Consider the following 55,319-nt stretch of genomic DNA (forward strand, 5'->3'; position numbering starts at 1 on the left):
ATACCGAGGAGCGCCGCCGCTACCTCAATGCGCGCGCCACGATCTCAACCTTGCTGAAGATGAAGGCGGTGCCGGTCATCAACGAGAACGACACGGTGGCGACCTCGGAAATCCGCTATGGCGACAATGACCGGCTGGCCGCGCGGGTGGCGACCATGATGGGCGCCGACCTTCTGGTGCTGCTCTCCGACATCGACGGGCTCTACACCGCGCCGCCGGCCAAGGATCCGCAGGCGAAGTTCATCCCCGTGGTCGACCGCATCACGCCCGACATCGAGGCGATGGCGGGCGCGGCGGCTTCGGAACTGTCGCGCGGCGGCATGCGCACCAAGCTCGATGCCGGCAAGATCGCCAACGCCGCCGGCACGGCGATGATCATCACGTCCGGCACCAGGCTGTCGCCGCTCATGGCGATCGAGCGCGGCGAACGCGCGACCTTCTTCAAGCCGAGCGCCAATCCGGTGAAGGGCTACAAGACCTGGATCGCCGGGCAGCTCGAACCGGCCGGGCGGCTGACTGTCGATGCCGGCGCCATCGGCGCGCTGAAGTCCGGCAAATCGCTGTTGCCGGCAGGGGTGAAACTGGTCAGCGGCAACTTCTCGCGCGGCGATACGGTGGCCATCCTGTCGCCGGAAGGGCGCGAGATCGCGCGCGGGCTGGTTGCCTATGATGCCGCCGATGCCGTAAGGATCGCGGGTCTGAAAACGGCCGAGATCGAAAATGTGCTCGGCTATGAGGCCCGTTCGGCGATGATCCATCGCGACGACCTTGTGGTGAGCGTTGCCGGCGACCAGATATTGGCCGACGACTGACCAAAGCGAAGGATAGCCATGCTGAAACTGCATGAAAAATCCGGCGAAGACACGATCGTGCTGATGGCTGACATCGGCCGACGCGCCCGCGCTGCCGCCCGCCCGCTGGCCGTCGCCCCAACCAAGGCCAAGAACGCCGCGCTTGCCGCCATGGCCGACGCCATCCTGCGCAACGAGCAGGCGATCCTGGAGGCCAATGCCATCGACATGTCGAATGGCGAGGAGGCCGGACTGTCCGGCTCGTTTATGGACCGGCTGAAACTGACGCCGTCGCGCATCAAGGCGATGGCCGAGGGCATTCGCGAGATCGCAGCGCTCAAGGATCCGGTCGGCGATGTGATCGCCGCATGGGATCGGCCGAATGGGCTCCATATCGAGCGTGTGCGTACCCCGCTCGGCGTCATTGGCGTGATCTATGAAAGCCGGCCAAATGTGACGGCGGATGCCGGCGCGCTCTGCCTCAAGGCGGGTAATCCGGTGGTCCTGCGCGGCGGTTCGGACTCGCTCAATTCATCCTCGGCGATCCATGCCTGCATGGTCGAAGGACTGAAGGCGGCCGGCCTGCCGCAGGACGCCATACAGCTGGTGCCGACCACCGACCGCGCCGCCGTCGGCGAGATGCTGAAGGGCCTTTCCGGCAATCTCGACGTCATCATCCCGCGCGGCGGCAAAAGCCTGGTAGGGCGCGTGCAGAGCGAGGCGCGTGTGCCGGTCTTCGCGCATCTCGAAGGCATCTGCCATCTCTATATCGACCGCTCGGCCAAGCTCGACATGGCGGTGCAGATTGCCGTCAACGCCAAGATGCGGCGCACCGGCGTCTGCGGCGCCGCCGAGACGCTGCTGGTCGACCGTGCGGTCGCCTCCACGCATCTGGTGCCGATCCTCGAGGCGCTGCGCGCCGCCGGCTGTGAGATCCATGCCGATCAGGATGTGCTGAAGGCGTTCTCCAACGCCAGCCCGGCGACCGATGCCGACTGGGTGACGGAATATCTCGACGCCATCATCGCGGTGAAGCTGGTCGACGGCGTCGGGGAGGCGATCGAGCATATCGAGACCTTCTCCTCGCATCACACCGAGGCGATCGTCGCCGAGGATGCGAAGGCGGTGGATCGCTTCTTCAACGAGATCGACTCGGCAATCCTTTTGCACAATGCCTCGACGCAATTCGCCGATGGCGGCGAGTTCGGGATGGGCGCCGAAATAGGCATCGCCACCGGCAAGATGCATGCGCGCGGACCGGTCGGCGTCGAGCAACTGACCTCGTTCAAATACCGCGTGCGCGGCTCGGGGCAGGTGAGGCCGTGAAGCTTGTTGCCTTAAGGGATTGAAGCTTGCGGCCCAGCACCATGCTTTCGTCCCTTCAGCCCGTCGTTCCTTCGCGCTATCTCCGCATGCCTTACGCCGCCAAGGGCCTGACCGTCGGCCTGTTCGGCGGTTCGTTCAACCCGCCGCATGCCGGCCATGCGCTGGTCGCCGAAATCGCGCTGCGCAGGCTGGCACTGGACCAGTTGTGGTGGATGGTGACGCCCGGCAATCCCTTGAAGAGCGCGCGCGAGCTGGCGCCGCTGGCCGAGCGCATCGAGCTTTCGGAAAAGATCGCGCGAAACCCGAAAATCAAGGTCACCGCTTTCGAGGCGGCGCAGCATGTGCGCTACACCGCCGACACGCTGGCGCTGGTCAAGGCGCGCAATCCGGGCGTCGACTTCGTCTGGATCATGGGTGCGGACTCCCTGCGCGACTTCCATCGCTGGCAGCGCTGGCGCGAGATCGTGCTGACCTTCCCGATCGCGGTCATCGACCGCCCCGGCGCCACGCTTTCCTTCCTGTCATCGGTGGTCGCCAAGACCTTCGACTATGCCCGCATCGACGAGGGCGACGCGCCGCTGCTTGCCCGCATGCGGGCGCCGGCCTGGACCTTCATCCACGGCCCGCGCTCGTCGCTGTCGTCGAGCGCTATCCGCAAGGCAGCGAAGGGCTGACACCGGCGATGTCGTTTTTGAGGCGGCTTTCCGCCTGCCGCTGAGCCAAGCTGCGCAGCCATGCTGACGCAGAACCAAGCCACGACCGACGCCATCCGCGCCGAACAGCCGGCGCCGCTGATCGCCATTGCCAGCGTCATCGTCTCAATGGCGCTGATCGCGATCGGCAACGGGCTGATGTTTGCCTATATCCCGGTCCGCCTCGGCGCCGACGGCTTCGACCCGACCTGGGCCGGGCTGATCGTCACCGGGCTTTCGGCCGGCGGGCTTGCCGGCTGCATCCTGACCGGGCCGCTGGTCAAACGAGTCGGCCATGCCCGCGCCTTCATGGTGCTTTCGGCGCTGATCGCGCTGTCAAATGCTGCAATCGGCGCCGGGCCGATCCCGCTGTTGTGGATCGCGGCGCGTGCGCTTTACGGCTTTGCCATATGCGGCCTGTTCATCGTCGCGCAAAGCTGGCTGAACGATGCCTTGCCGAATTCGATCCGCGGCCGGGTGATGGCGGTGTTCTATGTCGCCTATATCGCCGGGCTCGGCGTCGGCTATGCGACGCTTGCGGCGATCGACATCCATACGGCCGCCGCGGCGCTGATCGGCATCACCTTCACGGCGCTGTCGATCCTGCCGGTCGGCATGACGCGGCTCGCGCAGCCGCCGGCGCCGCAGGCGGCGTCGGTGGCGCTCCGGCAGGCCTGGCGCATCTCGCCGGTCGGCGTCGCCGGCATGCTGGCGGTCGGCGGGTTGTCGATGATCGTTTCCGGCTTCGCGCCGATCCACGCTACCGCCAAGGGCTATAGCCAGGCCGATGTGGCGCTTTTGTTGTCGGCGATGCCGGTCGGCACGCTAATCCTGCAGATCCCGCTCGGCTGGATCTCCGACCGCACCGACCGGCGCTACGTACTGGCGGGTGCGGCGGCGTTGGCCGTCGTCGCCAGCGTGCTCGCCATCGTCTTCGACGGCGGTGCGCTGATGGCGCTGGTGGTGATTTACCTCATCTGGGACGGTGCGGCGGAATCGATCTATGCGCTGTCCAGCGCGCATGCGGCCGACCGCGCCAACAAGGACGAGCTTTTGGCGCTGTCCAGCTCGATGCTGTTTGCCTGGTCGCTGGCGGGGTTCGTCGTGCCCGGCATCGTCACCGCGCTTTCCGCCGTCTTCGGCACTGCTACCTTCATCTATGTCGGCATCGTGATCGCATCCACATTCTGCCTGTTCGTGCTGTGGCGGGTGGTGGCGGCGCGGCCGACGCCTGCCGCCGCGAGCGGCAGCTTCGCGCCGATGTCGGCGCAGACGCCTTTGCCGGTGGAGCTCGCCTTCGGGCCCGACGAGACGACGGGCACGAAGAGCTGATCGGCCTTACTGCTTGCGCGCCTCCGGCGCCGGCACTTCCGGCGGCGGCAGCGGGATGGAAATGCCTTCGCTGTCGAAGGCCTGCTTGGCGCGCTTGGTCGTCTCGATCTGGGTCGAGAAATAGTCCCCGGCGGATGTCCAGTAGCGCAAGGTGAGCGAAACGGTGGTGTCACCGAGGCCGGCCACAAAAGCGATCGGCTTGGGCTCGCGGCGGATGCGCTTGTCGGCGTCGGCGATGGAAAGCAGCGTCTTTTGCGCGCGATCGATGTCGTTCCAGGAGCCGATGCTCAAGGCGATGTCGGCGCGGCGCACGCCGTTGCGGGTGAAATTGCGCACCGGCTGGTTCCACAAGGTCGAATTGGGCGCCAGCACATAGACGCCGTCCGCCGTGCGCAGCTTGGTGGCGAACAGGCCGATCTCCTCGATGGTGCCGGAGATCGAGCCAACCTCGACATATTCGCCAATGCGGAAGGGCCGGAGCGCCAAGAGCATGATGCCGGCGGCGATGTTCTGCAGCGTGCCCTGCAGCGCCAGCCCGATGGCCAGACCGATGGCGCCGATGGCGGCGATGATCGACGCGGTCTGCACGCCGAACTGGCCGAGCACCATGATGGTGACCAGGATCAGGATGGCGTAGCGGACGATCTTCGAAAAGAAATGGCGAAGCGTGGCGTCGAAGCCGTGGATATGGCCGAGGCCGGCGAAGATCGACCGCTCGGCGAGGCCGGCAATGAAATAGCCGACGACCAGAAGGATGACGGCGCCGATGGCCGAGAAGGAATAGGAGACGATCAGGGTGCTGAGCTGGGCGATCGCCGCCTGGATGGTGACGAGGACGGTTTGCGGGTCGGTGGGCATGGCGGGATTCCGGTTGGTGGGCGAGCCGATAACCCGCCCATCCAGGATCAGTTCCTGCTTTTTAGACCCTGCTAAAGCAGCGATCCGGGCCAATCAGCGGGACAGCGAAGGGCTCTCGTCTTGAAACTGCAATGGAACTCTGCCCATATAAGTGGTGTCACCTGATTTGCTGGGTGATTTGGTTGTTCTTGTTGGGAAAGGAAACACACTGAGAACAGCACTGCGGAAGAAGGCTGAAGTCATGCCTTCGCCGGCCGGGATCAGCGGAAACGACGCCGCGACCCTCGCCATCGACACAGTCCTTGCCAGTCTGGAAGACTCCAAGGCCGAAAACATCGTCTCAATCGACATCCAGGGAAAATCGAGCCTCGGCGACTATATGGTCATCGCCTCGGGCCGATCGCACCGTCATGTCTCGGCTGTCGCCGATCATCTCCTCAAGGCGCTGAAAGATGCCGGTCTCGGCAATGCGCGCGTCGAGGGACTGGCTGGCGCCGACTGGGTCCTGATCGATTCGGGCGACATCATCGTCCATGTCTTCCGCCCAGAAGTCCGCGAATTCTACAATCTTGAAAAGATGTGGCAGGCGCCGGACCTCGAGGAAGAGACCTTGCACTGAGCCTTGATCCGCATGCCGTGAGACCTCACGGTATGCGCCAAGAAGCTCCGCCGGGGCGAGGATGAAGATCACCGTTCATGCCGTGGGCCGTATGAAAACCGGCCCCGAGAGAGAACTCGCCGACCGCTATTTCGAGCGCTTTTCGAAGAGCGGGCCTGCGGTCGGGCTCGAATTTGCCGGCATTGTCGAAGTGCCCGAAAGCCGCGGGCAGAGCGCCGACGAGCGCCGCCGCGAGGAAGCCCAGAAGCTGCAGGCGCAGTTGCAGCCCGGCACGGTCCTTGTCCTGCTCGACGAACGCGGCAAATCGCTTTCCTCCGAAGATCTGGCCGGCCGCATCGGCCAGTTGCGCGACAGCGGCCGCAAGGCGCTGGTCGTCGCCATCGGCGGCGCCGACGGCCATGACAAAATTTTACGCGATCAGGCCGACTTGGTGTTGTCTTTCGGCGCGCTGACCTGGCCGCACCAGTTGGTGCGGGTGATGCTCGGCGAGCAGCTTTATCGCAGTGCCACCATTCTGGCCGGCCACCCGTATCATCGCTCGTAATTCGCGGTGGCAATATTTGCGCCGCTTTCGTAATTTCAACGAGCACAATGGATTGGGTTTATGGCCAAAGATAATAGCAGTCATGTCCGCGCCAGCGAGTATATTCGTGCCTTGATCCGTCGCGACTTGCAGAGCAGAAACGAAGCGTGGGACCGGCTGAAGGGCGAGCTTGAGCCGGGTCTTCGAGCTGAAGAGAGCGAATTCCGCGCCGCATCGGCACAGGATGTCATTCGTCGCAATCAAGGCCGCAGCCTTTAGGAGTGACGTAGGTATCCGGATTTCCGCCTCAATAGCTCGACATCACGATCATCGGTTGTCTACGCAATTCCGGACGGAAAACCGTACACACTTCGATGGAATTGCTCCGAGCAGGCCCATCCAACATGGTTGATGGTTCGTTAACGAAGCGGCGGATAGGTTAGAGGCCTGATGTCTGAAGGCTGGACCCCGATTACGCGCGCCTGGCGCAGCCGCTGCGGCTTGACCCTCGTCGCCGCCGTAATCGCGCTCGGGCCGGCGCGGGCGGCGGAAAACACGCTCGACATGGCGCCCGATCCGGACAAGAGCCGCGCCGAATACGAACAGGTTTCCAAGGAAATCACCTTGTCGTCGGAGCGGCTGGCCAAGCTCGCCGCCGACATCGCCTCGGTGCGCAAGGACTACGCCTCGATCACAGCGGCGCTGATCCAGTCGGCGATGACCGAGCAGAAGCTCGGCCAGGACATCGAGGATATCGGCGCCAAGCTGGAAGGGCTGAAGGCGGAGGAACAGAAGCTGCGCGCCTCGCTCATGGCGCGGCGGGACGTGCTGGCCGAGGTGCTTGGCGCCTTGCAGCGCATGGGGCTCAACCCGCCGCCGGCGATCCTGGTCAAACCGGAGGACGCGCTGTCGTCGGTGCGCAGCGCCATCCTGCTCGGCGCCGTGGTGCCGGAGCTGCGCCAGCAGACGGAAAGGCTGATGGCCGACCTCAAGGAACAGACCCGCGTTACCGCCTCGATCGAGGCCGAGCGCGCGCGACTCACCGCCGCCGTGACCGACCAGGCGGCGGAGAAGAAGCGGCTCACCATGCTGCTCGAGGCCAAGAAGAAGCTGCAGGCCGATACGCAAACGGCGATCGCGGCGGAACAGCAGCACTCGCAGGAGCTGGCGGCGAAGGCAAGCAGCCTGAAAGACCTGATCGCCTCGCTGGAAGCCGACAAGGCGCGCAAGGCTGCGGATCAGGCCAAGGCGGGTGACCGGAAATCGACCGACGGCGACGTCACGGCCTCCACGACAGAGCTCGCCGCGCTGCCGGTGCCCGAGGCCAATCAGTTGACCACTTCGGCACCGTTCTCTGCCTTGCAGGGCCAGGTTGCGCTACCGGTGATCGGCAAGATCAAGCTGCGTTTCGGCGCCGACGACGGCAATGGCGCGGCTATGCAAGGCGACATGGTTGCGACACAATCGGGGGCCATCGTAACCGCGCCGGCGGATGGAAACGTGCTTTATGCGGGACCGTTTCGTTCTTACGGTCAACTCTTGATCCTGAATGCGGGCGACGGGTATCATGTCGTTCTGGCGGGAATGAGCAGAATCAGCGTCGCGACCGGACAGTCGGTTCTCGCAGGGGAACCGATCGGCGCGATGGGAGAGGCCCGGGTGGCGAGCACCTCGGCCTCGCGGAACGGAAATGCGGTGCCGGAACTCTATGTCGAGTTCCGCAAGGATGGAAAACCCGTCGATCCTGCCCCATGGTGGGCGGACCGATTCTCTGGAAGGACGTGAAATGATGCGGAAACTGTCGCTTCTGTTTGCCGGCGCGCTGATGGGCGCATCGGCAATGAGCCTGGTCTACGGCGCGCCCGGCTCGGCGGCGAATGCTGCGGGGTCCGAGACCTACAAGCAGCTGGCGATCTTCGGCGACATCTTCGAGCGCGTGCGCGCGCAATATGTGACGCCGCCGGATGACAAGTCCCTGGTCGAGAATGCCATCAACGGCATGCTCGCCTCGCTCGATCCGCACTCGTCCTACATGAACGCCGAGCAGGCCCAGGATATGCGCGTCCAGACCAAGGGCGAGTTCGGCGGACTCGGCATCGAAGTCACCATGGAGAACGATCTGGTCAAGGTCATCACGCCGATCGACGATACGCCTGCCGCCAAGGCGGGCGTGCTGTCGGGCGACTACATCGCCAAGATCGACGGCGAAGAGGTGCGCGGCCTGACCCTCAACGACGCGGTCGAGAAGATGCGCGGCCCGGTCAACACGCCGATCAAGCTCACCATCCTGCGCCAGGGCGCCGACAAGCCGATCGAAATCACGGTCGTGCGCGACATCATCAAGGTCAAGGCGGTCAAGTACCGGGTCGAGAACGACATCGGCTACATGAAGATCACCTCCTTCACCGAGAAGACCTATGACGATCTCGAAAACGCGATCGACAACATCAAGAAGCAGGTGCCGAACGACAAGCTGAAGGGCTATGTACTCGACCTGCGCCTCAACCCGGGCGGCCTGCTCGACCAGGCGGTGAGCGTGTCTGACGCCTTCCTGAAGCGCGGCGAGATCGTCTCGACGCGCGGCCGCGATCCGAAGGACGTCACCCGCTTCGACGCCAAGCCGAAGCAGGTCGACGACATCAACGGCAAGCCGATGATCGTGCTGGTCAATGGCGGCTCGGCGAGCGCGTCCGAAATCGTCGCCGGCGCGCTGCAGGACCTGCGCCGCGTGACCGTGGTCGGCACGCAGTCCTTCGGCAAGGGCTCGGTGCAGACCATCATCCCGCTCGGCGAGAATGGCGCGCTGAGGCTGACGACGGCGCTCTATTACACGCCGTCGGGCAAGTCGATCCAGGGCAAGGGCATCACGCCCGACATCAAGGTCGACCAGCCGCTGCCGCCGGATCTGCAGGGCCGCGACCTGACCCGCGGCGAATCCGATCTCAAGGGCCACATCAAGGGCGCCGACGAGAATTCGAATGGTTCGGGCTCGGCCGCCTATGTGCCGCCGGATCCGAAGGACGATCTGCAGCTGATCTATGCCGAGCAGCTGTTGCGCGGCGAAAAGACCGATCCGGCGTTCCCGCCGAACCCGGACAAGGCCGTGCTGAACCAGTAATTGCGATCCGGCCGGCCCTCTGGCCGATCGATCAAAGCAATGCGATGCTGCCGGGACCGCGAGGTTCCGGCAGTTTGATTCGGGGCCTGGAGCATGATCCCGAAAAGTGGGAACCGGCTTTTGCCGCGCTGACCTTCGGTTCGGAAAAGATCATGCTCCAACAAAAGAGTCGGGGGCGCTGCGCGTCTGGGGTATAGCGCCGAAGAATGCGCAGGATTTCACGCAAAGCGTGACATTCACGTCAGGCGGCGTGCTGGGAACAGAAATTGGCTGAGATCGGCAAGGACATCGAACGCCCGCTCGGACAGACGCTCAGGTCCAGGCGGCCTGCCTCGCGCGGCATCAGCGGCGGCGCGGTCGCCGCGGCGCTCGCGGTGCTTGCCGTGATCGGCGTTTCCGGTGCGATCGCCTTTCGCGAAAAGCCGTTCCGCAAGCCGGAAGAGGTGGCGGTTTCGACGCCGAAGGTCGTCGCTGCTCCCGCCACGCCAGCGCCAGCGCCGGCTCCTGCGCCGGCACCGGTTGCCGCCGCGGCGCCGCCGGCCGGCACGCCGATGAAGAGCGGCGGCCCGCAGATCATCCATGTCCAGACCGAGGAGGGCGACGGCCCGCCGAAAGCGGCGATCGTCATCCGCGATCCCTCGACGCTCGGCCAGAACCTGAAAGTAGCGCATATCCCGGACAAGGCGCTGATCGAGGCAAGCGACACCGGTCCGCTGCCGATACGCTCGGCTGACGGCCGGCGGCCGTTCGATGTCTATGCGCGACCATGGTCCGGCGCGCGCGGCGCGCGCGTGGCGATCGTCATCGGCGGGCTCGCCGTGTCGCAGACCGGCACGCAGGCGGCGATCCAGAAGCTGCCGGCCGAGGTGACGCTCGCCTTCGCGCCGCAGGGCAACAGCATCGGCCGCTGGATGCAGGCGGCAAGACAGGGCGGGCACGAGATCGTCATGCAGGTGCCGCTTGAGCCGTTCGACTATCCGAACGTCAATCCGGGCCGAAACACGCTGACCGTCGCCGCCAGCCCGGACGAGAACTTGAAGAACCTGCACTGGGCGCTGTCGCGCACGACCAACTATACCGGCGTCATGAACTATATGGGCGCACGCTTCTCCGCCGATCCGAACGCGATGGCGCCGTTCATGGCCGAGCTAGGCAAGCGCGGTCTCGCCTATATCGACGACGGCTCGTCGGCGCGGACCCTGGCGCCCGACCTTGCTTTGAAGGACGGCGTGCCGTTCGTTGCCGGCGACACGGCGATCGACTCGGTGCAGGATCGCGGCGAGATCCTGAAGAAGCTCGACAGTCTCGAAGCGACGGCACGGGCCAAGGGGAGTGCCGTCGGCATCGGCTCGGCCTTCGACCTGACGGTCGACACCGTGACGTCCTGGATCGCGGAAGCAAAGAAGCGCGGCATCGAGATCGTGCCGATTTCGGCTGTCGCCATTGACCCGCAAAAAGGGTGACAGCCGTCTTGATAATCCTACTCCGGCGGCCATCTGGCGGCGTTTTCTGCGCTTCTACAGCGCCGCGCGTCCTTTGGACGCGCAAAGGACGCTGTAGCTTTTTCGACTGGCGTATGATCCTTTCCGAAAATCGATTTCGATTTTCGGGGTCATACGCTGCTCACGTACTTTAAGTACGCTCCGCTCCGGTTCTCGAAACCGCTCGCCACCTGCCTCGCCGGAGCGAATTCTCAAAACGGCTGGAATCCTTATGGCTAAAAAGATCGATCCCGAGACATTGCCCTATCGCCCGTGCGTCGGGCTGATGATCCTCAACAGGGCAGGCTTGGTCTGGGTCGGGCATCGCATCGCCGAGCCGGACAGCGAGTTCGCCGGCACGACGAAGCTCTGGCAGATGCCGCAGGGCGGCATCGACAAGGGCGAGGAGCCGATCGAGGCAGCCGGACGCGAGCTTTACGAGGAAACCGGCATGCGCGGCGTTTCGCTGCTTGCCGAAGCGCCGCATTGGATCAACTACGACCTGCCGCCGCATCTGGTCGGCATAGCCTTCAAGGGCCGTTACCGCGGCCAGACGCAAAAATGGTTCGCCTATCGGTTCGAGGGCGACGAAAGCGAGATCCAGATCAACCCGCCGCCGGGCGGCCATACGGCGGAGTTCGACCAATGGGCCTGGCGGCCGATGCAGGAACTGCCGGAACTGGTCGTGCCGTTCAAGCGCAAGGTCTATGAGCAGGTTGTGGCGGCGTTTCACCACTTGGCTCCTTAGCCCTCCATTCCCGGTTGTCGCGTAGGCCCCGTCGCCGTATTGATTGGCGATGCAATGAGCGGGGGTCGCCATGAACGACGACACCGGACGCGGGTTTCCGGCAGATGATTTGAGCGACGGTTCGACAGTGAGCGCGGCCGTCGCCGGCGCGATCCTGACCATCGATCTCGGCGCCATCCGCGAAAATTACCGGCGGCTGAAAGCGCGGCTGAACGGCGTGCGCTGCGCCGGCGTGCTCAAGGCCGACGGGTATGGGCTCGGCGGTGTACAAGTGGCATCGGCCTTGGCGAAGGAGGGCTGCGACATCTTCTTCGTCGCGCTGCTCGGCGAGGGCATGGCGCTGCGCGAGGCGATCGGGGCCGGCCCCGACATCTTTGTCCTGAACGGCTTGCTGCCGGGCTCCGAGCCGGAAGCGGTAGCATCGGACCTTGTTCCCGTTCTCAACAGTGCGCGGCAGATCAAGGCTTGGCGAGAGACGGCGCGGAGAGCCGGCCGCCGTCTGCCCGCCGCCGTCCAGGTCGATAGCGGCATGGCCCGGCTCGGCATGGCGCCGGCGGAGGTCGAAGCGGTGGCGCGCGAGGCCGGCGCCTTTGACGGCATTGATATCCGCTATGTGATGAGCCATCTCGCCCGCGCCGACGAGCCGCGCGAGGTGGCCAATGATGAACAGCGGCGTGAGTTCGACAGGCTGCGCGGGATGCTGCCGTCGGCGCCGGCTTCGCTGGCCAACTCGTCCGGCATCTTCCTGGGCTCCTCCTTTCATTATGATCTCGCCCGGCCGGGCGCGGCGCTCTACGGCGTCAATCCGACGCCGTACGACCCCAATCCGATGGCGCCCGTCATCCGGCTGCAGGCCAAGGTCGCACAGACGCGCGCGGTGGAGGAAGGCGCCGGCATCGGCTACGGCCACGCGCACCGCGCGAAAGGCCCGCTTAGCCTCGCGACCATCTCGCTCGGCTATGCTGACGGCTGGCACCGGCGCGCCGCCTCGGCAGCCTGGTTCGAGGGCGTGCGGTTGCCTTTTGTCGGCCGGGTGTCGATGGATTCGATCATCCTCGACATCTCGGCGCTTGCGCCCGGACAATTGGGCGAGGGCGATCTCGTCGAGCTGATCGGCCCCTCGCAGAGCGTCGACGAGGCGGCCGGCCACGCCGGCACCATCGGCTATGAGATCCTGACCAGCCTCGGCCCGCGCTTCCATCGCTGCTACCTCGGCGGGTGAAGCTTCTGATTTTGCGCATGTCTTTGTCGGGAAACCCGATGCCACTTTCGGGCGACATGCTTGACAGCGCCCCTTGGCGGGCGCGGCAAAATCCTGCACAGAGACAAAACGGCCAACGTGCCTCGGCGATGGCCGGCCTTCGAGGGAGCATGCGATGAAGATCATGGTGTTGGGCGGCGGCGTGATCGGGGTCACCACGGCTTACTTCCTCGCCGAGGCCGGGCATGAGGTCACCGTCGTCGACCGCCAGAAAGGGCCGGCGCTGGAAACCAGTTTTGCCAATGCCGGCGAGGTGTCGCCGGGCTATGCCTCGCCGTGGGCCGGCCCCGGCATCCCGGTCAAGGCGGTGAAGTGGCTCCTGATGAAGTACGGTCCGCTGGTGGTGCGGCCGGCTTTCGATCCAAACATGTGGTCGTGGCTGATCAAGATGCTGCGCAACTGCACGGCGGAGCGCTATGCGCTCAACAAGTCACGCATGGTGCCGCTAGCCGAATACAGCCGCGACACGCTGAAGGCGCTGCGCGAGACGACCGGCATCGCCTATGACGAGAGGACCCAGGGCACGCTGCAGCTTTTCCGCAAGCAGAAGCAGCTCGACGGCACCGGCGGCGATGTCGAGGTGCTGAAGAAATACGGCGTGCCCTACGAGATCCTCGACCGCGACGGCTGCATCGGCGCCGAACCGGCGCTGGCGGCCGTGCGCGACAAATTCGTCGGCGGCTTGAGGCTGCCCGGCGACGAGACCGGCGATTGCAAGATGTTCACCGACCGGATGGCCGAGCTTTGCGTGGCGCGCGGCGTGACCTTCGACTACGGCACGACGATCAAGCGCATCGTCCGCAACCGCAACCGTGTCGTCCAGGTCGGCACCGACAAGGGGTGGCGCATCGCGGACGCCTATGTGATGGCGCTGGGGAGCTATTCGCCGCAGTTCATGCGCAAGATGAAGCGGCCCATCCCGGTCTATCCGGTCAAGGGCTATTCGATCACCGTGCCGATCGTCGACGCGGGGGCGGCCCCGGTTTCGACCGTCATGGACGAGACCTACAAGGTGGCGATCACCCGGCTGGGCGACCGCATCCGCGTCGGCGGCACGGCGGAAATCTCCGGCTACGATCTTCGCCTGCACGAATCGCGCCGACGCACGCTGGAGCACTCGGTCGGCGATCTTTTCCCGGGCGGCGGCGATCTCAAGGCGGCGAGCTTCTGGTGCGGCCTCAGACCGATGACGCCGGACGGGCCGCCGCTGATCGGACAGAGCGAGCTTTCCAACCTCTATCTCAACACCGGCCATGGCACGCTCGGCTGGACGATGGCCTGCGGCTCGGCGAGGGTGCTCGCCGACATCATCTCCAACCGTGTGCCGGAGATCAACGCGCGCGATCTGAGCCCGGACCGGTATCTTCGGCCTATCTAAGGTGTGTCGATATTCAGGTGAGGCCGGTCTGCAAATGTCGGTTTCCTGCGCTTCCGGTGCTCACGTACGAAAAGTACGCTCCGCTCCGGTTCTCGTAAGCCGCCATTTTCGACTCGGCCTGACCTGAATCTCAACACACCTTAATCATGTCGAGCGGCAGCTTTCAAAACGCCTCGCGAACCCAGGTGTCGCTGAACAGCAGGCGGTAGGCCCAGCCGATGCTGACATTGGTCGCCACCGGCTTCGAATGGGCGACATAGTCCTCGTAGATCGGCCTCATCCTGGCATAGAAGGCCGGGTCGAGCACGACCAGGCCGTTTTCGCTGTCATGGACAAAGCTGCGGTTGTTGAGGTTGACCGAGGAGATCGCCACCAGCCGTTCGTCGATCATCATGATCTTGGCATGCAGCACGACATCCGGCGCCTTGAATTCGCGGATCGAGATGCGGTCGCCGTATTTCTCGACGAAGAGCTTGTTGAGCGCGGTCAGGAAGCTGCCGCCGATATCGCCTTTGAGGTCGATGCGGCCGACGACGTCGATCTTGACGCCGCGCGCCAGCGCGCGGTCGACGGCGCGGGCGATGGCCGGCGTCAGGTTGAGATAGGGATTGACGATCTCGATGCGATGCTTGGCGGTGTCGATCAGCTCGACGAAATAATTCTCCAGCGCATGTCCGTCCTCATAAGGCACGGAAATGAAATGCCGCGCCACGCCCTGCGGTGGGCGGGCGGTCGCTTTCACTGGAATGGAGAACGGCCGCGACAGATTGGTGTCGGCGTCGCGCAGCCAGATCGTCGACAGATGCGCAGCCAGCGTCTCGACCGTCGCCTGGTCGGCGATCTCGATGTCGAAGTCGCTCCAGTTGGAATAGTAGTTCAGCGAAAAGCCGTCGGTCTTGCCGTATTGCTCGAGGTCCGGATAGCGGGTGAGGTCGACCGGCTTGTGGAACAGGAAGCCGTCATGGATGTTGCGGCCGCCGATGATGACGCGCGAGCGTCCGGGCTGTTCGGCGAGCGTCGCCAGCATCTTGACATGGTGGACCTTGTGCAACTGTGAGATCTGCTCGTCGAAGGGCGCGCCGTGGTCGGCCTGCCAGCGATATTCCTGCAGCTCGACATTGGGGAACTCGGCGGCCAGCCTGTGCAGCATGGCGTCGTCCTTGTCGCGCTCCAGCACGTCGGTCACCAGGATGCGCACCTTGGTGCCAAGTGCTGCGTGATGGCGTATCAGCCGTTCCATGATGCGGCCGGAGAAGTCGGCCTTGAACTCCAGCGATGACAGATAGATCAGCTTCAGCTTCGGCGCGTTGGAGAAGTCGAGCGGCAGTTCGGGGTCGGCCTTGTCGATGGTGCTGTCGGACAGCGTCCTGCCGAGCAGCGCCTCGACCTTGGCGTTGAAGCCGTCGCGCGATTTGCGCAGCAAGGCGGGATTGCCGATGGGCAGGGCGCAGGTCTGCGACAACCAGCGGCTGGCGTAGAAGACGCGGTCGAGCGCGTCGAGCCCGGCGGGATCCGGAACCGGGCAGCGGTCGTAGCGGCTGTCCAGGGACGCTATCCAGGGATCGGCGGTCTCCTCGCGCAGCAGCGTCAGCGGCGCGCCAGATGGCGCCAGGCGCGAGGTGACGCTGAGGTCGCAACGGGTCAGCGCCTCGTCCGGAAACAGGCTGGCGGATGCTTCGCCGGCCGGCAGGCTGAGGTGGAAGGCGGCGCCCCTGGCGATGGTGCTTGACCGGCCCGAAGCGCGGACGGCGAGAGGACCGTCGCAGGCGCCGCCGATCTCGACCGGCTGCTGCCCGGCCTGGCGCAGCACGATCTCTACCGAGCGTGCCTCAAGCCCGGAGAAACTGAAGGTCTTGGGCTGGAGCGGTCGCGCGGCGGCTTCGAGATAAAGCGTCTGGCGCGACATGCGCCAGCGTTCGCCGAAATTGCCTTCGCCGGGTCGGCCGGCCGTCGGCGCCAGCTCGGTCTTGTCGAGTGGCTTCGCCAATCGCTGCAGCGCCGGATAGGTGGCGTGAAAACCGCTGTTCTGCACATCGCGCCAGTCGCGGCCGAAGCGGCCCGTGCCGTTGGTGCGGTCGAGCGCATCCAGGCGGCTTTGTGCAAGCAGCGCCTGGAATTGCTTGTCATAGGTGCTGTCGGGATCGCCGGCGAAATAGTGCGTGGTGGCGATCTCCGCGCCGGTGCCGTCCGCCGAGATCGGTAGGCGGCTGCAGGCGTCATCACCCGGGAAGAAGGCGCAAGCCGAATGTCCGGGCATGCCGGCGCAGCCGCCGAACGCGGTCAATGCCAACCCCAGGAAAAGTTTCGCCGCGATGGACTTCACGCTCATCCCACCGCCTTGTTCATGGCCTTGAGCTGGGCCGGACCGCGCGGCGGCATGAAGCCTTGCGGAAATATCCTGCAGACCGGAAAGGCGAAGGTGGCGATAAGCAGTTCCGCCTCGTCGCGCATCCCCATCGGCGCTGTCTTGTCGTCGCGGATCTTTCGCGCCGATGCGACCAGCGCGCCGTCGCAGTCGCAATGGTTGTGGCGGGCGATGTAGCAGGCGTCATGGACCTGGCAGGCGGCGTCGAGGCGGTCGACCGGCTTTGCCGAGAGATCGCCGGTGCGGGTGCCCGGCCCGCAATAATTGCCGATCGTGAAAGGCGAAGGTCGCGACATCGCAAAGCGGATCGGTTTCGGCAATTCGGCTTCCGGCACCTTCGCCCATGGATTGGCGCATGCGGACAGAAGAAGCAACGGCAATATGGCAAGAACGGCTCGCATGTTTCGCCGGTTTTTCCGAAAAAATGTCCCCTTGCGTCCGCTACGAACGCCCCGCTGCCACACTGGCGGACTTTGTGGCAAGCGCAAGGCGGTGCCGGCTGTGATAGGATCGGCGTGAGCGAGGGGAATCTTGGAATGCGACCGTTTCTTTTAGCGCTGGCGACCGGATATTTTATCGGCGCCTCGAATGCCTTTGCCGCGGACAAGACCGTCCATGACGAGGACCATGGTTTCTCGCTGACCTTTCCCGAGGGATGGACCAACGAGGGGCCGGCAGGCCATACGATATGGCTCAAGGTCAAATCGGGCAAAGACGCGCTTACCTGCCGGGTGTCGGAGGGCAGGTACGATCCATCCGATCCGGACAGCCCGGCCGACCCCAAGACTTTCATCGAGAAGGAATGGTCCGCGGACAGCTGGCAGAAGATGGTCGGCGTCGCCTATGACTCGGCCGACTTCAGCAACGACAGGCTGGCACGGTTCCCCGATGGCTATCCGATTCGAATAGCCGACATGGATTTTCACTACACCGATAGCAATGTCGCCTTCTACGGTCGTTCCGTGGTTGGGATTTCGATGCGAGGCACGCATCACGGCCTTGTCGGTTGCGATGTCGCGGGCGACACCGCCGAGGACGCTCAGCATAGATGGGCGCCGTTGGCGGACGTGGCCGAGAAAGTCGTGGGGTCTTTCGTGCTCGATCCTAGATAAGGATGACGTTTCGTCGAATCGTCATCCTTATCTAATTCTTTGTTGGAGCATGATCTTCTCCAAAAACCGGTTCCTACTTTTTGGAATCATGCTCTAGGTGAACAATCCGCGCTCCCGCTCCACCGCCTTGGTGATGAAGCCGGCGACGAGTTGGACGCGGCGCAGCGGCCTCACCGATTCGTGATAGACCAGCCAGTAGGCACGGCGGATGGGCGCGACGATGTCTACCGGCACCAGCTCCGGCATCGAGCGGGCGACGAAAGTGTGCAGGATGCCGATGCCGGCGCCCGAGCGGACAGCTTCAGCCTGGCCGAGCGCGGAAGATATGGCGAAGCTGGTGCGCCAATCCGGGCTGAACTCGGCGGCATAGTCGAGCGAGGGGCTGACGATCAGGTCCGGCACATAACCGATCAGCGTGTGGCGGCCGAGCTCGGCTGGCGTCTTCGGCAGGCCATTGGCTTCGACGTAAGCACGGGACGCAAACAGACCCAGCGTGTAGTCGACCAGCTTGCCGGCGACCAGCCGTCCCTCGCTCGGCCGCTCGACGGTGATGGCGATATCGGCCTCGCGCCGTGACAGCGAGAAGGAACGTGGCACCGGCACCAACTGGATGGTGAGCTCGCGATGCAAGCCGGTCAGCTCGCCCAGGCGCTTGGCGAGGAAAGCGACGCCGAAACCGTCTGGCGCGCCGATGCGCACCGTGCCGGAGACATCGTCGCCTTCGCCGGCAATGGTCGAACGTGCGGCGATCATGTCGCCTTCCATGCGCTCGGCGATGTCGAGGAAGCGCTCGCCGGCCGGCGTCAGCTCGCTGCCGGTGGTGAGCCGCCGGAAGAGCTTTGTCCTGAGCGCCTCCTCGAGGGCGGCGATGCGGCGCGAGACGGTGGCGTGGTTCAGTTCCAGGCGCCTGGCTGCGCCGAGGATCTGGCCGGCGCGGGCCACGGCAAGGAAGATGCGGACGTCATCCCAGTTCATGGGAAAGGCTTCTTTCGACAATCATCATTTGCGGCAATTAATGCACATGCTGTCCTCGTTGTCTATTTTCCGCACAACGGTTGCGTTCTCCCTCGCGTTGCGTTCGTGCCGGCAAAGGCGGACAATGCGCCATCACCAAAACAGGGAGAGAAACCATGATCGAATACGGTCATTTCATCGGCGGCAAGCGTGTCGCCGGCACCAGCGGCCGCAAGCAGGATGTGATGCAGCCGATGGATGGCTCCGTGCGCGGCACGGTGGCGCTGGCCTCGCAGGCGGAATTGCGCGCGGCGGTCGAGAATGCCAAGGCGGCGCAGCCCAAGTGGGCGGCCACCAACCCGCAGCGCCGCGTGCGCGTGCTGATGAAGTTTCTCGAACTGGTCCAGCGCGACTATGACGAACTGGCCGACATCCTGGCGCGCGAGCACGGCAAGACCATCGCCGACGCCAAGGGCGACATCCAGCGCGGCCTCGAAGTGGTCGAAGTCTGCATCGGTGCGCCGCATATGATGAAGGGCGAATTCACCGATGGCGCCGGCCCCGGCATCGACGTCTATTCGATGCGCCAGCCGCTCGGCGTCGTCGCCGGCATCACCCCGTTCAACTTCCCGGCGATGATCCCGCTGTGGAAGATCGCGCCGGCCATCGCCTGCGGCAACGCCTTCATCCTGAAGCCGTCCGAGCGTGATCCGGGCGTGCCGATCCGCATCGCGGAACTCTTCATCGAGGCCGGCCTGCCGGCGGGTATCCTCAACGTCGTCAACGGCGACAAGGAAGTGGTCGACGCCATCCTCGACGATCCGGACATCAAGGCCGTCGGCTTCGTCGGCTCGACGCCGATCGCGCACTACATCTATTCGCGCGGCACTGCCGCCGGCAAGCGCGTGCAGTGCTTCGGCGGCGCCAAGAACCATATGATCATCATGCCTGACGCCGATATGGACCAGACGGTCGATGCCCTCATCGGCGCCGGCTACGGCTCGGCCGGCGAACGCTGCATGGCGATCTCGGTTGCCGTCCCGGTCGGCAACGACACCGCCAACCGGCTCATGGAAAAGCTGGTGCCGCGCGTGGAAAGCCTGAAGGTCGGTCCCTCGACCGATTCCGCCGCCGATTTCGGCCCGCTGGTGACGGCGCAGGCACTGGAGCGCGTCAAGGGTTACGTCGATATCGGCGTCAAGGAAGGCGCCAAGCTCGTCGTCGACGGTCGCGGCTTCAAGATGCAGGGCTATGAGAACGGCTACTATATGGGTGGCTGCCTGTTCGACAACGTCACCGCCGACATGCGCATCTACAAGGAAGAGATCTTCGGGCCGGTGCTCTCGGTGGTGCGCGCGCCGCGCTACGAGGATGCGATCAAGCTCGCCAACGACCACGAGATGGGCAACGGCGTCGCCATCTTCACCCGCGACGGCGACGCTGCGCGTGACTTTGCGAGCCGTGTTCAGGTCGGCATGGTCGGCGTCAACGTGCCGATCCCGGTTCCGATCGCCTATTACACCTTCGGCGGCTGGAAGGCGTCGTCCTTCGGCGACTTGAACCAGCACGGCCCGGACGCCTTCCGCTTCTACACCAAGACCAAGACGGTCACCTCGCGCTGGCCGTCCGGTATCAAGGACGGCGCTGAGTTCGTCATTCCGACGATGAACTGACCGGACGGTTCCCCGTTCGCGCGTCCTCGCCTTCGGCTGCGGGCGCGCGGCAGGCATCAAGGACGGCGCGGAATTCGTCATCCCGACGATGAACTGAGCGATTACCGCCTGCGCGCTATGAGCGCGTGGGTGTCAATCAGATCGAGAACGAAGAGCCCGGCCGTCGCGCCGGGCTTTTCTTTTTTGCGAACTGTGTGCGCCTTCATGGAACCAACTGCCCATCCTTGGTCTTATTCCGCATTCCTGCCATGCGAGCAGGTTTATTGAACCGCGCCGGTGCAGCCGGGGTCCACGTCCGGCGCGAGGAGGTGTCGAATGACACGGTATGTTTGGGCGGCAGTGGTCGCCGCGGCGGTGGCGGTCTCCGCCGAAGCGGCTCAGGCGCAGGCAGGGTCGCAATGCGCGCCGCGCGCCGATATCGTCAAGGCGCTTGGCGACAAGTATCACGAAAGCGTGGCAGGGCGCGGGCTGATCAATCCGAACGTCGTGCTGGAAATCTTCGTTTCCGAGCAGGGCAGCTGGACCGTGGTTGCGTCCGACATCAAGGGGCAGAGCTGCGTCATGTCGGTCGGCGAGGGGTGGGACAGCCCGACGATCACCGCGGCGATACCCGGCGCCTGAGAACTCGCCGTCGAGCGCCCGCCACGGTAGGTTGCGCACGGCTTGCCATTCACCGTTGCGCAAGCTTGCGGACGGAAAACCGCTTTAAACTTTTCCTGGAATTGCTCTAACGCGTCGCTGCCACCTCGGCATGGCCGCGCAGCAGCGCGATGAGTTTCTTGGCGTCCTTGGCGGCGGCTTCCTCGTCGCCGTCGAGGATCGAGCGGATCAGCGCGACGTGGTGCTCGGCCGATTCGGCAAGCCCTGTGTCGGCCTTATAGCGATACCAGAAGCGGCGGCTGTGGGTCTGCAAGGGGGCGGCGACGCGCGCCGCGAAGGGGTTGTCGGCGGCCATGGCGAGCGCCTCGTCGAGCGCCTTGTCGGCCTGGATGAAGGCAAGCACGTTGCCCGAGATCACCGCTTTTTGCATCGCGAGCGCCGCCTCGTGAAACAGGTCGGCAGCCTCGCGGGTGACGAAGCGGGCGGCCGAGCGGGCGAGCACCACTTCGATGCCGCGCCTGGCGTCCAGCACCCGCAGCCAGTCGCCGGCGTGCAGCGGCGCGACCGCGATGCCGGCGCGGGGCCGTATGTCGAGAAGTCCCTCCCAGGCGAGCCGCTGGATCGCCTCGCGCACCGGGGTGCGGCCGAGACCGAGCTTGTCGATCAGCGCGCCTTCGGTGACGAAGCTCGACGGCGCCAGCTCAAGCGTGACGATCATGTGCTCCAGCGCGCGATAGGCTTTGGTCGCCGCCGGCGCGAAGGTCGTGCTTGCGTCAGCGGATATCAGTGGTGAGATCAAGGGGCGGGCTCCTGATATATTTTTCGTATATCATAAGGGATTCAGCATTGACGGGCCAGCTTTTAATAGATATATGACTGATATATCAATTGGAGAGATCGCCATGTGGACCGGAGTCTTCCCCGCCGTCACGACCAAATTCACCGCCGACGACCGCCTCGACCATGCCGAGATGGAGCGCTGCTACGGGCTGCAGATGGAGGCCGGATGCGACGGCATCATCGTCTGCGGATCGCTGGGCGAAGGGCCGATGCTGTCGGTTGATGAGAAGATCGACGTGCTGAAGACGGCCCAAAAGGTCGCCGGCAAGAAGCCGGTGCTGCTGACCATCAACGAGCCCGGCACCCGCGAGGCGGCTGGTATCGCCAAGCGCGCTGCCAAGGAAGGCGCCGATGGGTTGATGGTGGTGCCGAGCCCGATCTACCACACCAACCCGGAGGAGACGGTCGCCGCACTCCGGGCGGTGGCCGAGGCCGGCGACCTGCCGGTGATGATCTACTCCAACCGGCTCGCCTATCGCGTCGATGTCACCGTCGAGCTGATGGAGGAACTGGCGTCGGACGAGCGCTTCGTCGCCATCAAGGAATCGTCCGACGACATTCGCCGGTCGACCGAGATCATCAACCGCTTCGGCGACCGCTACGACCTCTTCACCGGCGTCGACAATCTGGCCTTTGAGGCACTGTCGGTCGGCGCCATCGGCTGGGTCGCCGGCCTGGTCACCGCCTTCCCGCGCGAGACCGTCGCCATCTATCAACTGATGCGGCAGGGCCGCCGCGAAGAGGCGCTCAAAATCTACCGCTGGTTCCGGCCGCTGCTCGACCTCGATGTCTCGACCTATCTGGTCCAAAACATCAAGCTTGCCGAAGTGCTGGCAATCGATACCAATGACCGCGTGCGCATGCCGCGTCAGCCGCTGTCGGGCGAGCGCCGCAAAGCCGTCGAGAAGATCGTCCGGGATGCGTTGGCGGTGCGGCCGCAACTGCCGTCGCTCCAGACGTCTCATCGATCGGCCGACAAGTTGGTGGCAGCCGAATAAGGGAAAAGCATTCGCGTGCAGGAAAATTCCGAGGAGGGGCGCCGCCCTTCATCCGCCCTTCGGGCTCCTTCTCCGCGTTCACGCGGAGAAGGAGAAGACATCGCCATCATCGGCGGCGGCATCATCGGCATCTGCGCTGCGACGTTCCTGAGCGAAGCCGGACGCAGCGTCACCATGTTCGACCGCACCGGCATCTGCGAGGAGACGAGCTCCGGCAACGCCGCCGCCTTCGCCTTCTCCGACGTGTTGCCGCTGGCGCATAAGGGCATGCTCAAGAACCTGCCGAAATGGCTCGCCGATCCGCTTGGGCCCCTGACTATCCCGCCGGCCTATCTGCCGAAGCTTCTGCCCTGGCTGTTCCGTTTCTGGCGGGCGGGTGCAGCGAAGCACTATGAGGCGAGCCTGGCTGCGCAGGTCGGCATGATGAGATTGGCCGAGGCGGAATGGATGAGCCTGCTCGACCGCTCCGGCACGCGGCCGATGCTGCGCGAGGACGGCTCGCTGGAATTCTACGAGAGTGAGGCGGAGTTCCGCGCCTCGTTGCCCGGCTGGGCCGAGCGCGAACGTTTCGGCATCGGCTTTCGCCATGTCGAGGGCGAGGAGATGGCGGCGCTGCAGCCAGGCCTGTCACCGCGCTTCGTCAAGGGCACCTTCGTGCCGGGCTGGAAGACGGTCGCCGATCCGAAGCTGCTCGGCAAGGCGGTCTGGGCCTATGCGGAGAAGCTGGGCGCCCGTTTCGAGCACGCGCGGGTGGAGCACATAGAGGCCGGCGCAAACGGCGCCACGATAGTTCTGGCCGACGGCACCAGGCGGACGGCGAGGAAGCTTCTTATCGCGGCCGGCGCCTGGTCGCATCTCCTTGCGAAGAATCTGGGCGACCACATCCCGCTGGAAACCGAGCGCGGCTACAACACGACACTGCCGGTCTCGGCCTTCGACGTGAAGCGGCAGCTGATCTTTTCCGGGCACGGCTTCGTCATCACGCCGCTGGAAACGGGCCTGCGCGTCGGCGGCGCCGTCGAGCTCGGCGGCATCGAGAGGGCGCCGAATTTCGCGCGCTCCAAGGCGATGCTCGAGAAAGCCAAGCGTTTCCTGCCGGGGCTCGATCCTGCGGGCGGCCGCGAGTGGATGGGTTTTCGCCCGTCGCTGCCGGACTCCTTGCCGGTCATCGGCGCGGCGCGGACGCCGAATGTCTATTACGCTTTCGGTCACGGCCATCTCGGTCTCACCCAGTCGGCGGCGACCGGTCGCTTGATCCGCGATCTCGTTCTCGGGCAGACTCCGCCGCTCGATCTCACACCCTTCCGCCCGCAACGGTTCTGAAAGTCAGGGAATGACCATGGCCAAAAAAACCTTCACCTGCATCGACGGCCATACCTGCGGCAATCCAGTGCGGCTGGTGGCCGGCGGCGGGCCGCTGCTGCAGGGTTCGACGATGATGGAACGGCGGGCGCATTTCCTGGCCGAATATGACTGGATCCGCACCGGGCTGATGTTCGAGCCGCGCGGCCATGACGTGATGTCGGGCTCGATCCTCTATCCGCCGACGCGGGACGACTGCGATATCGCCATCCTGTTCATCGAGACGTCCGGCTGCCTGCCGATGTGCGGCCACGGCACGATCGGCACGGTGACGATGGCGATCGAGCATGGGCTGGTGAAGCCGAAGACGCCGGGCGTGCTCAGGCTCGACACGCCGGCCGGCCTGGTGATCGCCGAGTACAAACAGGTCGGTGAGTATGTCGAGGAGGTGCGCATCACCAACGTGCCGTCCTTCCTTTATGCCGAAGGCCTGACCGTCGAATGCCCGGTGCTGGGCGAAATCAGCGTCGACGTCGCTTATGGCGGCAATTTCTACGCCATCGTCGAGCCGCAGAAGAATTACCGCGACATGGCCGATTACACGGCCGGCGACCTCATCGCCTGGAGCCCGGTGGTGCGGCGGCGCCTCAACGAGAAATACTCCTTCGTCCATCCGGAGAACCCCGGCATCAACCGGCTGTCGCATATGCTGTGGACCGGCGAGCCGAGAAATGCCGAGGCCGATGCGCGCAACGCCGTCTTCTACGGCGACAAGGCGATCGACCGCTCGCCTTGCGGCACCGGCACCTCGGCGCGCATGGCGCAGCTGCACGCCAAGGGCAAGCTCAAGGAAGGCGATAGTTTCGTCCACGAATCGATCATCGGCTCGCTGTTCAAGGGCAGGGTCGAAAAAGAGGTTTCCGTCGCCGGCAAGCCGGCGATCATTCCTTCGATCGGCGGCTGGGCACGCATGACCGGACTGAACACTATCTTCATCGACGACCGCGATCCGTTCGCGCACGGTTTTATTGTCACTTGATGCGGCCGGCCGGCGCCCTCAGCCGTCAGGCTGTGGCTTTCACCGATACCTGGTCACGGAACCAGTCGGCGAATTTGATTTCGGCTGCGGAAGGCTGGGCCGACATCGTCAGAAAATAGCCCTTGTCGTCATCGGTCGAGATATCGGAGACGACGACGAGGTCGCCGCGCCGTAGCTCTTCGCGGAAGACCTCGATCGGACAAAGCGCCACGCCATGGCCGGCGATGACGGCGGTGGCCAGGATGTTGAAATCGGCGAAGACCGGGCTGTTGCCGATGTCGGTCATGCCGATCCCGGCTTTCGCAAACCACTCCTGCCAGCCCTGCCGGGTCTCGTCATGCAGCAGGTCTGCCGCGGCAATCTCTGCCGGCGTATCCAGCCCGCCCTGGCGCGCCAGATAGTGCGGGCTGCAGGCGGGCCGGCTGATGCGCGAGAACAGCTTCAGGCTGGTGACGTGCGGCGAAGGGTCGGCACCGAGCGTGATGAGGACGTCGTTGTCGTCGTCGGCGAGACGATCCTCGGCCTTGGCATAGGCGACGCGGATCGCGATCTCGGGGTGGCGTGCGGTGAAGTCCGACAGGCGGGGCACCAGCCAGCGGCTGGCGATGGAGGGAATGCAGCCGACCGAGAGCGACTGCGCGCCGGCGCTTCTGCGAATGCGACGGCAGGCGGCGTCGAGTTCCATCAGCGCCGCGCTCGCGGCTGCCTGCAGGGCAAGCCCCGCCTCGGTCAGGCGAACCTTGCGGGCGTCGCGATGGAACAGGGCCACGCCAAGCCATTCCTCCAGCCGCCTGATCTGATGGCTGATGGCGGGGTGGGTGACATGCAGCTCCTCGCCGGCGGCGGAAAAGCTGAGGTGGCGGGCGGTGGCCTCAAAAGCCCGGATGGCATTCAGCGGCAGATAGTCCATCTGTAAAAATCTCTAACAGATAGCGCTAAAATCCATCATTTGAAACATGGCCCGCGCCGCGTCATTGATCTTGTCCTAGCTGGATCCCTATCCGAGATCTTCCGAAAAGTCGACCAATCCAGCCGATTTCGAAGCGCAAGCGCTTCCAAACCCGCCGTTCGATGAAAGGGCTCCGATGTTCACCCGGCAACTGACAGATGTAGAAAAAACTGACTTCTTCGTCGATTGGGGCAACGGCACCAGTCATCGCCTGCTGACCAGCCGAGACGGCATGGGCTTCACGGTCTGCCACACCGTCGTTCGCGCCGGCAGCGAATCGCGGCTGCAATACCGGCGGCACTTGGAGGCCTGCTACTGCATTTCCGGCAGCGGCGAGGTCGAGGACATGGCCGGCACGGTCCATCGGGTCGAGCCGGGCACGATCTATGTGCTCGATGCCCATGACGACCATTTCCTGCGCGCCGACAACGCTGGCGACATGGTGCTGGTAAGCGTCTTCAATCCGCCGCTCAACGGCACCGAGAAGCACAGTCTCAATGGAGAAGGAGGCTCTGCTTACTGACAATTCGCTGTAACTGCTTTGCATTGCGGCGAAGCGTCTGTCCGCGGAGGCGCCTCGCTGTCACGGGACCGTCACATGCGGCAGAATCCTGACCCGGCGGAAAGCCCGACGGTTGAAAACGGAGCGCGCTCGCCAACGCAAGGAATCTGCTCATCAACTTATTTTGACGGTGGTTTCTTCGAAAGCGGCGTCATCATAAGGTTGAATCGTCAAAGACATTGCGTTGTGCCAATGTTAGGGTCCGCGATAGTCCAGGGGTCGGGCGCGAAAAAAACGGGCAATCGGACGGCGTGCTTCCAAACCACGCAGGCGATTGAAAAATCACGTTGCAATCCGGGCTCGAAACTTTACGACTAGGGGAAATACGAAAAGGAATGCGTCCGCAAAGGCGACATTCCAGGGGAGCCGCTTAAATATGCAGTACTTCGTCCAGCAGCTTATCAATGGGCTGACGCTGGGATCGATCTATGGGCTGATCGCGATCGGCTATACGATGGTCTACGGCATCATCGGCATGATCAATTTCGCCCATGGCGACATTTTCATGGTCGGCGCCTTCACCGCCCTCATCGTCTTCCTCATCCTCGGGGCGCTGTTCTATTCGGTGCCGGTGGTGGTCGCGCTCCTGATCATGATGATCGTGGCGATGCTTCTCACCAGTCTTTACAACTGGACGATCGAAAAGGTGGCCTACCGGCCGCTGCGCGGTTCGTTCCGGCTGGCGCCGCTGATCACCGCCATCGGCATGTCGATCGCGTTGTCCAACTTCGTGCAGGTCACGCAAGGGCCGCGCAACAAGCCGATCCCGCCGCTGGTCAGCCAGGTCTATACGATCGACGGGATCAGCATCTCGCTGAAGCAGATCATCATCGTAATCGTCACCGTCGTGCTCCTGGCGCTCTTCTGGTACCTGGTCAACCGGACCGCGCTGGGCCGGGCGCAGCGCGCTTGCGAACAGGACCGCAAGATGGCAGCACTCCTCGGCATCGATGTCGATCGCACCATCTCCATCACCTTCATCATGGGCGCCGCCCTTGCCGCCGTCGCCGGCACGCTGTTCCTGATGTACTACGGCGTGGTGGTGTTCTCCGACGGCTTCGTGCCGGGCGTGAAGGCCTTCACCGCCGCGGTGCTCGGCGGCATCGGCTCGCTGCCGGGCGCAGTGCTCGGCGGACTGCTCATCGGCTTCATCGAAAGCATGTGGTCGGCCTATTTCTCCATCGACTACAAGGACGTCGCCGCCTTCTCGATCCTGGCGATCGTGCTGATCTTCCTGCCCTCCGGCATTCTGGGCCGGCCTGAAGTCGAAAAGGTCTGATCCTCATGGCCGTTACCACGTCTTCGGAGCGCGACAGCGTCGCCACTCCAATCCAGCGCGCCTTTCGCGAGGCGCTCTATGCCGGCCTGATCTCGCTTGGACTGTTCGTGCTGTTCATCGGTCTGAGGACCGACCAGAACATCAACAACGAACTGATCCTGGTTCAACGCTGGGGCCTGCTTGCCATCGTGGTCATCGCGGTTACCGTCGGCCGCTTCCTCTATGTCGCCTATGCCGTCCCGGCGATGGAGCGGTCGAAGGCCGAGAAGGCAGCGGCGCCCGCCGCCGCTGCCGCGGAGCCCGGCGTGGTGCGCCGCAACTTCAACAAGATCGGCCTCGTCGTTCTCTTTCTCTACCCCGTCGCCATGGTGCTTTTGTTCGGCTTCCAGGGTTCGCTGAAATGGGTCGATAATTTCGGCATCCAGATCCTGATCTATGTGATGCTGGCCTGGGGCCTCAACATCGTCATCGGTCTCGCCGGCCTGCTCGATCTCGGCTACGTCGCCTTCTATGCCGTCGGCGCCTATGCCTATGCGCTGCTCGGCACGCATTTCGGCCTGTCGTTCTGGATCCTGCTTCCGGCCGCCGGCGCCATGGCCGCGATGTGGGGCGTGCTGCTCGGCTTCCCGGTGCTGAGGCTGCGCGGCGACTATCTGGCGATCGTCACTCTTGCCTTCGGTGAGATCATCCGCCTGGTGCTGATCAACTGGCGCGAGGTGACGAACGGTTCGGCCGGCATCTCCGGCATTCCGAAAGTATCGTTCTTCGGCTTGATGTCGTTCAACGTCTCGGATCCGAACTACATCGCCAAGGTGCTGCACATCGCCCAGTCGGGCGCCTACTACAAGATCTTCCTCTACTACCTCATCCTGCTGCTTTGCCTGCTCACCGCCTTCGTGACCATCAGGCTTCGCCGCCTGCCGGTCGGGCGCGCCTGGGAAGCGCTGCGCGAGGACGAAATCGCCTGCCGCTCGCTCGGCATCAACACCACCACGACCAAGCTCACGGCCTTCGCCACCGGCGCGATGTTCGGCGGCTTCGCCGGCTCGTTCTTCGCGGCACGCCAGGGCTTCGTCAGCCCCGAATCCTTCGTCTTCCTGGAATCGGCGATCATCCTCGCCATCGTCGTGCTCGGCGGCATGGGTTCGCTCGGCGGCATCGCGGTGGCGGCGCTGGTGATGATCGGCGGCACCGAAATCCTGCGCGAGCTGGACTTCCTCAAGGCCGTGTTCGGCCCCGACTTCACGCCGGAGCTCTACCGCATGCTCTTGTTCGGCATGGCCATGGTCATCGTCATGCTGTGGAAGCCGCGCGGCTTCGTCGGCAGTCGAGAACCGACGGCATTTCTCAAAGAACGAAGAGCGGTCTCCGCGTCCTTCACCAAGGAGGGGCACGGCTGATGAACGCGCAGGCTTCGACAAACGATACCATCCTGCAGGTCGAGCATCTGTCGATGAAGTTCGGCGGCCTGGTTGCCATTGGCGACCTTTCCTTCCAGGCCAAGCGCGGCGAGATCACCGCGCTGATCGGCCCGAACGGCGCCGGCAAGACGACGGTGTTCAACTGCATCACCGGCTTCTACAAGCCGTCGGAAGGCATGCTGACGCTCAACCGGCGTGACGGCTCCAGCTACCTGCTCGAGCGGCTGCCCAACCACGAGATCCCGGCGCGCGCAAAGGTGGCGCGCACCTTCCAGAACATCCGCCTGTTCTCGGGCATGACGCTGCTGGAGAACCTTTTGGTCGCGCAGCACAACAAGCTGATGAAGGCCTCGGGCTACACCATTCTCGGCCTGTTCGGCTTTTCGAGCTACCGCCAGGCTTCGGCCGAATCGATCGAGCTCGCCAAGCACTGGCTGGAAAAGGCTGATCTCGTCGACCGCGCTGATGACCCGGCCGGCGACCTGCCCTATGGCGCGCAGCGCCGTCTGGAGATCGCGCGGGCCATGTGCACGGGGCCGGAGCTCCTGTGCCTCGACGAGCCGGCCGCCGGCCTCAATCCGAAGGAATCGGCGGCCCTCAACGAGCTGTTGATGGACATCAAGAACAACACCGGCACCTCGATCCTCTTGATCGAGCACGACATGTCGGTGGTCATGCAGATTTCCGATCACGTCGTCGTGCTCGAATACGGCCGCAAGATCTCCGACGGCAGCCCGCAGTCGGTGCGCACCGATCCGCGCGTCATTGCCGCCTATCTCGGCGTCGACGACGAGGAAGTGCAGGAAGTGCTGGTCGAAGTCGGCGACGAGGACGTCATCGAGCAGCTCGACACCGGCCCCGACTCGGCGCACGGACCAGGTAATTCCGCTTCGATGATGGCGGGACCGGTTTCCGATACGACCGAACACGCAAACGAGGGCGAGCGCGTCACGGTTTCGAAGGGCGCCTCTAAAGCGGCGCAAGTCGACGCTCGCGCCGCCTCGATCGCCAGCAAGCCCGTCGCACCGCCGCCGGCGGCAAAGACCGGCGCCGCCAAGGCCGGCGCCAAAAAACCGGCGACCAAAGCACCTGCGAAAGCCGCAGGCATCTCCAACCGCCTCGACGCGCCGCGCGGCGGCAAGGCCGACAGCCTGATCCGTATCAAGGGCATCGGTCCTGTCAACGAGCGCAAGCTCAACGAGCACGGCATTTTCCATTTCGATCAGATCGCCGCCTGGAAGAAGGCCGACATCGAAGCGGCGGAGGCCTACCTCGCCTTTGACGGGCGCATCGCGCGCGAAGACTGGATCGGCCAGGCCAAGGCGCTGGCGAAGGAAGCGGCGGCCAAGCCCGCGACGGGTGGAGGGCGGAAATAATGGCCGGCACAACGCTGCTCGACATCAAGGGTGTCGAGACCTATTACGGCAACATCCGGGCGCTGAACGGCGTCAATGTCCAGGTCAACCAGGGCGAGGTCGTGGCGCTGATCGGCGCCAACGGCGCCGGCAAATCGACCTTGATGATGACCATCTTTGGGGCGCCGCGGGCGCGGACCGGCAGCATCACCTTCGCCGGCACCGACATCACGCAGATGCCGACGCATGAGATCGCGCGCCTGCGCATCGCGCAGTCGCCCGAAGGCAGGCGCATCTTCCCGCGCATGACGGTGATGGAAAACCTGCAGATGGGCGCCAGCCTCGACAACCTCAAATATTACGACGAGGACGTCGAGAAGGTGTTCACGCTGTTTCCGCGGCTAAAGGAACGCATCGGCCAGCGCGGCGGCACGCTGTCGGGCGGCGAGCAGCAGATGCTGTCGATCGGCCGCGCGCTGATGGCAAGGCCGAAGCTGCTTCTGCTCGACGAGCCGTCGCTGGGTCTGGCGCCGCTGATCGTCAAGCAGATCTTCGACGCCATTCGCGAGCTGAACCGCACGCAAGGGCTGACTGTGTTCCTGGTCGAGCAGAACGCCTTCGGCGCGCTCAAGCTCGCGACGCGCGGCTATGTCATGGTCAACGGCAATGTGACGATGAGCGGCACCGGCAAGGAATTGCTCGCCAATCCGGAAGTGCGCGCAGCCTATCTGGAAGGCGGCCATCACTAGGGGTTTGTTCTGAAGCATGATCTTCTCCGAAAAGTCCGCAACTTTTCTGGATCATGCAGGATCGGGAAGATAAATCATGCAGGGTATTATCTACGAAGAAGCCTCGATCTGGCAGTTCCTGTTCGTCACCTGCCTGCTCGGCGGCTGGGCGGCATGGATGACCGGCAAGGCGGCGGCGCAGACCTGGAGCAGCTACTTGCAGCTGTTCTTCTACATGCTCGGTCTTGGCGTCGGCATCCGGTTCATCCATCACGCGCTGTTCGACGGCACCATGTTCTCGCTGCACTACTATATCGTCGACACCATCGTGCTGATGGTATTGGGCTTCCTCGGCTATCAATACACGCGCACCAACCAAATGGTCACGCAGTATAACTGGCTCTATGAAAGAGCTTCCTTATTGAGCTGGAAGCCCAAGGGCTGACGTTCACCATTAACGCCGTTTCGGGGATGAATCGGCGTGACAAGTGCCTGAAAATCGGCATTCTATGCTTTCTGCGATAAGGGTGGGCATCGCATGAAAGTATCATCCACGCCCACTCCGTAAATGGGAGCGTTTCAATGAAAAAATCACTCTTGTCCGCCGTTGCGCTGACCGCGTTCATCGCGCTCGGCGGCAGCGCGTGGGCCGCTGACATCCTGATCGGCGTCGCCGGTCCGATCACCGGCCCGAACGCCGCCTTCGGTGCTCAGCTGCAAAAGGGCGCGGAGCAGGCGGTCGCCGACATCAACGCCGCGGGCGGCATCAACGGCCAGCAGCTCAAGCTCGAGATCGGCGACGACGTCTCCGACCCCAAGCAGGGCATCTCGGTCGCCAACAAGTTCGTCGCTGACGGCGTCAAGTTCGTCGACGGGCACTTTAACTCGGGCGTCACCATTCCGGCGTCGGAAGTCTATGCCGAAAACGGCATCCTCGTGATGACCCCGGCCGCGACCAATCCGAAGCTCACCGAGCGCGGCCTGTGGAACACCTTCCGTACCTGCGGTCGCGACGACCAGCAGGGCAAGGTGGCCGGCGACTACATCGCCAAGAACTTCAAGGACGCCAAGATCGCCATCATCCACGACAAGACGCCTTACGGCCAGGGCCTTGCCGACGAGACCAAGAAGAACCTGAACGCCAACGGCATCACCGAGGTGATGTATGAAGGCGTCAACGTCGGCGACAAGGACTTCTCGGCCCTCATCGCCAAGATGAAGGAAAACGGCGTCACCCTGATCTACTGGGGGGGCCTGCACACCGAAGCCGGCCTGATCATCCGTCAGTCGGCCGACCAGGGCCTGAAGGCGCCGCTGTTCTCGGGCGACGGCATTGTCTCCAACGAACTGGCCTCGATCGCCGGCGATGCCGTTGCCGGCACGCTCAACACCTTCGCTCCGGATCCGCGCAAGAATCCGGCCGCCAAGGAAGTGGTGGAGAAGTTCCGCGCCGCCGGCTTCGAGCCGGAAGCCTACACGCTGTACTCCTACGCCGCGATCCAGATCATCTCGCAGGCTATCGCCAAGGCCGGCTCGGCCGACGATGCGCAGAAGGTCGCCGAGATCATCAAGTCGGGCGGTCCGTGGAAGACGGCCATCGGCGAGATCGGCTACGACTCCAAGGGCGACATCACCCGTCCGGACTACGTCATCTACGAATGGAAGAAGGGTGACGACGGCAAGTACAGCTACTTCGAGAAATAAGCCGGCAAACAAAGCCGACTTTTCGGGATGCCCGGCGCCAAGCGCCGGGCATTTTCTTTGGTAGCGTCCTTCCGGTACATAGCGCCTTGTTGCGCCCACCGATGCCCCTTTCCGTCGCTGCCGTAGGGCATATCGAGAAAGGCAATGACGGCTTTGCCGCAAACAGGGGACCTAAATCGTTTTAGATGTCGCGCGATTCTGTTTGCACTGCAGCATTTTCACGCTAATCATTGCGCCGGTTACCTTCCCTTCCGCTGCTGGAGCCCTCGTCCTTGGCCATCACGAAGATTCTCGTCGCCAATCGGTCCGAAATCGCCATCCGCGTCTTCCGCGCGGCCAATGAGCTGGGCCTCAAAACCGTGGCGATCTGGGCGGAGGAGGACAAATATTCGCTGCACCGCTTCAAGGCCGACGAGAGCTATCAGGTCGGGCGCGGCCCGCACCTCAACAAGGACATGGGGCCGATCGAGAGCTACCTGTCGATCGAGGAAGTGATCCGCGTCGCAAAACTGTCCGGCGCCGACGCCATCCATCCCGGCTACGGCCTGCTCTCGGAAAGCCCGGAATTCGCCGAGGCCTGCGCCGAAGCCAGCATCACCTTCATCGGTCCGAAGCCGGAGACGATGCGCCGTCTCGGCAACAAGGTCGCCGCGCGCAATCTGGCGATCGAGGTCGGCGTGCCGGTGGTGCCCGCCACTGATCCGCTGCCCGACGACATGGAGGCGGTGAAGAAGCTCGCCGCCGAGATCGGCTATCCGGTTATGCTCAAGGCCTCGTGGGGCGGCGGCGGCCGCGGCATGCGCGCCATCCGCGCGGAAGCCGACCTCGCCCGCGAGGTGATGGAAGGCAAGCGCGAGGCCAAGGCCGCCTTCGGCAAGGACGAGGTCTATCTCGAAAAGCTGATCGAGCGCGCCCGCCATGTCGAGGTGCAGGTGCTGGGCGACACGCATGGCAACGCCGTGCATCTTTTCGAGCGCGACTGCTCGATCCAACGCCGCAACCAGAAGGTCGTGGAACGCGCGCCGGCGCCTTATCTCAGCGAGGAACTGCGGCAGGAGCTTTGCGGCTATGCGCTCAAGATCGCGCGCGAGACCAGCTATATCGGCGCCGGCACGGTCGAGTTCCTGCAGGACGCCGACACCGGCAAGTTCTACTTCATCGAGGTCAATCCGCGCATCCAGGTCGAGCACACTGTCACCGAGCAGGTGACCGGCATCGATATCGTCAAGGCGCAGATCCATATCCTCGACGGCTTCGCCATCGGCACCAAGGAATCCGGCGTGCCGGCGCAGAAGGACATCCGCCTCAATGGCCATGCGCTGCAGTGCCGCATCACCACCGAAGACCCTGAGCACAATTTCATCCCGGATTACGGCCGCATCACCGCCTATCGCGAGGCGGCCGGCTTCGGCATCCGGCTCGACGGCGGCACCGCCTATTCGGGCGCGGTCATCACCCGCTTCTACGATCCGCTGCTCGAAAAGGTGACGGCCTGGGCGCCGACACCGGGCGAGGCGATTTCGCGCATGAACCGGGCGCTGCGCGAGTTTCGCATCCGCGGCGTCGCCACCAACCTCACCTTCCTCGAAGCGATCATCAACCACCAGCGCTTCCACGACAATTCCTACACGACCCGTTTCATCGACACGACGCCGGAGCTGTTCGAGCAGGTGAAGCGGCAGGATCGCGCCACCAAGCTGCTCAATTATCTGGCCGATGTCAGCGTCAACGGCCACCCGGAGACGCGCGGCCGGCCGATGCCGAAGGCCAATGCGGCGGCGCCCGTGGTGCCCTATCTCAACGGCCACATTCCGGACGGCAGCAAGCAGCGCCTCGATGCTCTCGGTCCGGAGAAATTCGCAGTCTGGATGCGTGGCGAACGCCAGGTGCTGGTCACCGACACGACGATGCGCGACGGCCACCAGTCGCTGCTTGCCACGCGCATGCGCACGCATGACATCGTCGGCATCGCCGGCACCTATGCGCGGGCGCTGCCTCAGCTTTTGTCGCTGGAATGCTGGGGCGGTGCCACGTTCGACGTCGCCATGCGCTTCCTGACCGAGGATCCGTGGGAGCGGCTGAGCAAGGTGCGCGAGGCCGCACCGAACCTTCTCCTGCAAATGCTTCTGCGCGGCGCCAACGGTGTTGGCTACATCAATTATCCCGACAATGTCGTGCAGCATTTCGTCAAGCAGGCCGCCAGCGGCGGCGTCGACCTGTTCCGCGTCTTCGACTGCCTGAACTGGGTCGAGAACATGCGCGTCGCCATGGACGCGGTCGGCGCCGAGGGCAAGCTGGTCGAAGCGGCGATGTGCTACACCGGCGACATCCTCGATCCGGCGCGCGCCAAATACGACCTCAAATATTATGTCGGGCTGGCCAAGGAACTGGAAGCGGCCGGCGCCAATATCATCGCCGTCAAGGACATGGCCGGGCTCTTGAAGCCCGCCGCGGCGCGCGTGCTGTTCAAGGCGCTGCGCGAAGCGACCGACCTGCCGATCCATTTCCACACGCATGACACGTCCGGCCTGTCGGCCGCGACGGTGCTGGCGGCGGTGGAGAGTGGCGCCGACGCCATCGACGCGGCGATGGATTCCTTCTCCGGCAACACCTCGCAGCCCTGTCTTGGCTCGATCGTCGAGGCGCTGAAAGGCACCGAGCGCGATCCCGGCCTCGACCCGCAATGGATCCGCCGCATCTCCTTCTACTGGGAAGCGGTGCGCAACCAGTACGCCGCCTTCGAAAGCGACCTAAAGGGACCGGCTTCGGAAGTCTATCTGCACGAGATGCCGGGTGGCCAGTTCACCAACCTCAAGGAACAGGCGCGCTCGCTTGGACTGGAGACGCGCTGGCACGAGGTCGCGCAGGCCTATCACGACGTCAATTTGATGTTCGGCGACATCGTCAAGGTGACGCCGTCCTCCAAGGTGGTCGGCGACATGGCGCTGATGATGGTCAGCCAGGACCTCACCGTCGCCGACGTCGAGAACCCGGCCAAGGACATCGCCTTCCCGGACTCGGTCGTCTCCATGCTGCGCGGCGATCTCGGCCAGTCACCCGGCGGCTGGCCGACGGCGCTGCAGAAGAAGGCGCTGAAGGGCGAGAAGCCGATCACGGCGCGGCCGGGCTCGCTGTTGAAGCCGGCCGATCTCAAGGCCAGCCGCAAGGATATCGAGACAAAGCTGGAGCGCAGGCTCTCGGAGTTCGAATTCGCCTCCTGGCTGATGTACCCGAAGGTGTTCACCGACTTCGCCGCCGCGCAGGAAACCTACGGGCCGGTGAGCGTGCTGCCGACGCCGACCTATTTCTACGGCATGAAGTCGGAGGACGAGATCTTCCTCGACATAGAGAAGGGCAAGACGCTGGTGGTGCGCTGCCTGGCGGTCGGCGATGTCGACGAAAAGGGCATGGTCACCGTCTTCTTCGAGCTCAACGGCCAGCCGCGCCGCGTCAGGGTGCCGGACAGGGCGCATGGCGCCTCCGCCGCCAAGGCGCGCCGCAAGGCCGAGCCCGGCAACGAAGCGCATGTCGGCGCGCCGATGCCCGGCGTGGTCTCTGCGCTTGCCGTAGCCGCCGGACAGGCGGTCAAGGCTGGCGACGTGCTGCTGTCGATCGAGGCGATGAAGATGGAGACCGCGCTCCACGCCGAGCGCGACGGCGAGGTCGCCGAAGTGCTGGTCCGCGCCGGCGAACAGATCGACGCCAAGGATTTGCTCGTCGCCTTTAAATAAGGTGCGCCGATATTCAGGTGAGGCCGGCCTGCAAATGCCGGCTTCCTGCGCTTCCGGTGCTCACGTACGAAAAGTACGCTCCGCTCCGGTTCTCGGAATCCGACATTTTCGACGCGGCCTGACCTGAATCTCGACACACCTTGTGCCTGGCCGTCCACAGGCGCTCGACAAGTGTCTTGACCAGCCGCGCCCGCTCGGGCAGGGAACCCGCTCCAATTTGGCACGGCGGGAATCGCCGTCGCACCAGAAGACGCGGAGAGAAAAAATGGCCGATGAGATCACCGAGACCAGCCAGACTGTAGCCGCCGGCCAGCTGCGCGCCATCATCGAGCGCATCGAGCGCCTCGAAGAGGAAAAGAAGACGATTTCCGACGACATCAAGGATGTCTATGCCGAGGCCAAGGGCACCGGTTTCGACACCAAGGCGGTCCGCACCATCGTGCGGCTGCGCAAGAAGGATCAGGCCGAGCGCCAGGAAGAAGAATCCATCCTGGACCTGTACAAAGCCGCGCTCGGCATGGTCTGAGACCTCGTGGCCGGGGAACGGCCATGAACGAGTTCGACTTCGGCGGCCGCCGCGCCACGGAGTTCCGCCATCGTGGCTTCTGGACGCTGTTCGCCGAGCGGCACCCGGAAGAAAGAGAGAGGCTCGCAAGGCGCGGGCCATGGTTCTGGCAGCGCGGGCTGCCGGATTTCGCCTTGGTGCTTTCGATGTATGTCGCACCGGCGCAGAACCATGTCGGTGTCTTCTTCGGCCGCAATGAAAAGTTCGGCGCCACGGACTCCTGGTCGCGGCTGAAGCCGTTCCAGCCGGCGATCGAGGATCGGCTGAAGCTCAAGCCGGAGCAGAGCTGCGAGGGTCTCGGCATCAACTCGATGTGGCGGGTGAACTGCTATGCCGAGGACAACTGGCCGGCCATGAGCGACTGGCTGGTGACGGAATGCTCGCGTGTCGAGGAAGCGGTAACCACGGTTCTGGGACGGGATCGCCCGTGATAACCGACTTCTTCCGCGCTCGCTGGCGCGGCGCGGCGCCGCTCGACCGGCTGTTCTGGCGCGACATGCTGCTTGTCGGCACGGCGATCAGCCTCGCCTCGTCGGCGCTGGCGCTTGTCCTGCTCGGGCTGAAGCTGCCGCTCTGGCTGGTGCTGACCGTTCATTTCCTGCCGGTGCCCTACAACATCTTCCTCACCATCGCCGTCTGGCGCACGGCAGAGAAGGCCGGCGGCTTCAAGGCGCAGCTGATGATGCTGGGCTCGGCGCTCTGGCTGATCGCGGCCGCTGTCGTCTGAAGATATTTCCCTGGAACCGAGGGGCACAAAAAAGGGCGGCCGAAGCCGCCCTTTCGGGAATTCGAAGCGAAGTCGGTCAGGCCGCAGGCTCGAAGCGCAGCGCCACGCCGTTGATACAATAGCGCAGGCCGGTCGGCGGCGGGCCGTCCTCAAAGACGTGGCCGAGATGGCTGCCGCAGCGCGAGCAGTGGCATTCGGTGCGGACCATGCCGTAGCTGCGGTCGACGGTGTTCTCGATCGAGCCGGCAACGGGATCGTTGAAGCTCGGCCAGCCGGTGCCGCTCTCGAACTTCAGCTTGGATTCGAACAGCGGCTGGTCGCAGCCGACGCAGTGGAAGGTGCCGGCGCGCTTCTCATAGAGCAGGGCGCAACTGCCGGGACGCTCGGTGCCGTGGTTGCGCATGACGGCGTACTGCTCCGGCGTCAGCTTGGCGCGCCATTCGGCATCGGTGCGGGTGACGGGATAGGCGTGGGTGTCCATGAAATCTCCTCGGCCTTGACGGCTCGTTGTTGGTTGCAACGGGTATTCGCACGAAGATAGGCAATTGTTACATCAGTTCCCACCGCTGTCCCAGCTAGTGCTTCCTTGAAAGCTGCTTCGTCGCAGCCTCGAGCCCGGCCAGCGTCAGCGGGAACATGCGGCCGCCGAAGATATCGCCGATCAGCTGGATCGAGTGGGTGTAGCGCCAGTTCTTCTCGGCTTCCGGGTTCAGCCAGATCGCGTTCGGCCATTGCTGCAAGAGCCGCGCCAGCCAGACACTGCCGGCCTCGGGGTTCCAGTGCTCGACAGAGCCGCCCGGATGCATGATCTCGTAAGGGCTCATCGAGGCGTCGCCGACGACGATCACCTTATAGTCCGGTCCGTATTTGTGGATCAGGTCGAAGGTCGGGATGGTTTCGGCGAGCCGGCGGCGATTGTCCTTCCAGACGCGCTCGTAAAGGCAGTTGTGGAAGTAGAAATATTCGAGCTGGCGGAATTCCGCGCGGGCGGCCGAGAACAGCTCCTCGACAGCCCGGATATGGTCGTCCATCGAGCCGCCGACATCGAAGAACATCAGAAGCTTCACCGCGTTGCGGCGCTCGGGCCGCGTCTTGACGTCGAGATAGCCGTGCTCGGCGGTTGCGTGGATGGTGCCGGGCAGGTCGAACTCTTCCTCGGCGCCCTCGCGCACCCAGCGGCGCAAGCGCTTCAGCGCCACCTTGATGTTGCGGGTGCCGAGTTCGACCGAGTCGTCGAAATTTCTGAACTCGCGCTTGTCCCAGACTTTTACCGCGCGGCGATGGCGGCTCTCATGCTGGCCGATGCGCACGCCTTCGGGATTGTAGCCATAGGCGCCGAAGGGCGAGGTGCCACCGGTGCCGATCCATTTCGAGCCGCCCTGGTGGCGACCCTTCTGCTCCTCCAGCCGCTTCTTCAACGTCTCCATAAGCTTGTCGAAGCCGCCCAAAGCCTCGACCAGTTTTTTCTCCTCGTCGGTCAGGTGCTTTTCGGCCAGCCGGCGCAGCCATTCCTCGGGGATGTTGGCGACGTCGACCGCGTCCGGCCCGCCGAGCGCTTCGACGCCCTTGAAGACATGCGCGAACACCTGGTCGAAGCGGTCGATATGGCGCTCGTCCTTCACCAGGGCGGCGCGGGCGAGGTAATAAAAACCTTCGACGTCATAGTCGACCAGCCCGGCCCCCAGGCCTTCCAGCAGCGACAGATATTCCCTGAGCGAAACGGGAACCCGCGCGGCCTTCAGCTCGAGGAAGAAAGGGATGAACATCGGCCTTTATAGCAGATCGTATTCGATGAAGCCGGTGCGGCGCGCCACATGGTCGTAGAGCCGGCGCGCGGTGGCGTTGGTCTCGTGCGTCATCCAGTAGACGTTCTTGACGCCGATCTTGCCGGCCTCGTCCTGCACGGCCTTGATCAGCGCCGCGCCCACGCCCTTGCCGCGCACGTCCGGGTCGGCGAACAGGTCCTGCAGATAGCAGTTGTTGACCAGGGACCAGCAGGAGCGGTGGTAGAGATAGTGGGTGAGGCCGACAGCCTTGCCGTCCAGCGTGGCGATGAAACCCTTGGGCTCGAACTCGCCCGCCGTAAACAGGCGCTTCCAGGTGACGTCATAGACCTCGTTCGACAGCTTGGTCTCGTAGAAGGTGAGGTAGGCAGTCCACAGGTGGCGCCAGTCGGCGTGGTCGGACTGCGCCAGCGGACGAACGGTGATCTCGGACATTTTTTCTCCTCCAATGCTTTGACCAGAAGCTGCGGCATAGGCCGCTTGCCAGCAACGGTCCACGGCCGCGGAAAGCGCTATTGCTGCCGGCCTATTGCTGACGTCTCGCCATGAACGCCAGGCGCTCGAACAGGTGCACGTCCTGCTCATTCTTCAGCAACGCGCCATGCAATTTCGGCAGCATGTTCTTCGGATCGGCGCGCAAATCCTCAGGCGCGATGTCGTCGGCGACCAGAAGGCGGATCCAGTCGAGCGCTTCGGAGGTCGAGGGTTTTTTCTTCAGCCCCGGCACGTCGCGGATCTCGTAGAACTGGGTGAGCGCGGCGCGCACCAGGTTCTGCTTGATGCCGGGATAGTGCACGTCGACGATGCGGTGAAGCGTGTCGATATCGGGGAAGCGGATATAGTGGAAAAAGCAGCGGCGCAGGAAGGCGTCGGGCAGCTCCTTCTCGTTGTTGGAGGTGATGATGACGATCGGCCGCAATTCCGCGCGGATCGTCTCGCCCGTCTCGTAGACGAAGAACTCCATCCGGTCGAGCTCCTGCAGGAGATCGTTGGGGAATTCGATATCGGCCTTGTCGATCTCGTCGATCAGAAGCACGACCTTCTTTTGCGCCGCGAAGGCATCCCACAATTTGCCGCGCTTGATGTAATTGGCGATGTCGTTGAAGCGCTCGTCACCGAGCTGGCTGTCGCGCAGCCGCGAGACGGCGTCATATTCGTAGAGGCCCTGCTGCGCCTTGGTGGTCGATTTGACGTTCCATTCGATGAACTCCAGCCCGAGCGCGGCCGCTACCTGGCGGGCAAGTTCCGTCTTGCCGGTGCCGGGCTCGCCCTTGACCAGCAACGGCCGTTCCAGCGCGATCGCGGCGTTGACCGCAACCATCAGATCCTTGTCGGCGACGTAAGCCGCGGTGCCTTCGAAACGCATTTTTTCTCCTGGCTATTTTGCGGCGACCGTAAGGAGGCGATTTCGGCAGCGCAATAGCAGAGGCGTCGCGGCGTACTCCGCCAGCACCATCATGAGGTGGCAAATAATGACCTGACAGGCGCCCGATCTTCTGGCGCTTGGTTCCCCGTCGGCCTATATTGGCGTTGGCGGTCTGCGCTTCCCGGCAGGAGAAACTTATCCCCGGGGCCTTATCGATCCTTAGGGAGCTGTCCCTGGGAAGACCCGTGGGTTTTCTCACACGGCGCCCACCTACTTTGTAGGCACCCGGGATCGACCTCTCCACCGGTCGTGTGGATCGTCACTCTCCCGATTTTGGAAGACTTACGCTAGAAAACGTCGTTCCTGCAACGCCGTCGAACCCCGGCCTTTTCTAGCGTCCGCACATGACCTCATCCAAAGACCTGAAAAAACAGCTTCGAAAGGAAGCGCTGGCGCGGCGCGACGCGCTGGACGAATTCTGGCGCGTCGAAATCGCACTCGAAATGGCCGAGACGGCTAAGAACGAGATCGACGTCGAGCCTGGCCAGATCGTCTCGGGCTTCTGGCCGATGCGCTCGGAAGTCGATGTGCGGCCGCTGATGTTTTCGCTGCGCGAAAAGGGCGCCAGGCTCTGCTTGCCGGCGATCCTCGACAAGACCACGATCGTCTTTCGCGAACTGGTGCGCGGCGCGCCGATGGTCGAGATGGGGTTCGGCACGGTCGGGCCGCATGCGGAGGCCGAAGTGCTCGACCCGTCCATGATGCTGGTGCCGCTCGCCGCCTTCGATGCGCGCGGCCACCGCATCGGCTACGGCGCCGGCTATTACGACCGGGCGATCGCCAAACTTGCCGACAAGGGCATCACGCCAAGGCTGATCGGCATCGCCTTCGACTGCCAGGAAGTCGAACGCGTGCCGGAAGAAAACCATGACGTCATCATCTCGGAAATACTGACTGAGAGCGGGCTGCGCCGCTTCGATATTGCTTAAAAGTTCACGATCGGCTTAACGCGTTTCAAAGACACGCCGGATAATATTCCCTCACTATAGTCCGAAACGACGGGGGTCGTGGTGTTTGTTCTCGCGCGCTACCTGCTCATGCCGCTCGCGCTGATCGCGGCGGCGCTGTTCTTGATGGCAGCGCATATCATTGGAACATCCCTGCATCATCAAGCGGCCTGGCAGCGGACGATCGCCACCGTGACGGATGTCAGCCCCTACAGCGAAATGCAGGCGAACGGCCTCGCAACGCAGGGCATCAATGTCGCCGTCGCCTATGTCGCCAACGACGCGCCGATGAGCTGGTCCGGCAAGGGCAAGGATATCGGCCTCTACAAGGCGTCCGCCGGCGACAAGATTGAATTCTACTACGATCCCGCCGATCCATCGAAGCTCGATACCGCCGCCATGAAAGGCTGGAGCGGCGGGCTGTTGCTGCTTGCCGTCACGGGCGGGTTCACCGTGTTCTATGTCTGGTTCTTCTGGCTGCGCCGACGCAACGCGCCGCCGGCATCGCCGATGATGCCCTCGGCCGTTCGGGTTGCGGGTGCGGGCGCCAGGCCCGCCGAACAGCAGCGCGGCACATTCGGCAGGCGTTAGAACCAATCTGGCACTGCCGCTTGCCTAGCGTCCACAGCTCTGGATAGAAGTGGTTATGAGACTTCTTTTCCTCGGCGATATGGTCGGCAAGACAGGGCGCATGGCGGTGTGGGAGCAGCTACCTGGGCTGATTTCCGACTTCAAACTCGATTTCGTCGTCGTCAACGGCGAGAACGCCGCCGGCGGCTTCGGCATCACCGAAGAGATCTTTCGCGAGACGCTGGCGGCCGGCGCCGATGTCGTCACCACCGGCAACCATGTCTGGGACCAGCGCGACGCGCTGGTCTTCGCGCCGCGCGAGGAGCGTTTCCTGCGGCCGTCCAATTTCCCCAAGGGCACGCCGGGGCGCGGCTCCGGCGTCTATATCGCCAGGAACGGCGCGCGCGTGCTGGTCGCCAACATCATGGGGCGCGTCTTCATGCATCCCGAGCTCGACGACCCGTTCCAGGCCGGCGAGCGCGAGCTCGCCGCCTGTCCGCTCGGCGAGCAGGCCGATGCGGCGATCGTCGATTTCCATGCCGAGGCGACCTCGGAGAAAATGTGCTTCGCGCATTTCGTCGACGGCCGCGCCAGCCTCGTCGTCGGCACGCACACGCATCAGCCGACCGCCGACCACCAGATCCTCAACGGCGGCACCGGCTATATGTCGGATGCCGGCATGTGCGGCGATTACGATTCCTCGCTCGGCATGGACAAGGAAGAGCCGCTCAACCGTTTCTTGTCGAAAGTTCCCAAAGGCCGGTTCGAGGCGGCCAACGGACCGGCGACGCTCTGCGGCGTCGGCGTCGAGATTTCCGACCGTACCGGGCTTGCGGAAAAAATCGCGCCGTTTCGTCGCGGGCCGCGACTCGAAGAAACGGCGCCATCTTTCTGGGCGTGACATTGATATAGGTGCGCAGAGTACCTAATTGCCGGCAACACTGCTCTAGATCGTAGAGGGGAACGACCTCCATGCAGCTTGTCGAATTTCTGGCGCCGCATTTTCACTTTGTTTCCGATCCGACCGCCTGGGTCGCGCTTTTGACCCTGGTGGTGCTCGAAGTCGTGCTCGGCATCGACAATCTGATCTTCATCTCGATCCTGACCAACAAGCTGCCTGAGGCACAAAGAGCCCGCGCGCGGCGGCTAGGCATTTCGGCGGCGCTGATCATGCGGCTGGTGCTGCTCGCCACCATCTCGATCATCGTGCAACTGACGACGCCGGTGTTCACTGCCTTCGGCCACGGCTTTTCCTGGCGCGACCTGATCTTGATCGCCGGCGGCCTGTTCCTGGTCTGGAAGGCGACCAAAGAGATCCACCACACTGTCGACCCGCAGGACCATCAGGACACGATGGTCGGCGGCACGCTGCAGATGAGCCTAGCAGGCGCGATCTTCCAGATCCTCTTGCTCGACCTCGTCTTCTCGATCGATTCCATCATCACCGCCGTCGGCATGACCGACGAGATCGCCATCATGTATATCGCCGTCATCGTGGCGGTGAGCGTGATGATGCTGGCGGCGACGCCGCTCGCCAATTTCATCGCCAAGAACCCCTCTATCGTCATGCTGGCGCTGGGCTTCCTTCTGATGATCGGCATGACCCTGATCGCCGACGGCATGGGCTACCATGTGCCCAAGGGCTACATCTACGCCGCGATGGGCTTTTCGGCGCTGGTCGAGGGGCTCAACATGCTGGCGCGGCGGCGCAGGAAGCAGGGATCTGGCGGCGAGCATTGAGGCCGGCTGGACGAATTGAGCCGATTTATCTATAAGCCGGCCATTCCGACAAAGAGCGCCCGATTGCCCTCGCAGGCAGGATCGGGGCGTTCTGAAGATTGAATTCGAGCATGCGCGGATGCGAGGCGACGTCACGCCTTGGGCCGGCATGCTCTAGCCGAACACGACAGGGGTGCCATGGCTGGCCATTCGCAGTTCAAGAACATCATGCACCGCAAGGGCCGCCAGGACGCGGTGCGGTCGAAAATGTTTTCCAAGCTGGCGCGCGAAATCACCGTCGCCGCCAAGACCGGCACGCCGGACCCGGCGATGAACCCGCGCCTGCGCCTTGCGGTGCAGAACGCCAAGGCGGTGTCGATGCCGAAGGACAACATCCAGCGCGCCATCAACAAGGCCTCCGCCGGCGACGGCGAAAACTACGAAGCGGTGCGTTACGAAGGCTACGGCCCGGGCGGCGTGGCGCTGATCGTCGAGGCGCTGACCGACAACCGCAACCGCTCGGCCTCCAATGTGCGCGCCGCCTTCACCAAGGCCGGCGGGGCGCTCGGCGAAACCGGCTCAGTCTCCTTCATGTGGAACCGCGTCGGGGAAATCTACTATCCGGCTTCCGCCGGCAGCGCCGACAAGGTCATGGAAGCGGCGATCGAGGCCGGCGCCGACGACGTCGAGTCCGACGAGGAAGGCCACACCATCTATTGCAGCTTCGAAAATCTCGGCGAGGTGTCGAAGTCGCTGGAAGCCTCGCTCGGCGAGGCGGAATCGGTGAAGCCGATCTGGCAGCCGCAGAACAACGTCCCCGTCGACGAAGAACGCGCGCAGTCGCTGATGAAGCTGGTCGCTACGCTCGAAGACGATGACGACGTGCAGAGCGTCTACGCCAATTTCGAGGTCGACGACGAGACCATGGCCAAGCTCAGCGCGGCCTGAGCGGCCACGCTACCCGAGATGAGCGAGCAGCCACTTCCCGTCATCCGCATCACCTACTGCACGCAGTGCCAGTGGCTGCTGCGCGCCGGCTGGATGGCGCAGGAGCTGCTTTCGACGTTCGGCACCGACCTCGGCGAAGTGACGCTGGTGCCGGGCACCGGCGGCATCTTCACGATCTCCTGCAACGAGGTGCTTGTCTGGGACCGCAAGCGCGATGGCGGCTTCCCGGAAGCGGCGAAGCTCAAGCAACTGGTCCGCGACGTCATCGATCCGGAGCGGGATCTGGGTCACTCCGACCGCAAGGGACACAAAACGAAAGACCCGGCTTGAAGTCGGATCGTTCGTTTTAAGCCAGACGCCTTTCAAATCAGCGCCATGATGAAGCAGGCCATCGCCGCGATGGCGGTGATGGTGCGGACATGGTTCCACATCACCCATTGGTTCAGATGGTTCGCCCATACGGCGGCGCCGTTGGCGCTGTTTGGATCGACGGCGGCCAGCGCGTCGTTCAGCGGCACGTTGAAGACCATGGTCACGATCGGGTTGCCGATGACATAGATCACGGCGCCGGCAAGCAGCCAGTACGTGCCTGATTGGCTCCAGCCCAACAGTGCGGCTGCAATCAACGCCAGGCAGATGAGGCCGGTGCCGAACAAAGCCGTCATGAAGGTCGGCGTGATCACCGTGATGTTGATCGAATTCATCGCGGCGATGCCGCTTGGGACGGGCAGCCGGGCAAGTGCTGCCATGACAAAATTGGAGAAGGCGAAGAAGACGCCGCCGACGATGCCGGAACCGATCGCGGCAATGACGGTGAGGGTGGGAAGAAGTTTCATCATGTCGGCGCTCCACCTTTGCAAAGGGCTAAATCCGAATTGCTTAAATGCGACTAATCCTCACATTTGCAAATGTGATAAAACCTCGTATTTTGCGAGTCAAGTCGGTCTCCGGAAAAATTGCCGTGGAGGGAGTCATGGACGAAAAAGTCGCCGCGAGAGCCGATCAGGTCGCCGCGCCGCGCCGGTCGCCGAGCCAGCAGCGCAGCCGCGAACGGGTCGAGCGCATGCTCTCCGCCGCCTCGGCCTTGATTGCCGAACAGGGCAGTGATGCCATGCGCATGGGCGAGGTGGCCGAACGGGCAGAGGTGTCGATCGGCTCCCTCTACCAGTTCTTCCCGGACAAGCGGGCGATCGTCTGGGCGCTGGCCGAGCGCTACACCGCCGAAAGCCAGGCCTGCATTGCGGCGGCGCTGAAGGACGTCGGTGACGCGGAGGGGCTTAGGCAGGCTTTCTCGGAACTGGTCGACATTTATTACAATCTGTTCCTGGCCGAACCGGTGATGCGCGACATCTGGTCGGGCACGCAGGCCGACAAAGCGCTGCGCGAGCTTGAGCTCGCCGACAGCCGCGCCAATGCCGAGTTTCTGGTCGCGGTGCTGAAGCGGCTGCGGCCGAATGCCGATCCGGTCGGGTTGGAAACGACGGCCTTCCTGGTCTGGCAGATGGGCGAGGCCGCCATGCGGCTGGCGATTTCCGTCGAGCGCGAGGAGGGCGACAGGCTGGTCGCGGCGTACAAGCGTATGGCGTTGCGGGAACTGGTGGGTGAGTAGGCGGCCCGGGTCCGCATCCCGCTAGCCAACGCCGGCGCTGCCCCTAATCCGCCCTTCGGGCACAAAGGAAGAAACTGCCCAACAAAAAACCCGCCACGAAGGCGGGTTCTTCAAATCTGCCGATGTATCCGGCTTAGAGGCCGAAGCCCTCGAAACGCTTCTTGAACTTCGACAGGCGGCCGCCGCGGTCAAGCAGGGTCTGCTGGCCGCCGGTCCAGGCCGGGTGCGTGGTCGGGTCGATGTCGAGGTTCATCGTGTCGCCTTCCTTGCCCCAGGTCGAACGGGTCAGGTATTCGGTGCCATCGGTCATGACGACCTTGATGGTGTGGTAGTCGGGATGGATATCGGCCTTCATTGTCGTGTTCCTGGCTTGCCGGCGCCTGGTGACGGGCCAATGGCCTGCGTCGATGCGCCCCTTTTTAAAACTCGAAGCCGCAGCTATGGAAAGCCACGGCTTCTAAAACGGTCGGCGAGCCTATACATCAGCCGGAATTGAATCACAAGGCCGCGGCAAAAGCATATTATGGCGCTTTGCCGGCAAGCGGCCAGAGGAAACGCTCATGGCGGATATCGGTGGCAGTCCAGAGGCGCGCCGGCGCTCGATCCGGCCGCTGCGCAGCCTTTTCCCCTATGTCACCCGCTACCGCAAGCTGGCGATCGGCGCCATCATCTCGCTGATCGTCGCGGCGGTGACGACGCTGGCGCTGCCAATGGCCGTGCGGCGCATGATCGATCACGGTTTCCAGGCGTCGGGCTCGATCTTCATCGCCGAGTATTTTGCCGCGCTCGTGGCCATGGCGGCATTGCTCGCGGCCGCGTCGGCCAGCCGCTATTATTTCGTCATCACGCTGGGCGAGCGGGTGGTCGCCGATATCCGCCGCGACGTCTTTGCCCATGTCACGACCCTGTCGCCGGCGTTCTTCGACAAGGCGCATTCGGGCGAGATCGTGTCGCGGCTTGCCGCCGACACCACGCAGGTGAAGTCGGCAGTCGGCGCCACCGCTTCGGTCGCGCTACGCAATCTCATACTAGGCCTCGGCGCGGTGGCGATGATGATCTTCACCAGCCCGAAGCTTTCCGGCCTGGTCATCGCCGCCATTCCGGTGATCGTGCTGCCGCTGGTCGCCTTCGGCCGCTCCGTGCGGCGCAAGTCCCGGCAGGCGCAGGACACGCTTGCCGAAGCCACCGCCTATGCCAGCGAGCAGATCGGCGCGGTGCGCACGCTGCAGGCCTTCACTAACGAGAGGCTCGTCACGGGCCATTTCACCGCGGCGGTCGACGCCGCCTTCGAGGCGGCGCGGGCGTCCGTCTTCGCGCGCTCCTTCCTCACCTTCTTCGCCATCTTCATGATCTTCTCCTCGGTGGTGGCGGTGTTGTGGTTCGGCTCGCGCGACGTGCTTGCCGGCACGCTGTCGGCCGGCACGCTCAGCCAGTTCCTGCTCTATTCGGTGTTCGCCGCCGGCGCGCTCGGCGCGCTGTCGGAGGTGTGGAGCGAGCTGTCGCAGGCGGCGGGTGCCGCCGAGCGGCTGACCGAGATCCTGGCCGAGCAGCCGACCATCCAGGCGCCGGTCGATCCGCAGCCGCTGCCGGCCACCGCCAAGGGTGCCATCAGCTTTGACGACGTCTCCTTCTCCTATCCGGCGCGACCGGACCGCGCCGCCGTGCACGGCCTCTCCTTCCAGGTGAAGCCCGGCGAGACGGTGGCGATCGTCGGGCCCTCGGGCGCCGGCAAGAGCACCGTCTTTTCGCTCATCCTGCGCTTCTACGATCCGGAGACCGGACGCATCGTCATCGACGGCGTCGATCTGCGCGAAGCCGATCCGGCGGCGATCCGCGCGCGCATCGCCATCGTGCCGCAGGACGTCACCATCTTCGCGGCGAGCGCTGCCGACAATATCGGCTTCGGCCGTCCCGGCGCCAGCGAGGTCGAGATCGAGGCAGCCGCCAAGGCAGCGCTCGCCGACGAGTTCATCCTGAAGCTCGACAAGGGCTATGACAGCCAGGTCGGCGAGCGCGGCGTGACGCTCTCCGGCGGCCAGCGCCAGCGCATCGCGATCGCCCGCGCCATCCTGCGCGACGCGCCGGTCCTGCTGCTCGACGAGGCGACCTCGGCGCTCGACGCCGAAAGCGAGACGCTGGTGCAGACGGCGCTCGAGCGGCTGATGCGCGGCCGCACCACCATCGTGATCGCGCATCGGCTGGCGACGGTGCTCAAGGCCGACCGGATCCTGGTCATGGATGGCGGTCGCATCGTCGAGGAAGGCACACATCAGAGCCTGGTCGCCAAAGGCGGCACCTATGCGCGGCTCGCCAAGCTGCAATTCGAGACCGGCGCCAGCGCCTTCCGCGGCGCGGCGGAGTAATGTCACCCTTCCGTCAGCTCGCCCCGTATCGCCTTTTTAGATGCTCGGTGAAATAGGCGGCGTTGAGCTTTTCGCCGGTGGCGCGTTCGAGCAGGTCCGGCGTCGACCAGCGCGAGCCCTGCGACCAGATCCTTTGGAGCCGCCAGTCGTTGATGGCGCTGAAATCGCCCTTGGCGAGATCCGCGTCCGCTGACGCATGCTCCCTGGTCAAGGCCGCCCATTGCTGCGCCGCCATCATGGCGCCCAGCGTGTAGGACGGGAAATAGCCGAAAGCCGCACCCGGCCAGTGCACGTCCTGCATCGGCCCGTCGGCCGGGTTGTCGATGGTCGAGAGCCCCAGATAGTCGCGCATCTTGGCGTCCCAGGCCTCGGGCAGGTCGGCGGCTTCCAACCGGCCGGCGACAAGCTCCTGCTCGAGCTCGTAGCGCAGGATGACATGCAGCGGGTAGGTGACCTCGTCGGCGTCGACGCGGATCAGGCCGCGTTGCACGTAATGGACATGCGGCAGGATATCGTCGAGCGACCAGGCCTCGCCGAGATGTTTTTCGACCACCGGCAGCGCCCAGCGCCAGAAGGCGGGATTGCGGCCGACCTGTTTTTCGACGAACAGGCTCTGGCTTTCGTGAACGGCCATGCCGCGCGCCTTGCCGAGCGGCCAGTGCGACCAGGCCTTCGGCAGGTTCTGCTCGTAGAGCGCGTGGCCGGTCTCGTGCAGCACGCCCATCAGCGCCGACAAGAAGTCGGAGGTCTTGTAGCGGGTGGTGATGCGCACGTCGGTCGGCACCCCGCCGCAGAAGGGATGGTGCGAGACCGACAGCGAGCCATGCGTCAGGTCGAAGCCGACCGCGGCCATCATGGCAAGGCCAAGCTCGCGTTGCCTGTCGATGGCATAGCTGCCCGACAGCGGCTTCAGCGGGTGCCTGGCCAGCCTGGCGTCCTGCACGGCCAGCGCGCGCGGCAGGAAATCCTTGAGGAAGGCCTTCAACTCGGCAAACACCGGCGTGATGTCGGCGGCGCGATTGCCGGGATCATATTGCTCCATCAAGGCGTCGTAAGGGTCGAGGCGAAGCGCTTCGGCGCGAAGTGCCGCTTCCTCGCGTACAAGTGCCACGACGCCTTCCAGCGCCGGCAGGAAGCCCGCCCAGTCGTTCCTGGCGCGCAAGCTGCGCCAAAGCTGTTCGGAGCGCATGCGCGCCACCGTCTGGCGCTCGACGAAATCGGCCGGCAGGCAGGTGAGGTTGGTGTATTGGCGGCGCAGCTCCCGAACCGCCGCCTGCTGCTCCTCGCTCAAAGGCTCGGCTTCCGCCGCGGAGAGCCAATCGCCGATTTCGGGACCGGTCGCCTGGCGGTGCAGCATGCCGGCCAGCGCCGACATCGCTTCGGCGCGCTTCTCGCCACCGCCGACCGCCATATGTGTCGCTTCGTCGGCGCCTAGGATGGCCAGCGCATGCTCCAGCGCTTCCAGCTTGCGGCCGAGTTCGTCGAGTTTCTGGAAGGACATGAGTTTACCGAGCCTGCGATTTGGGTGGCGCGAAAAGATACCATGCGGCCGGGCTTGGCAACCCCGATCGGCCGAGCCTGTCTTGAGCGGTCTTGCTTATAGGGGGCGCTGCGTGATCAATGCCGGAACCGAGCAAACGGAGGGGACCATGATCGGCAACATACTCACTGGGCTGGTGGCGTTGATCCACTGCTATATCGTCTATCTTGAGATGGTGCTGTGGGACACGCCGCGCGGCCACAAGGCGTTCGGGTTGAAGCCCGAATTCGCCACCGCTTCGAAGGTGCTCGCCGCCAACCAGGGGCTCTATAACGGCTTTCTCGCCGCCGGCCTGATCTGGGGGCTCTATCTCGGCGCCGCCGGGTTCCCGATCAAGATGTTCTTCCTCCTCTGCGTTGCCATAGCCGGCCTCTACGGCGCGGCGACCGTCAGCCGCAAGATCCTGTTCATCCAGACGGTGCCGGCGGTGCTCGCCATCGTCGCGCTCTGGCTGGGCTGGTGACAAAAAAGACGCCCAGGGCGCAGAAGTCCCGTGGGCGCCAGTCGGTCCCTTCCTCGAAGATCGAGGCAACTCCGGAAAACTTCCGTCCGGAGTTGCCCCAAGACAAAGCGGTCAGCCGTTCGGATAGTTTCCGCCGTCGGCGCCGTCGCCCATCATGAAGCCGCTGCCGGTGTCGTTCATCAGCCGCTGGTCGACATTGTCGAGACGGCGCAGCAGGTCATGATATTGCGCCGACGGAATTCGGCCATGATCCGAAGCGGCGACCTTCTCGGCGGCCTGGCTGATTTGCGTGGTGCTGGCGTGCAACTGCTGCGCTTCCGCGGCCGAAATGGTGTTGGCTTCGCGGGCGTCCGTGATGCCTTGATTGACGCCCTGGACCTGCTCGATCAGGCCGGTCACGCGCGGTCCGGTGAAATCGGTTGGAGCGCTGGCGTCGAGCACGCCCTTGTGGTGCCCGGCGGCATAGGCGCCGGCGAGCGGAGCGGCGATCAGAACCGCAGCGAGCGTTGCAGTCTTGAGTGATGTTGAAGCGCGCATGGCGGCGCATCCTCCTGCTGGGAAGGAAGCGGTCGCGCCGCTTGACCTTCCGACCTTTCTGGGCCGTCCGGTTCCGTCGCGTCGCGATGGGAGGCACCGCCGGCGGTCCCCGGCCCTGTGGTGCAAACTAGGATGGTGATTTCGTGATGTGTAATTAAAAAAAGATAATCTTTTCAGGCCTTGCCGCCGGCACTTGCCGCTCTAAGTATTCAGCCGACAAACAACTTCCCGTGACTTTGCGTGATGATGGATCACCGTTCGGTGAGCTTCAGTTCAATGCGACGGTTCTTGCTGCGCGCCTCATCGGTGTCGGCCGGATCCAGCGGCTGGAACTCGCCGAAGCCGGCGGCGACAAGGCGGTTGGCCGGCACGCCGTTCTCGATCAGGAACTTCACCACGGAGGTCGAGCGCGCGGTCGACAATTCCCAATTGTCGCGGTAGCGGCCGGTGCCGGAGAGCGGCTTGTTGTCGGTGTGGCCGTCGACGCGTAGCACCCAATTGATCTCCGGCGGGATTTCCTTCTGCAATTCGATGATGGCGTCGGCGAGTTTCTTCATCTCGACCTTGCCGGCGTCGTTGATCTCCTCGGAGCCGGTCGGGAACAGCACTTCCGACTGGAAGACGAAGCGATCGCCGACGATGCGGATATTCTCGCGGTCGGCAAGGATCTCGCGCAGGCGGCCGAAGAAGTCGGAGCGGTAGCGGTTGAGCTCCTGCACGCGCTGCGCCAGCGCCACGTTGAGCCGCCGTCCGAGATCGGCGATCTTGGTGTTGGAGTCGCGGTCGCGCTGCTCTGAGACGTTGAGCGCGTCCTCAAGCGCGCCGATCTGCTTGCGCAACGCGGCGATCTGCTGGTTGAGGATCTCGACCTGGCTCAGCGCTTGCTGGCTGATCTGGCGCTGGTTGCTGAGCTCGCCCGACAATTCGTTGGCGCGCTGGTTGGCTGCGTCGCCGGCGCCGGCGCCTTGCGCCAGCAACTGCTCGAGCCGGCTCTTCTCGGCTTCCGCGGCCGACAGCGAAGCCTGCAGATTGGCGAGCGAATCCTCCTTGTCCTGGCTGTTCGAGCGCTCGAGCGCCAGCAACTGCGTCAGCTCGTTGATCTGCGAGTTGAGGCGGTTCAGCACCGTGTCCTTGCCGGAGATCTCGCGGCTGAGCAGGAACTGCGCCAGCACGAAGACGGTGAGCAGGAACATGATCGCCAGAAGCAGCGTCGACAGCGCGTCGACGAAGCCCGGCCAATAGTCGATGCGCCGATCGGCGCGCCGCCGTGCCAGCGCCACCTCAGTGGACCCCTTGCTTCTTCAAGGCGTCGGCGATCTTTTCCAGCGTGTTGCGCATCGCCTTCTGTTCGTCGGACTGGGCTTCCACCCAGTCGCGCATGATCTGCTGCTCGGAGCGCATGTTCTTGACCAGGCCGGAGATGCCGTCGGCAAGATTGGCCATGGCGGTGGCAACGCGCGGATTGGAGCCGCTGCCGTTCTCCTGCAGGCTGCGCAGCCGCTCCGACAAGAGCCGGATATCCTCGGAGGACTCGGCCTTGGTGGTTTCGGAGACGACTATGTCGGACGAAAGGTCGGTGACCGAGGACAGCCAGTTTTCCAGCTCGGTGTAGAAGCGCGTCTGGGCGCGGCCTGCCTGCAGGTCGAGGAAGCCGAGCACCAGCGAGCCGGACAGACCGAACAGCGAGGACGAAAACGCGGTGCCCATGCCGGCAAGCGGCGCCGACAGGCCCTGCTTCAGCGCATCGAGCACGGCGGCCGCGTCGCCTGTGCCAGGATCCAGCGCCTCGATCGTCTCGCGGATCGAGGCGATGGTGTTCAACAGGCCCCAGAAGGTGCCGAGCAGGCCGAGGAACACCAGCAGACCGACCAGGTAGCGCGAGGTGTCGCGGCTTTCGTCGAGGCGGGTGGCGATGGAATCGAGCATCGTGCGCATCGAGGAAGTCGAGAAGGCCGTCGCCGACGAGCGGCCGATCATCGCCTTCATCGGCGCCAGAAGCACCGGCTCGGTGGTCTCGGAACCGGCGCGGAAGGAATTCACCCAGCGCACCTCGCGGAACAGCCGGCCGACCTGCGCGAAAGCCAGCAGGATGCCGATCGCCAGCACGCCGATGATCAGTCCGTTGAGGCCGGGATTGCTGGAGAAGGCGGTGGAGATCTGACGGGTGAGGATGGCGGCGATGAAGCCGACGATGATCAGGAAGATCACCATGGTGAGCAGGAAAACCTGCGGGCTCGACAGCTTGTGCGGATCATAGACCAGGACGTCCGACCGCCTGCCGAAGGATCTGAGAAAAGCCATCCGTGCCCCGTTTCCGATGCCACCGCCGCAGAATTGTCGCGACTCTAAACGGAATTGTGACCAAATTGAATGGCGCTTGGCAATATCGCCGGCGCGTTCTTGTTTGGCGTTCTCAGAACCGGTTGATGACCAGGCAGTCGACCATGGCGGCGAGATGCAGGCCGGCGCCGGTGACGACGAAGCCGTGCCAGACGGCGTTGTGGAAGCGCAGGCCTTTCCAGGCGAAGAAGATGACGCCGCAGGAATAGACGATGCCGCCGGCGATCAAAAGGGCGATGGACGCCGTCGGCAGCGTCTCGACCAGCGGGCCGGCAAGCACCACGCCGCTCCAGCCGATGGCGAGGTAGAAGACGATCGCCAGCCTATCGTAGCGGCCGGGCAGGAACATCTTGATGGCGATGCCCATAGCCGCCGCGCTCCAGACGACGACGATCATCGGCACGGCGAGCGCCGTGCTCCGAAGCTGGGCGAGGAAGGGCGTGTAGGTGGCGGCGATCAAAAGATAGATCGCGGCGTGATCGAAGCGGCGCAGGATCCACTTCGCCGGCCAGGATATCGGCCACAGATTATAGGCCAGCGACACCGAAAGCACGGTGAGGAGCGACACGACATAGAAGACGGCGGCGACATATTCGCCGGGACCGGAATGGAAAGCCGCCAGCGCCAGGAAGGCCGAGCCGGCGGCGATGGCGAGCACGATGCCGACAGCGTGCACGATGCCGTCGGCGATCATCTCGGCGCGCGAATAGTGCCAGCGCCCCATGAAGGGGATCTCGATCTGGGTATCCGGCCGCGCGCTGTTCATCACATGATCCTGCACACCCCTAATCTGGGCGGTCGCGGACCAGTATTTCAAGCTTCGGTTGCGGTTTTGCGACTACCCCGCCGCGCGTCCTTTCGACGCTGCAGCGCTTCAATGTGCGCACGATCCTTTCCTGGAATCGATTCCGACTTTTGGACTAAGGACGTCAGCGCAACTTGGCTCAACGAGAAGCAAGCGGCTTCTTGACCGTCTTGAGCAATGCGCGCTGGATGAGCTCGTTGCCGGCGACGACATCGCCGCTGTCCAGCATGTCCTGGC

The 55,319-nt window shown here is 64.1% G+C and carries 57 protein-coding genes and 1 other RNA gene (2 of these 58 cut by a window edge); 40 read left to right on the top strand and 18 right to left on the bottom strand.

What is annotated here, in order from left to right; genetic code table 11:
• The 4 genes from proB to FJ988_RS25640 all read left to right on the top strand — a co-directional run.
• On the top strand, positions 1-812 hold the 3' portion of the coding sequence (gene proB / locus FJ988_RS25625; protein WP_140821211.1) for a glutamate 5-kinase. The gene continues 328 nt to the left of window position 1, outside the view; 812 of the gene's 1,140 nt are visible here — the last part of the coding sequence; the start codon falls outside the window, past its left edge; the stop codon is at positions 810-812.
• An 18-nt stretch (positions 813-830) separates the two neighbouring features.
• Positions 831-2,117: a glutamate-5-semialdehyde dehydrogenase gene (locus FJ988_RS25630; protein ID WP_140821213.1), complete on the top strand. Its 1,287-nt coding sequence runs from the start codon at positions 831-833 to the stop codon at positions 2,115-2,117.
• Positions 2,118-2,203: 86 nt separating this feature from the next.
• Positions 2,204-2,791: a nicotinate-nucleotide adenylyltransferase gene (locus FJ988_RS25635; RefSeq protein WP_140821367.1), complete on the top strand. Its 588-nt coding sequence runs from the start codon at positions 2,204-2,206 to the stop codon at positions 2,789-2,791.
• Between the two features lie 60 nt (positions 2,792-2,851).
• A complete protein-coding gene (locus FJ988_RS25640; RefSeq protein WP_140821215.1) occupies positions 2,852-4,141 on the top strand; it encodes an MFS transporter in 1,290 nt (429 codons plus the stop codon).
• A gap of 6 nt (positions 4,142-4,147) precedes the next feature.
• On the opposite strand, the gene FJ988_RS25645 is transcribed toward FJ988_RS25640, so the two are convergent.
• Positions 4,148-4,999: a mechanosensitive ion channel family protein gene (locus tag FJ988_RS25645; RefSeq protein WP_140821217.1), complete on the bottom strand. Its 852-nt coding sequence runs from the start codon at positions 4,997-4,999 to the stop codon at positions 4,148-4,150.
• A gap of 241 nt (positions 5,000-5,240) precedes the next feature.
• Between FJ988_RS25645 and rsfS the strand changes: the two genes are divergently transcribed.
• The 9 genes from rsfS to FJ988_RS25690 all read left to right on the top strand — a co-directional run bounded on the left by rsfS (position 5,241) and on the right by FJ988_RS25690 (position 14,127).
• Entirely contained in the window at positions 5,241-5,618 is a 378-nt protein-coding gene (gene rsfS / locus FJ988_RS25650) for a ribosome silencing factor (protein ID WP_140821219.1), read from the top strand.
• 61 nt (positions 5,619-5,679) lie between these two features.
• Positions 5,680-6,162 (top strand): 23S rRNA (pseudouridine(1915)-N(3))-methyltransferase RlmH, encoded by a 483-nt coding sequence (rlmH, locus tag FJ988_RS25655; protein WP_140821221.1) that lies wholly within the window; start codon positions 5,680-5,682, stop codon positions 6,160-6,162.
• Positions 6,163-6,222: 60 nt separating this feature from the next.
• Positions 6,223-6,420 (top strand): transcriptional regulator, encoded by a 198-nt coding sequence (locus FJ988_RS25660; protein ID WP_246688659.1) that lies wholly within the window; start codon positions 6,223-6,225, stop codon positions 6,418-6,420.
• Between the two features lie 171 nt (positions 6,421-6,591).
• Entirely contained in the window at positions 6,592-7,926 is a 1,335-nt protein-coding gene (locus FJ988_RS25665; RefSeq protein WP_140821223.1) for a murein hydrolase activator EnvC, read from the top strand.
• Between the two features lies 1 nt (position 7,927).
• Positions 7,928-9,259 (top strand): S41 family peptidase, encoded by a 1,332-nt coding sequence (locus FJ988_RS25670; protein WP_181183669.1) that lies wholly within the window; start codon positions 7,928-7,930, stop codon positions 9,257-9,259.
• A gap of 266 nt (positions 9,260-9,525) precedes the next feature.
• Positions 9,526-10,722: a divergent polysaccharide deacetylase family protein gene (locus FJ988_RS25675; RefSeq protein ID WP_140821225.1), complete on the top strand. Its 1,197-nt coding sequence runs from the start codon at positions 9,526-9,528 to the stop codon at positions 10,720-10,722.
• Between the two features lie 250 nt (positions 10,723-10,972).
• A complete protein-coding gene (locus tag FJ988_RS25680) occupies positions 10,973-11,488 on the top strand; it encodes an RNA pyrophosphohydrolase (RefSeq protein ID WP_140821227.1) in 516 nt (171 codons plus the stop codon).
• A 70-nt stretch (positions 11,489-11,558) separates the two neighbouring features.
• Positions 11,559-12,710: an alanine racemase gene (alr, locus tag FJ988_RS25685; RefSeq protein WP_140821229.1), complete on the top strand. Its 1,152-nt coding sequence runs from the start codon at positions 11,559-11,561 to the stop codon at positions 12,708-12,710.
• 154 nt (positions 12,711-12,864) lie between these two features.
• Positions 12,865-14,127, top strand: coding sequence for a D-amino acid dehydrogenase (locus tag FJ988_RS25690; RefSeq protein WP_140821231.1), 1,263 nt, complete (start codon positions 12,865-12,867; stop codon positions 14,125-14,127).
• Positions 14,128-14,290: 163 nt separating this feature from the next.
• On the opposite strand, the gene FJ988_RS25695 is transcribed toward FJ988_RS25690, so the two are convergent.
• Positions 14,291-16,456: a phosphatidylserine/phosphatidylglycerophosphate/cardiolipin synthase family protein gene (locus FJ988_RS25695; RefSeq protein WP_140821233.1), complete on the bottom strand. Its 2,166-nt coding sequence runs from the start codon at positions 16,454-16,456 to the stop codon at positions 14,291-14,293.
• Positions 16,453-16,893: a hypothetical protein gene (locus FJ988_RS25700; RefSeq protein ID WP_140821235.1), complete on the bottom strand. Its 441-nt coding sequence runs from the start codon at positions 16,891-16,893 to the stop codon at positions 16,453-16,455. The genes FJ988_RS25695 and FJ988_RS25700 overlap by 4 nt, the downstream gene beginning before the upstream one ends.
• A gap of 114 nt (positions 16,894-17,007) precedes the next feature.
• Between FJ988_RS25700 and FJ988_RS25705 the strand changes: the two genes are divergently transcribed.
• Positions 17,008-17,604, top strand: coding sequence for a hypothetical protein (locus FJ988_RS25705; RefSeq protein WP_246688660.1), 597 nt, complete (start codon positions 17,008-17,010; stop codon positions 17,602-17,604).
• Between the two features lie 93 nt (positions 17,605-17,697).
• On the opposite strand, the gene FJ988_RS25710 is transcribed toward FJ988_RS25705, so the two are convergent.
• The gene (locus FJ988_RS25710) at positions 17,698-18,579 is read right to left on the bottom strand and encodes a LysR family transcriptional regulator (protein WP_140821237.1); all 882 of its coding nucleotides are present in this window, start codon (positions 18,577-18,579) and stop codon (positions 17,698-17,700) included.
• Positions 18,580-18,734: 155 nt separating this feature from the next.
• Here FJ988_RS25710 and FJ988_RS25715 point away from each other — a divergent pair, with 155 nt between their 5' ends.
• Together FJ988_RS25715 and FJ988_RS25720 are read left to right on the top strand one after the other, a co-directional pair.
• The gene (locus tag FJ988_RS25715) at positions 18,735-20,231 is read left to right on the top strand and encodes a CoA-acylating methylmalonate-semialdehyde dehydrogenase (RefSeq protein ID WP_140821239.1); all 1,497 of its coding nucleotides are present in this window, start codon (positions 18,735-18,737) and stop codon (positions 20,229-20,231) included.
• Positions 20,232-20,546: 315 nt separating this feature from the next.
• Positions 20,547-20,852 carry a hypothetical protein gene (locus FJ988_RS25720; protein WP_140821241.1) on the top strand — a complete coding sequence of 102 codons (306 nt, stop codon included), beginning with the start codon at positions 20,547-20,549 and terminating at the stop codon, positions 20,850-20,852.
• Between the two features lie 106 nt (positions 20,853-20,958).
• Here FJ988_RS25720 and FJ988_RS25725 read toward each other — a convergent pair whose 3' ends face one another.
• Positions 20,959-21,630, bottom strand: a complete 672-nt coding sequence (locus FJ988_RS25725; RefSeq protein ID WP_407067705.1) for a GntR family transcriptional regulator — start codon at positions 21,628-21,630, stop codon at positions 20,959-20,961.
• A 103-nt stretch (positions 21,631-21,733) separates the two neighbouring features.
• On the opposite strand from FJ988_RS25725, the gene FJ988_RS25730 reads away from it, so the two are divergent.
• The 3 genes from FJ988_RS25730 to FJ988_RS25740 are packed head-to-tail and all read left to right on the top strand — an operon-like array spanning position 21,734 to position 25,010.
• On the top strand, positions 21,734-22,669 hold the full coding sequence (locus FJ988_RS25730; protein ID WP_140821243.1) for a dihydrodipicolinate synthase family protein: 936 nt from the start codon (positions 21,734-21,736) through the stop codon (positions 22,667-22,669).
• Between the two features lie 15 nt (positions 22,670-22,684).
• Positions 22,685-23,992: an FAD-binding oxidoreductase gene (locus tag FJ988_RS25735; protein ID WP_140821245.1), complete on the top strand. Its 1,308-nt coding sequence runs from the start codon at positions 22,685-22,687 to the stop codon at positions 23,990-23,992.
• A 16-nt stretch (positions 23,993-24,008) separates the two neighbouring features.
• A complete protein-coding gene (locus FJ988_RS25740; RefSeq protein WP_140821247.1) occupies positions 24,009-25,010 on the top strand; it encodes a 4-hydroxyproline epimerase in 1,002 nt (333 codons plus the stop codon).
• Positions 25,011-25,035: 25 nt separating this feature from the next.
• Here the strand turns inward: FJ988_RS25740 and FJ988_RS25745 are convergent, their stop codons facing one another.
• On the bottom strand, positions 25,036-25,920 hold the full coding sequence (locus FJ988_RS25745; RefSeq protein WP_140821249.1) for a LysR substrate-binding domain-containing protein: 885 nt from the start codon (positions 25,918-25,920) through the stop codon (positions 25,036-25,038).
• A gap of 175 nt (positions 25,921-26,095) precedes the next feature.
• Here FJ988_RS25745 and FJ988_RS25750 point away from each other — a divergent pair, with 175 nt between their 5' ends.
• From FJ988_RS25750 to FJ988_RS25800, 11 genes are all read left to right on the top strand, one after another.
• The gene (locus FJ988_RS25750) at positions 26,096-26,482 is read left to right on the top strand and encodes an ectoine synthase (protein ID WP_140821251.1); all 387 of its coding nucleotides are present in this window, start codon (positions 26,096-26,098) and stop codon (positions 26,480-26,482) included.
• A gap of 415 nt (positions 26,483-26,897) precedes the next feature.
• The gene (locus tag FJ988_RS25755) at positions 26,898-27,800 is read left to right on the top strand and encodes a branched-chain amino acid ABC transporter permease (protein WP_140821253.1); all 903 of its coding nucleotides are present in this window, start codon (positions 26,898-26,900) and stop codon (positions 27,798-27,800) included.
• 5 nt (positions 27,801-27,805) lie between these two features.
• Complete coding sequence (gene livM / locus FJ988_RS25760) at positions 27,806-29,200, top strand: high-affinity branched-chain amino acid ABC transporter permease LivM (protein WP_140821255.1); 1,395 nt, start codon at positions 27,806-27,808, stop codon at positions 29,198-29,200.
• Positions 29,200-30,597: an ATP-binding cassette domain-containing protein gene (locus FJ988_RS25765; protein WP_140821257.1), complete on the top strand. Its 1,398-nt coding sequence runs from the start codon at positions 29,200-29,202 to the stop codon at positions 30,595-30,597. The genes livM and FJ988_RS25765 overlap by 1 nt, the downstream gene beginning before the upstream one ends.
• Positions 30,597-31,325, top strand: coding sequence for an ABC transporter ATP-binding protein (locus FJ988_RS25770; RefSeq protein WP_140821259.1), 729 nt, complete (start codon positions 30,597-30,599; stop codon positions 31,323-31,325). The genes FJ988_RS25765 and FJ988_RS25770 overlap by 1 nt, the downstream gene beginning before the upstream one ends.
• A gap of 76 nt (positions 31,326-31,401) precedes the next feature.
• Positions 31,402-31,749 carry a DUF6867 family protein gene (locus tag FJ988_RS25775; protein ID WP_140821261.1) on the top strand — a complete coding sequence of 116 codons (348 nt, stop codon included), beginning with the start codon at positions 31,402-31,404 and terminating at the stop codon, positions 31,747-31,749.
• A 137-nt stretch (positions 31,750-31,886) separates the two neighbouring features.
• Positions 31,887-33,008 carry a branched-chain amino acid ABC transporter substrate-binding protein gene (locus FJ988_RS25780; RefSeq protein ID WP_140821263.1) on the top strand — a complete coding sequence of 374 codons (1,122 nt, stop codon included), beginning with the start codon at positions 31,887-31,889 and terminating at the stop codon, positions 33,006-33,008.
• Positions 33,009-33,280: 272 nt separating this feature from the next.
• Positions 33,281-36,739 carry a pyruvate carboxylase gene (pyc, locus tag FJ988_RS25785; RefSeq protein ID WP_140821265.1) on the top strand — a complete coding sequence of 1,153 codons (3,459 nt, stop codon included), beginning with the start codon at positions 33,281-33,283 and terminating at the stop codon, positions 36,737-36,739.
• Positions 36,740-37,004: 265 nt separating this feature from the next.
• Complete coding sequence (locus tag FJ988_RS25790; RefSeq protein WP_095809925.1) at positions 37,005-37,265, top strand: DUF2312 domain-containing protein; 261 nt, start codon at positions 37,005-37,007, stop codon at positions 37,263-37,265.
• A 23-nt stretch (positions 37,266-37,288) separates the two neighbouring features.
• Complete coding sequence (locus FJ988_RS25795) at positions 37,289-37,735, top strand: hypothetical protein (protein ID WP_140821267.1); 447 nt, start codon at positions 37,289-37,291, stop codon at positions 37,733-37,735.
• Complete coding sequence (locus FJ988_RS25800; protein WP_140821270.1) at positions 37,732-38,031, top strand: hypothetical protein; 300 nt, start codon at positions 37,732-37,734, stop codon at positions 38,029-38,031. Before FJ988_RS25795 ends, FJ988_RS25800 begins: the two co-directional genes overlap by 4 nt.
• Before the next feature lie 76 nt (positions 38,032-38,107).
• Here the strand turns inward: FJ988_RS25800 and msrB are convergent, their stop codons facing one another.
• The 4 genes from msrB to FJ988_RS25820 all read right to left on the bottom strand — a co-directional run bounded on the left by msrB (position 38,108) and on the right by FJ988_RS25820 (position 41,181).
• Positions 38,108-38,512, bottom strand: a complete 405-nt coding sequence (gene msrB / locus FJ988_RS25805) for a peptide-methionine (R)-S-oxide reductase MsrB (RefSeq protein WP_140821272.1) — start codon at positions 38,510-38,512, stop codon at positions 38,108-38,110.
• 94 nt (positions 38,513-38,606) lie between these two features.
• A complete protein-coding gene (locus tag FJ988_RS25810; RefSeq protein ID WP_140821275.1) occupies positions 38,607-39,797 on the bottom strand; it encodes a VWA domain-containing protein in 1,191 nt (396 codons plus the stop codon).
• A 6-nt stretch (positions 39,798-39,803) separates the two neighbouring features.
• Positions 39,804-40,250: a GNAT family N-acetyltransferase gene (locus FJ988_RS25815; protein ID WP_140821277.1), complete on the bottom strand. Its 447-nt coding sequence runs from the start codon at positions 40,248-40,250 to the stop codon at positions 39,804-39,806.
• Between the two features lie 91 nt (positions 40,251-40,341).
• Positions 40,342-41,181 (bottom strand): MoxR family ATPase, encoded by an 840-nt coding sequence (locus tag FJ988_RS25820; RefSeq protein WP_140821280.1) that lies wholly within the window; start codon positions 41,179-41,181, stop codon positions 40,342-40,344.
• Positions 41,182-41,347: 166 nt separating this feature from the next.
• Between FJ988_RS25820 and ssrS the strand changes: the two genes are divergently transcribed.
• The 7 genes from ssrS (at position 41,348) to FJ988_RS25855 (ending at position 45,755) form a co-directional block, all read left to right on the top strand.
• A non-coding RNA gene (ssrS, locus tag FJ988_RS25825) (6S RNA) lies at positions 41,348-41,503 on the top strand.
• Between the two features lie 82 nt (positions 41,504-41,585).
• On the top strand, positions 41,586-42,170 hold the full coding sequence (locus FJ988_RS25830; protein WP_140821282.1) for a 5-formyltetrahydrofolate cyclo-ligase: 585 nt from the start codon (positions 41,586-41,588) through the stop codon (positions 42,168-42,170).
• 78 nt (positions 42,171-42,248) lie between these two features.
• On the top strand, positions 42,249-42,779 hold the full coding sequence (locus FJ988_RS25835; protein ID WP_140824992.1) for a DUF3592 domain-containing protein: 531 nt from the start codon (positions 42,249-42,251) through the stop codon (positions 42,777-42,779).
• A 55-nt stretch (positions 42,780-42,834) separates the two neighbouring features.
• Positions 42,835-43,659, top strand: a complete 825-nt coding sequence (locus FJ988_RS25840; protein ID WP_140821286.1) for a YmdB family metallophosphoesterase — start codon at positions 42,835-42,837, stop codon at positions 43,657-43,659.
• Between the two features lie 71 nt (positions 43,660-43,730).
• The gene (locus FJ988_RS25845; RefSeq protein ID WP_140821289.1) at positions 43,731-44,498 is read left to right on the top strand and encodes a TerC family protein; all 768 of its coding nucleotides are present in this window, start codon (positions 43,731-43,733) and stop codon (positions 44,496-44,498) included.
• A gap of 177 nt (positions 44,499-44,675) precedes the next feature.
• The gene (locus tag FJ988_RS25850; protein ID WP_140821291.1) at positions 44,676-45,425 is read left to right on the top strand and encodes a YebC/PmpR family DNA-binding transcriptional regulator; all 750 of its coding nucleotides are present in this window, start codon (positions 44,676-44,678) and stop codon (positions 45,423-45,425) included.
• Positions 45,426-45,443: 18 nt separating this feature from the next.
• Positions 45,444-45,755 carry a SelT/SelW/SelH family protein gene (locus FJ988_RS25855; protein ID WP_140821293.1) on the top strand — a complete coding sequence of 104 codons (312 nt, stop codon included), beginning with the start codon at positions 45,444-45,446 and terminating at the stop codon, positions 45,753-45,755.
• 32 nt (positions 45,756-45,787) lie between these two features.
• Here FJ988_RS25855 and FJ988_RS25860 read toward each other — a convergent pair whose 3' ends face one another.
• Positions 45,788-46,264, bottom strand: coding sequence for a DUF1772 domain-containing protein (locus FJ988_RS25860; RefSeq protein WP_140821295.1), 477 nt, complete (start codon positions 46,262-46,264; stop codon positions 45,788-45,790).
• Between the two features lie 134 nt (positions 46,265-46,398).
• On the opposite strand from FJ988_RS25860, the gene FJ988_RS25865 reads away from it, so the two are divergent.
• Positions 46,399-47,034, top strand: coding sequence for a TetR/AcrR family transcriptional regulator (locus FJ988_RS25865; RefSeq protein WP_140821297.1), 636 nt, complete (start codon positions 46,399-46,401; stop codon positions 47,032-47,034).
• 133 nt (positions 47,035-47,167) lie between these two features.
• Here FJ988_RS25865 and rpmE read toward each other — a convergent pair whose 3' ends face one another.
• A complete protein-coding gene (gene rpmE, locus FJ988_RS25870) occupies positions 47,168-47,389 on the bottom strand; it encodes a 50S ribosomal protein L31 (RefSeq protein ID WP_040974396.1) in 222 nt (73 codons plus the stop codon).
• A gap of 205 nt (positions 47,390-47,594) precedes the next feature.
• Between rpmE and FJ988_RS25875 the strand changes: the two genes are divergently transcribed.
• Positions 47,595-49,397, top strand: a complete 1,803-nt coding sequence (locus FJ988_RS25875; RefSeq protein WP_140821299.1) for an ABC transporter transmembrane domain-containing protein — start codon at positions 47,595-47,597, stop codon at positions 49,395-49,397.
• 13 nt (positions 49,398-49,410) lie between these two features.
• Here FJ988_RS25875 and FJ988_RS25880 read toward each other — a convergent pair whose 3' ends face one another.
• A complete protein-coding gene (locus tag FJ988_RS25880; RefSeq protein WP_140821301.1) occupies positions 49,411-50,898 on the bottom strand; it encodes a carboxypeptidase M32 in 1,488 nt (495 codons plus the stop codon).
• Between the two features lie 148 nt (positions 50,899-51,046).
• Here FJ988_RS25880 and FJ988_RS25885 point away from each other — a divergent pair, with 148 nt between their 5' ends.
• Positions 51,047-51,400: a DUF1304 domain-containing protein gene (locus tag FJ988_RS25885; protein ID WP_140821303.1), complete on the top strand. Its 354-nt coding sequence runs from the start codon at positions 51,047-51,049 to the stop codon at positions 51,398-51,400.
• 111 nt (positions 51,401-51,511) lie between these two features.
• Here FJ988_RS25885 and FJ988_RS25890 read toward each other — a convergent pair whose 3' ends face one another.
• The 5 genes from FJ988_RS25890 to FJ988_RS25910 all read right to left on the bottom strand — a co-directional run.
• Positions 51,512-51,937, bottom strand: coding sequence for a hypothetical protein (locus FJ988_RS25890; RefSeq protein WP_140821305.1), 426 nt, complete (start codon positions 51,935-51,937; stop codon positions 51,512-51,514).
• Between the two features lie 251 nt (positions 51,938-52,188).
• A complete protein-coding gene (locus FJ988_RS25895) occupies positions 52,189-53,217 on the bottom strand; it encodes a peptidoglycan -binding protein (protein WP_140821307.1) in 1,029 nt (342 codons plus the stop codon).
• Between the two features lies 1 nt (position 53,218).
• Positions 53,219-54,238 (bottom strand): MotA/TolQ/ExbB proton channel family protein, encoded by a 1,020-nt coding sequence (locus FJ988_RS25900; protein ID WP_140821309.1) that lies wholly within the window; start codon positions 54,236-54,238, stop codon positions 53,219-53,221.
• A 112-nt stretch (positions 54,239-54,350) separates the two neighbouring features.
• Positions 54,351-55,043 carry a hemolysin III family protein gene (locus FJ988_RS25905; RefSeq protein WP_140821311.1) on the bottom strand — a complete coding sequence of 231 codons (693 nt, stop codon included), beginning with the start codon at positions 55,041-55,043 and terminating at the stop codon, positions 54,351-54,353.
• A 178-nt stretch (positions 55,044-55,221) separates the two neighbouring features.
• Positions 55,222-55,319: the 3' end of an inositol monophosphatase family protein gene (locus FJ988_RS25910; RefSeq protein ID WP_140821313.1), read on the bottom strand. The gene runs 703 nt beyond the window's last position; only the last 98 of its 801 coding nucleotides appear in the window; its start codon lies beyond the right edge, outside the window; it ends in the stop codon at positions 55,222-55,224.

The organism is Mesorhizobium sp. CU3 (assembly GCF_006442965.1).
Lineage (GTDB): Bacteria > Pseudomonadota > Alphaproteobacteria > Rhizobiales > Rhizobiaceae > Mesorhizobium.

Excerpts from the sequence above, each read along its gene's own strand:
- FJ988_RS25630 (WP_140821213.1), top strand. The coding sequence starts at position 831 with ATGCTGAAACTGCATGAAAAATCCGGCGAAGACACGATCGTGCTGATG.
- FJ988_RS25635 (WP_140821367.1), top strand. The coding sequence starts at position 2,204 with ATGCCTTACGCCGCCAAGGGCCTGACCGTCGGCCTGTTCGGCGGTTCG.
- FJ988_RS25640 (WP_140821215.1), top strand. The coding sequence starts at position 2,852 with ATGCTGACGCAGAACCAAGCCACGACCGACGCCATCCGCGCCGAACAG.
- FJ988_RS25645 (WP_140821217.1), bottom strand. The coding sequence starts at position 4,999 with ATGCCCACCGACCCGCAAACCGTCCTCGTCACCATCCAGGCGGCGATC.
- rsfS (WP_140821219.1), top strand. The coding sequence starts at position 5,241 with ATGCCTTCGCCGGCCGGGATCAGCGGAAACGACGCCGCGACCCTCGCC.
- rlmH (WP_140821221.1), top strand. The coding sequence starts at position 5,680 with ATGAAGATCACCGTTCATGCCGTGGGCCGTATGAAAACCGGCCCCGAG.
- FJ988_RS25660 (WP_246688659.1), top strand. The coding sequence starts at position 6,223 with ATGGCCAAAGATAATAGCAGTCATGTCCGCGCCAGCGAGTATATTCGT.
- FJ988_RS25665 (WP_140821223.1), top strand. The coding sequence starts at position 6,592 with ATGTCTGAAGGCTGGACCCCGATTACGCGCGCCTGGCGCAGCCGCTGC.
- FJ988_RS25670 (WP_181183669.1), top strand. The coding sequence starts at position 7,928 with ATGATGCGGAAACTGTCGCTTCTGTTTGCCGGCGCGCTGATGGGCGCA.
- FJ988_RS25680 (WP_140821227.1), top strand. The coding sequence starts at position 10,973 with ATGGCTAAAAAGATCGATCCCGAGACATTGCCCTATCGCCCGTGCGTC.
- alr (WP_140821229.1), top strand. The coding sequence starts at position 11,559 with ATGAACGACGACACCGGACGCGGGTTTCCGGCAGATGATTTGAGCGAC.
- FJ988_RS25690 (WP_140821231.1), top strand. The coding sequence starts at position 12,865 with ATGAAGATCATGGTGTTGGGCGGCGGCGTGATCGGGGTCACCACGGCT.
- FJ988_RS25695 (WP_140821233.1), bottom strand. The coding sequence starts at position 16,456 with ATGAGCGTGAAGTCCATCGCGGCGAAACTTTTCCTGGGGTTGGCATTG.
- FJ988_RS25700 (WP_140821235.1), bottom strand. The coding sequence starts at position 16,893 with ATGCGAGCCGTTCTTGCCATATTGCCGTTGCTTCTTCTGTCCGCATGC.
- FJ988_RS25710 (WP_140821237.1), bottom strand. The coding sequence starts at position 18,579 with ATGAACTGGGATGACGTCCGCATCTTCCTTGCCGTGGCCCGCGCCGGC.
- FJ988_RS25715 (WP_140821239.1), top strand. The coding sequence starts at position 18,735 with ATGATCGAATACGGTCATTTCATCGGCGGCAAGCGTGTCGCCGGCACC.
- FJ988_RS25720 (WP_140821241.1), top strand. The coding sequence starts at position 20,547 with ATGACACGGTATGTTTGGGCGGCAGTGGTCGCCGCGGCGGTGGCGGTC.
- FJ988_RS25730 (WP_140821243.1), top strand. The coding sequence starts at position 21,734 with ATGTGGACCGGAGTCTTCCCCGCCGTCACGACCAAATTCACCGCCGAC.
- FJ988_RS25740 (WP_140821247.1), top strand. The coding sequence starts at position 24,009 with ATGGCCAAAAAAACCTTCACCTGCATCGACGGCCATACCTGCGGCAAT.
- FJ988_RS25745 (WP_140821249.1), bottom strand. The coding sequence starts at position 25,920 with ATGGACTATCTGCCGCTGAATGCCATCCGGGCTTTTGAGGCCACCGCC.
- FJ988_RS25750 (WP_140821251.1), top strand. The coding sequence starts at position 26,096 with ATGTTCACCCGGCAACTGACAGATGTAGAAAAAACTGACTTCTTCGTC.
- FJ988_RS25755 (WP_140821253.1), top strand. The coding sequence starts at position 26,898 with ATGCAGTACTTCGTCCAGCAGCTTATCAATGGGCTGACGCTGGGATCG.
- livM (WP_140821255.1), top strand. The coding sequence starts at position 27,806 with ATGGCCGTTACCACGTCTTCGGAGCGCGACAGCGTCGCCACTCCAATC.
- FJ988_RS25765 (WP_140821257.1), top strand. The coding sequence starts at position 29,200 with ATGAACGCGCAGGCTTCGACAAACGATACCATCCTGCAGGTCGAGCAT.
- FJ988_RS25770 (WP_140821259.1), top strand. The coding sequence starts at position 30,597 with ATGGCCGGCACAACGCTGCTCGACATCAAGGGTGTCGAGACCTATTAC.
- FJ988_RS25775 (WP_140821261.1), top strand. The coding sequence starts at position 31,402 with ATGCAGGGTATTATCTACGAAGAAGCCTCGATCTGGCAGTTCCTGTTC.
- FJ988_RS25780 (WP_140821263.1), top strand. The coding sequence starts at position 31,887 with ATGAAAAAATCACTCTTGTCCGCCGTTGCGCTGACCGCGTTCATCGCG.
- FJ988_RS25790 (WP_095809925.1), top strand. The coding sequence starts at position 37,005 with ATGGCCGATGAGATCACCGAGACCAGCCAGACTGTAGCCGCCGGCCAG.
- FJ988_RS25795 (WP_140821267.1), top strand. The coding sequence starts at position 37,289 with ATGAACGAGTTCGACTTCGGCGGCCGCCGCGCCACGGAGTTCCGCCAT.
- msrB (WP_140821272.1), bottom strand. The coding sequence starts at position 38,512 with ATGGACACCCACGCCTATCCCGTCACCCGCACCGATGCCGAATGGCGC.
- FJ988_RS25810 (WP_140821275.1), bottom strand. The coding sequence starts at position 39,797 with ATGTTCATCCCTTTCTTCCTCGAGCTGAAGGCCGCGCGGGTTCCCGTT.
- FJ988_RS25815 (WP_140821277.1), bottom strand. The coding sequence starts at position 40,250 with ATGTCCGAGATCACCGTTCGTCCGCTGGCGCAGTCCGACCACGCCGAC.
- FJ988_RS25820 (WP_140821280.1), bottom strand. The coding sequence starts at position 41,181 with ATGCGTTTCGAAGGCACCGCGGCTTACGTCGCCGACAAGGATCTGATG.
- FJ988_RS25830 (WP_140821282.1), top strand. The coding sequence starts at position 41,586 with ATGACCTCATCCAAAGACCTGAAAAAACAGCTTCGAAAGGAAGCGCTG.
- FJ988_RS25840 (WP_140821286.1), top strand. The coding sequence starts at position 42,835 with ATGAGACTTCTTTTCCTCGGCGATATGGTCGGCAAGACAGGGCGCATG.
- FJ988_RS25845 (WP_140821289.1), top strand. The coding sequence starts at position 43,731 with ATGCAGCTTGTCGAATTTCTGGCGCCGCATTTTCACTTTGTTTCCGAT.
- FJ988_RS25850 (WP_140821291.1), top strand. The coding sequence starts at position 44,676 with ATGGCTGGCCATTCGCAGTTCAAGAACATCATGCACCGCAAGGGCCGC.
- FJ988_RS25855 (WP_140821293.1), top strand. The coding sequence starts at position 45,444 with ATGAGCGAGCAGCCACTTCCCGTCATCCGCATCACCTACTGCACGCAG.
- FJ988_RS25860 (WP_140821295.1), bottom strand. The coding sequence starts at position 46,264 with ATGATGAAACTTCTTCCCACCCTCACCGTCATTGCCGCGATCGGTTCC.
- FJ988_RS25865 (WP_140821297.1), top strand. The coding sequence starts at position 46,399 with ATGGACGAAAAAGTCGCCGCGAGAGCCGATCAGGTCGCCGCGCCGCGC.
- rpmE (WP_040974396.1), bottom strand. The coding sequence starts at position 47,389 with ATGAAGGCCGATATCCATCCCGACTACCACACCATCAAGGTCGTCATG.
- FJ988_RS25875 (WP_140821299.1), top strand. The coding sequence starts at position 47,595 with ATGGCGGATATCGGTGGCAGTCCAGAGGCGCGCCGGCGCTCGATCCGG.
- FJ988_RS25880 (WP_140821301.1), bottom strand. The coding sequence starts at position 50,898 with ATGTCCTTCCAGAAACTCGACGAACTCGGCCGCAAGCTGGAAGCGCTG.
- FJ988_RS25885 (WP_140821303.1), top strand. The coding sequence starts at position 51,047 with ATGATCGGCAACATACTCACTGGGCTGGTGGCGTTGATCCACTGCTAT.
- FJ988_RS25890 (WP_140821305.1), bottom strand. The coding sequence starts at position 51,937 with ATGCGCGCTTCAACATCACTCAAGACTGCAACGCTCGCTGCGGTTCTG.
- FJ988_RS25900 (WP_140821309.1), bottom strand. The coding sequence starts at position 54,238 with ATGGCTTTTCTCAGATCCTTCGGCAGGCGGTCGGACGTCCTGGTCTAT.
- FJ988_RS25905 (WP_140821311.1), bottom strand. The coding sequence starts at position 55,043 with ATGAACAGCGCGCGGCCGGATACCCAGATCGAGATCCCCTTCATGGGG.